Origin of the sequence: Sinosporangium album (genome assembly GCF_900100605.1) — a bacterium.
Classification (GTDB): Bacteria; Actinomycetota; Actinomycetes; order Streptosporangiales; family Streptosporangiaceae; genus Sinosporangium; species Sinosporangium album.
Window position 1 is genome coordinate 1 of sequence record NZ_FNCN01000028.1, and the last position, 57,671, is coordinate 57,671.

32 protein-coding genes and 1 pseudogene (1 of these 33 running past the window's edge) are annotated in these 57,671 nt (G+C 73.0%); 20 read left to right on the forward strand and 13 right to left on the reverse strand.

Going from position 1 to position 57,671, the window contains the following annotated elements; all coding sequences use genetic code 11:
- A partial coding sequence (locus BLQ73_RS35100) for a helix-turn-helix domain-containing protein (RefSeq protein ID WP_143020400.1) occupies positions 1-283 on the reverse strand: 283 nt, incomplete at its 3' end.
- A 387-nt stretch (positions 284-670) separates the two neighbouring features.
- Positions 671-1,033, reverse strand: a complete 363-nt coding sequence (locus BLQ73_RS23570) for a MerR family transcriptional regulator (protein WP_093173454.1) — start codon at positions 1,031-1,033, stop codon at positions 671-673.
- 181 nt (positions 1,034-1,214) lie between these two features.
- Between BLQ73_RS23570 and BLQ73_RS23575 the strand changes: the two genes are divergently transcribed.
- From BLQ73_RS23575 to BLQ73_RS23585, 3 genes are all read left to right on the forward strand, one after another.
- Positions 1,215-1,817, forward strand: coding sequence for a TetR/AcrR family transcriptional regulator (locus BLQ73_RS23575; protein WP_093173456.1), 603 nt, complete (start codon positions 1,215-1,217; stop codon positions 1,815-1,817).
- A 1-nt stretch (position 1,818) separates the two neighbouring features.
- Positions 1,819-2,985, forward strand: a complete 1,167-nt coding sequence (locus tag BLQ73_RS23580) for an FAD-dependent oxidoreductase (RefSeq protein WP_093173458.1) — start codon at positions 1,819-1,821, stop codon at positions 2,983-2,985.
- 172 nt (positions 2,986-3,157) lie between these two features.
- Positions 3,158-4,177: an ABC transporter substrate-binding protein gene (locus BLQ73_RS23585; RefSeq protein WP_093173460.1), complete on the forward strand. Its 1,020-nt coding sequence runs from the start codon at positions 3,158-3,160 to the stop codon at positions 4,175-4,177.
- 5 nt (positions 4,178-4,182) lie between these two features.
- Here BLQ73_RS23585 and BLQ73_RS23590 read toward each other — a convergent pair whose 3' ends face one another.
- Positions 4,183-5,112 carry an ADP-ribosylglycohydrolase family protein gene (locus tag BLQ73_RS23590; RefSeq protein WP_093173462.1) on the reverse strand — a complete coding sequence of 310 codons (930 nt, stop codon included), beginning with the start codon at positions 5,110-5,112 and terminating at the stop codon, positions 4,183-4,185.
- The gene (locus tag BLQ73_RS35255) at positions 5,099-5,416 is read right to left on the reverse strand and encodes an FGGY-family carbohydrate kinase (protein WP_476712868.1); all 318 of its coding nucleotides are present in this window, start codon (positions 5,414-5,416) and stop codon (positions 5,099-5,101) included. The genes BLQ73_RS23590 and BLQ73_RS35255 overlap by 14 nt, the downstream gene beginning before the upstream one ends.
- Positions 5,417-5,495: 79 nt before the next feature.
- Here BLQ73_RS35255 and BLQ73_RS23600 point away from each other — a divergent pair, with 79 nt between their 5' ends.
- Positions 5,496-6,293 (forward strand): alpha/beta fold hydrolase, encoded by a 798-nt coding sequence (locus tag BLQ73_RS23600; RefSeq protein ID WP_093173524.1) that lies wholly within the window; start codon positions 5,496-5,498, stop codon positions 6,291-6,293.
- Between the two features lie 33 nt (positions 6,294-6,326).
- On the opposite strand, the gene BLQ73_RS23605 is transcribed toward BLQ73_RS23600, so the two are convergent.
- The gene (locus tag BLQ73_RS23605; protein WP_093173466.1) at positions 6,327-7,070 is read right to left on the reverse strand and encodes a phytanoyl-CoA dioxygenase family protein; all 744 of its coding nucleotides are present in this window, start codon (positions 7,068-7,070) and stop codon (positions 6,327-6,329) included.
- A 121-nt stretch (positions 7,071-7,191) separates the two neighbouring features.
- Positions 7,192-7,767 (reverse strand): flavin reductase family protein, encoded by a 576-nt coding sequence (locus BLQ73_RS23610; protein WP_176955623.1) that lies wholly within the window; start codon positions 7,765-7,767, stop codon positions 7,192-7,194.
- A 274-nt stretch (positions 7,768-8,041) separates the two neighbouring features.
- On the opposite strand from BLQ73_RS23610, the gene metH reads away from it, so the two are divergent.
- Together metH and BLQ73_RS32695 are read left to right on the forward strand one after the other, a co-directional pair.
- A complete protein-coding gene (metH, locus tag BLQ73_RS23615; RefSeq protein WP_093173526.1) occupies positions 8,042-11,683 on the forward strand; it encodes a methionine synthase in 3,642 nt (1,213 codons plus the stop codon).
- 268 nt (positions 11,684-11,951) lie between these two features.
- Positions 11,952-12,161: a hypothetical protein gene (locus BLQ73_RS32695; protein ID WP_093173470.1), complete on the forward strand. Its 210-nt coding sequence runs from the start codon at positions 11,952-11,954 to the stop codon at positions 12,159-12,161.
- Here the strand turns inward: BLQ73_RS32695 and BLQ73_RS23625 are convergent.
- The 5 genes from BLQ73_RS23625 to BLQ73_RS23645 all read right to left on the reverse strand — a co-directional run bounded on the left by BLQ73_RS23625 (position 12,158) and on the right by BLQ73_RS23645 (position 16,135).
- Complete coding sequence (locus tag BLQ73_RS23625; RefSeq protein WP_093173472.1) at positions 12,158-12,946, reverse strand: AAA family ATPase; 789 nt, start codon at positions 12,944-12,946, stop codon at positions 12,158-12,160. The two genes, BLQ73_RS32695 and BLQ73_RS23625, sit on opposite strands and share 4 nt — an antisense overlap.
- Positions 12,947-12,949: 3 nt before the next feature.
- On the reverse strand, positions 12,950-13,801 hold the full coding sequence (locus tag BLQ73_RS23630) for a hypothetical protein (protein ID WP_093173474.1): 852 nt from the start codon (positions 13,799-13,801) through the stop codon (positions 12,950-12,952).
- Between the two features lie 17 nt (positions 13,802-13,818).
- Complete coding sequence (locus BLQ73_RS23635) at positions 13,819-14,718, reverse strand: radical SAM protein (protein WP_093173476.1); 900 nt, start codon at positions 14,716-14,718, stop codon at positions 13,819-13,821.
- A gap of 289 nt (positions 14,719-15,007) precedes the next feature.
- On the reverse strand, positions 15,008-15,259 hold the full coding sequence (locus BLQ73_RS23640; protein WP_093173478.1) for a DUF397 domain-containing protein: 252 nt from the start codon (positions 15,257-15,259) through the stop codon (positions 15,008-15,010).
- Positions 15,260-15,283: 24 nt separating this feature from the next.
- Positions 15,284-16,135, reverse strand: coding sequence for a Scr1 family TA system antitoxin-like transcriptional regulator (locus BLQ73_RS23645; protein WP_093173480.1), 852 nt, complete (start codon positions 16,133-16,135; stop codon positions 15,284-15,286).
- A gap of 370 nt (positions 16,136-16,505) precedes the next feature.
- Between BLQ73_RS23645 and BLQ73_RS23650 the strand changes: the two genes are divergently transcribed.
- From BLQ73_RS23650 to BLQ73_RS23660, 5 genes are all read left to right on the forward strand, one after another.
- Positions 16,506-17,414 (forward strand): ABC transporter ATP-binding protein, encoded by a 909-nt coding sequence (locus BLQ73_RS23650; protein ID WP_093173482.1) that lies wholly within the window; start codon positions 16,506-16,508, stop codon positions 17,412-17,414.
- Between the two features lie 16 nt (positions 17,415-17,430).
- Positions 17,431-18,165 (forward strand): ABC transporter permease, encoded by a 735-nt coding sequence (locus tag BLQ73_RS23655; RefSeq protein ID WP_176955624.1) that lies wholly within the window; start codon positions 17,431-17,433, stop codon positions 18,163-18,165.
- Between the two features lie 77 nt (positions 18,166-18,242).
- A complete protein-coding gene (locus BLQ73_RS31635; protein WP_218125986.1) occupies positions 18,243-18,383 on the forward strand; it encodes a hypothetical protein in 141 nt (46 codons plus the stop codon).
- Positions 18,384-18,514: 131 nt separating this feature from the next.
- Positions 18,515-18,664, forward strand: coding sequence for a GPGG-motif small membrane protein (locus BLQ73_RS32700; RefSeq protein WP_176955625.1), 150 nt, complete (start codon positions 18,515-18,517; stop codon positions 18,662-18,664).
- Positions 18,665-18,763: 99 nt separating this feature from the next.
- Complete coding sequence (locus BLQ73_RS23660; RefSeq protein ID WP_218125987.1) at positions 18,764-20,428, forward strand: carboxylesterase/lipase family protein; 1,665 nt, start codon at positions 18,764-18,766, stop codon at positions 20,426-20,428.
- 86 nt (positions 20,429-20,514) lie between these two features.
- Here the strand turns inward: BLQ73_RS23660 and BLQ73_RS23665 are convergent, their stop codons facing one another.
- Positions 20,515-21,780, reverse strand: a complete 1,266-nt coding sequence (locus BLQ73_RS23665; protein ID WP_176955626.1) for an MFS transporter — start codon at positions 21,778-21,780, stop codon at positions 20,515-20,517.
- Between the two features lie 308 nt (positions 21,781-22,088).
- Between BLQ73_RS23665 and BLQ73_RS23670 the strand changes: the two genes are divergently transcribed.
- The 9 genes and pseudogenes from BLQ73_RS23670 (at position 22,089) to BLQ73_RS23710 (ending at position 54,826) form a co-directional block, all read left to right on the forward strand.
- Positions 22,089-22,847, forward strand: coding sequence for a thioesterase II family protein (locus BLQ73_RS23670; RefSeq protein WP_093173488.1), 759 nt, complete (start codon positions 22,089-22,091; stop codon positions 22,845-22,847).
- Positions 22,837-26,013 (forward strand): type I polyketide synthase, encoded by a 3,177-nt coding sequence (locus BLQ73_RS23675; RefSeq protein ID WP_093173490.1) that lies wholly within the window; start codon positions 22,837-22,839, stop codon positions 26,011-26,013. Before BLQ73_RS23670 ends, BLQ73_RS23675 begins: the two co-directional genes overlap by 11 nt.
- A 131-nt stretch (positions 26,014-26,144) precedes the next feature.
- A pseudogene (locus BLQ73_RS23680) lies at positions 26,145-33,185 on the forward strand (amino acid adenylation domain-containing protein); the annotation flags it as partial.
- A complete protein-coding gene (locus BLQ73_RS23685) occupies positions 33,182-36,625 on the forward strand; it encodes a non-ribosomal peptide synthetase (RefSeq protein ID WP_093173494.1) in 3,444 nt (1,147 codons plus the stop codon). The pseudogene BLQ73_RS23680 and the gene BLQ73_RS23685, both read left to right, overlap by 4 nt.
- A complete protein-coding gene (locus tag BLQ73_RS23690; protein WP_093173496.1) occupies positions 36,622-42,096 on the forward strand; it encodes a type I polyketide synthase in 5,475 nt (1,824 codons plus the stop codon). Before BLQ73_RS23685 ends, BLQ73_RS23690 begins: the two co-directional genes overlap by 4 nt.
- Positions 42,093-47,834 (forward strand): condensation domain-containing protein, encoded by a 5,742-nt coding sequence (locus BLQ73_RS23695; RefSeq protein ID WP_093173498.1) that lies wholly within the window; start codon positions 42,093-42,095, stop codon positions 47,832-47,834. The genes BLQ73_RS23690 and BLQ73_RS23695 overlap by 4 nt, the downstream gene beginning before the upstream one ends.
- 68 nt (positions 47,835-47,902) lie before the next feature.
- A complete protein-coding gene (locus BLQ73_RS23700) occupies positions 47,903-51,712 on the forward strand; it encodes a non-ribosomal peptide synthetase (RefSeq protein WP_176955627.1) in 3,810 nt (1,269 codons plus the stop codon).
- Complete coding sequence (gene ccrA / locus BLQ73_RS23705) at positions 51,709-52,980, forward strand: crotonyl-CoA carboxylase/reductase (protein ID WP_093173502.1); 1,272 nt, start codon at positions 51,709-51,711, stop codon at positions 52,978-52,980. Before BLQ73_RS23700 ends, ccrA begins: the two co-directional genes overlap by 4 nt.
- Positions 52,973-54,826: a condensation domain-containing protein gene (locus BLQ73_RS23710; protein WP_093173504.1), complete on the forward strand. Its 1,854-nt coding sequence runs from the start codon at positions 52,973-52,975 to the stop codon at positions 54,824-54,826. The genes ccrA and BLQ73_RS23710 overlap by 8 nt, the downstream gene beginning before the upstream one ends.
- Positions 54,827-54,887: 61 nt before the next feature.
- Here BLQ73_RS23710 and BLQ73_RS23715 read toward each other — a convergent pair whose 3' ends face one another.
- Positions 54,888-57,671, reverse strand: partial view of an ABC transporter ATP-binding protein gene (locus BLQ73_RS23715; RefSeq protein WP_218125988.1) — the 3' portion only. 930 nt of this gene lie beyond the right edge of the window; only the last 2,784 of its 3,714 coding nucleotides appear in the window; its start codon lies beyond the right edge, outside the window; its stop codon occupies positions 54,888-54,890.

The following is a 57,671-nucleotide window of genomic DNA, read 5'->3' on the forward strand; positions in this document are numbered from 1 at the left end:
TGTCCTCCAGGATCAGATCGGCCTTCGGCCTGCCGATACGGCCGGTGTCGTCCAGGCCGGCCAGTCGCTGTCCGGCGAACTGGCGCCGCCACTTGGCCACCGTCTTGACCGCGACGCCGACCTCCCGCGCCGCACCCGCGTTCGACATGCCCTCAGTACAGGCCAGGACAATCCGGGCCCGCTCAGCCAGACGCCTATCCGATAAACCGGCCCGGCGAACCAACTCGGCACGCTCGTCCTCCGACAAGGCGATCTCGACTGCGGCAGGGCCTGGATGCGACATGGCAACAGGGTAGAGATTTACTGCCTAGATTTCAGGTGCGGGACACTAGACGAGGAGGGGTTTTCAAGGTGAGGGTTCGGCCCATCGCGTCGGGGGTCGGCCGCCCGGAGCCGGACCCCGATCTCACGTGCGCAAGGCTTGTCGCGCAACCGATGGCTGGGTGCCTGAATCACGTCAGCCACGCCGGAGCGTGATCAGACATCCGGTCCTCGGCGAGCCGCAACGGCCAGTTGTGCGTCCCTAGGATGGGCCGGTGGACACCGAGGTATTTCGATGGCGACGACGCCACGGCGATGGCGGCATCGCGCATGCCCGCAGGTCCCAACCCCGGCGGAAGTGACTCGGCCGGCTCGGCCGGCTGCCGGTGGCGGCCTCCCCTGCGCGGGGTCAGCCGAGGGCCTCCAACGCGGACTGGTGGGCGGCCAGCCGTTCGCGATGCCGCCGGAGCCGTTCCATGCGCTCGTCCAGCTCGGCCAGTCGGCGGCCGGTGGTCTCCAGTTCGGCCGCGCACCTCGGCCCCTGGTTCAACGGCCGGTCGAGGCAGCCGTGTGCCGCGTAGCCTTGCACATCCTCGACGGTGAGCCCGGCGTCGAGCAGGTGTTTGATGTTGCGTGCGCGGACGACGGCGAGCTCGTCGAAATCGCGGTAGCCGTTCCCCTCGCGCGCCGACGACAGCAGGCCGTGCTGCTCGTAGTAGCGCAGCGCCCGGGTGCTGACCCCGACGCGTTCGGCCAGCTCTCCGATGCGCATCGGTCACCTCTTTCCACGCGGTCTGTTTCCGCGGTCGATTTTATGCGTGAGGAGTCGGCGCGAGCGGCGGGCGCCGTACACCGGGGGGTCCACGGACCCATGGCCGCTGCAGACGGGCCTTGGGGCGCACCTGAGGTTCGTTTGTGGCGCACGTCGCGGCCGATGGATATAAATTGGTCGTATGTCCAAGACGAATGACCAAATCTCGAAGGGCGCCACGACCAAGGCCCGGCTGCGGACGGCGGCGGCGGAGCTGATAGCCGAGGTGGGATGGCGCGGGGTGAGCACCCGCATGGTCGCCGACCGCGCGGGGCTGCGCGTGGGGTTGGTGCACTACCACTTCGACTCGCTGACCGCTCTGCTGCTCGCCGCGGTCATGCCCGTGCTCGACTCCCTGAACACCGAGGTCGAGCGGGCGCTGCGCGACGCCGGGGACGCCGAGGCGGGGATGCGGGCGCTGGCCGGGCCGATGGACCGCCTGCATGAGGAGGCGCAGGCCGTACTCGACCTGCGGCTGCTCGTCGAGGTGTCGATGGAGGCCGCGCGCGACCCCGACGTGGCCCAGGCGGTGGCTCCCGCGCTGGCCCGGGCCCGTGCGGTCATCGCCGAATGGCTGAGCCGTGCCGGCTGCGCGCGGGACGCCGAGGACGCCGCCGCCCTCGCGGCGGTCGTCATGGCCGCCGCGGACGGGCTGGTGCTGCACCGGCTGGCCGACCCGGCGCTCGACGCGGCGGCGGCCGTGGCGAAGCTGGGTCGGCTCATCGGGGGAAGGGCGGGGGAGTGACATGCGCACCCTGATCTGCGGCGCGGGGATCGCCGGTCTCACGCTCGCCTGGTGGCTGCGCCGCCGCGGCGGGGAGGTCGTGCTGGTGGAGAAATCACCCGCGCCCCGCCCGGACGGTTACATGATGGACTTTTTCGGCTCGGGATACGACGTGGCCGAACGGATGGGCCTGCTCGGCGCGCTCCGCGAGGTCTCGGCCGACATCGGCGGGCTCGACTTCCTCGACCCGGCCGGGCGCCGCGGCGGCGGCCTCGCCTACACCGCGTTCCGGCGGATGCTGCACGGCCGGGTGCTGAGCCTGATGCGCGGCGACCTGGAGCGGGTGCTGCGGGCGGCCTGCGACGCGGAGATCCGGTACGGCACCAGCGTGGCGGGCTTCACCGACCGCCCGGACGGCGTCGAGGTGGCGACGACCGACGGCGCCGCCCGACGGTTCGACCTGCTGGTGGGGGCCGACGGGATCCACTCCACGATCCGGGCGCAGCTTTTCGGCCCCGAGGAGCGGTTCCTCCGCCCGCTCGGTTTCCACACCGGGTCCTATCTGTTCGAGGACCGCGCGCTCGCCGATCGGCTCGGACGCCGCTTCGCGATGGTCGCCGCGCCGGGCCGGCAGGCCGGGCTCTACCCCGCGGGCGGCGGGCGTCTGGCCGCCTCTCTGATCCACGCCGATACCGGGCCGCTGCCGGCCGATCCGCGCGGCAGGGTCCTGGAGGCGTACGCGGGGATGGGGGAGCTGGTCGACGAGGTGCTGCCGTACTGCCCGGTCGACCCCTACTACGACCACGTCGCGCAGGTCCGCCTGCCGGGCTGGCACCGCGGCCGGGTCGTGCTGCTCGGCGACGCCTGCGGGGCGGTCTCGCTGATGGCGGGCCAGGGGTCCTCGATGGCGATGGGCGGGGCGTATGTCCTGGCGGAGGAGCTCGCCTCCGGCGAAGGGTCCGGTGGCGCGGTCGGCGCGGCGGCGCGCTATGAGCGGCGCATGGCGCCGTTCGTGGCGGACAAGCAGGCCATCGGCAGGAGTACGGCACGCTGGATGGTGCCGGCCAGGAAGTGGGAGATAGCCGTACGCAACAAGGTCATGGGGCTTTCCGACCTCCCCGGCGGCCCTCTGCTGCTCGGGGCCTCGATGCGATCTCTGGCCAGGAGCGTGGTCTCTCCCTCCACGTGAACCCGCCACATGAAATCTGCCACGTGATGGGGCTGTGCCTCGGGCCGTGCCTCGGGCCGTGTCTGAATTGCGCAAGAAGTCGGCCGTCTGGAGAAACAAGTTCCACCGCTCTGCGGGCTTAGGTAAGGCATGCCTAAGTTATGGTCGTGTGTCGAGTGACAAGGAGAAGGCAGTGACACAGCTCTTGGTGGACCCGGCACCCGGCGTGGACCGCATCGACGACCCACGGTGGCGCGACCTGGTGGACGCGCTGACCAGGCGCGAGCTCTTCGGGGCCGCGGCCGGTCTCGCGGCGATGGGCATGCTGAGCGCGTGCGGTGGCACCGAGTCGGCCCCCGGCGCGGAGGCGAGCGCCGCCTCGACCCGCGAAGTGACCACCCCGCTCGGCACCTACGACATCCCCGTACGGCCGAGCCGGGTCATCGCGGTCGACTCCAGGGTCGACCTGGAGCTGGCGCTCGCCCTCGGTCTTCCGGTGATCGGCCACAACCACAGTGAGGCCAGGCCGTGGCTGCCCCTCACTCCGCAGGTGAAGTACCTCAGTGAGAAGCCCAACCTGGAGCAGATCCTGGCGCTCCAGCCCGACCTGATCATCTGCGCCAACGAGGGCGGCGAGTGGTGGCCGGCCGACAAGCTCCTGAAGATCGCCCCCGTGCTGACCACGGACTTCAGGGTGGACTGGCGTGAGAACCTCACCGTCCTGGCCGCCTGGCTGGGCGTCCCCGACAAGGGAAAGCAGCTGATCGCCGGCTACCAGACCCACCTCGACGGCATCAAGGCCCTCCACGCCGACCTCATCCCCACGGCCAAGGTCTGCGCGCTGTCCTACCTGGAGTCGACGGGCAACATCTACATCACCAGCACCCGCGACCCCGCCAGGGGCCCGCTGCCGACCGAGATGACGCTGCACGACCTCGGCGGCGTCACGTCCGCCGCGAAGTTCGACGCCCCGGAGAACGCCCTCAGCCTGGAGCGCCTCGATCTCATCGCCGACTCCGACGGCTTCATGCTCAACGGGTCGCAGCAGGACTACGACGCCCTGATGTCCAACCGCCTCTGGCAGAAGCTGCCCGCCGTGAAGAAGGGCATGGTGACGCTGCTGGAAGGCGACGTCTACTTCGGCTCCGTCTTCACCATGCCGAAGGTCGCCGACGGCTGGAGCGACCTCTACACCAAGATCGCGGCCGGCTGATCCCGCTAGCCCGACAGGCGGGTGCCCAGGGCGAGCAGCTCGGGCAGCCGGAGCACCCGGTCGCCCGCGCCGGGAAGGGGGACCTGCAGGAGTGTGGCCCAGCGGGCCGGAACGGCGCCGATGCCGTAGACCGCGCCCGCGAGGCCGCCGGTGACGGCGGCGACGGTGTCGGTGTCGCCGCCGAGGTCGATCGCGGCGCGGAGCGCCTCCTCGAACCCGCCGGTGGTGCGCAGCGCCCACACGGCCGACCCGAGGCAGGGCCACACGGCGCCGTTGACCTCGGTGGCCTGGTCGGGATGCCACTTCGGCGCGAGCACCGTGGCGTAGCGGTCGCGGTGGGCGGGGTCGAGCCGCGCGAGCACGTCCGGGACGGAGGCCAGCGGGTCGTCGCCGTCCAGCGCGACGCGGATCAGCTCGTGGAAGACCGCCGTCCCCTCCCACGCGGCCGGGTCGCCGTGGGTGAGCGCGGAGATGCGGCGGGCCGCGTCGATGGTGACCTCCGAGCCTTTCGGCGCGAAATACACCGCGGAGGTCGTGGCCCGCATCAGCGCGCCGTTGCCGGCGGCGTGGCCGGTCGTCCGGAAGTGGCTCGCGGCGGCGCGGTCCCACGGCTCGCCGCGGCTCAGCACGTCGGCGGTCTGCAAGCCGATGTCCTTGGGGTCGGCCGCGGCCCACCGCTGGAAGCGGGCGAAGATGTCCGGCAGGTCGAGGCCGCCCCGCTCGATCAGCGACTCGGCCAGGTGCACGGCCATCTGCGTGTCGTCGGTCGCCTCGCCGGCCTCCCACCCGCCGCCGCCGCACATCTCGTTGTGCTCGCCGAGCACGGGGAAGCGGGCGGAGAACGCCCCGCCGGGCCCGAACTCGAAGGGCGCACCCAGCGCGTCCCCGACCACAGAACCGACAACCGCCCCGATGGCCCGCTCAAGCTGGATCATCCGGGCAGCCTACCGGCCGGATGCGCGCGTGGGCGCTCCCTTTCAGGGCGTACGGCTGGCGCCGGCCCGCAGCCGCTGCGGTGAGCCGGCAGAGCAGCGCGTTCTTCGAGCCGCCGCCCACCAGGTGGACGACGTCGATCTCGCGGCCCGACAGGGCGGCGGCGCCGCGCCCTCCACCGCCACCGCGATGCACGGCCTCGTCGACGCCGCCCACAGGGTGACCGGGTCGGCCGCGGAGCCTAGAATGATCCGCGCGTCGGTCGGCATTCCCTTGGACCTCGGGCGGCGAGCGTTCCCCCGTCATCCGCGAAGATCCGCCTGATGTGCTCCACCGCGCCGCCACCGCGGGCGCGGTCAGCGTCCATGGCCAGGAGAGGTCCGAGATGGCAGGCGTCTATGTCAACGGCCGCACCGTCACCTACGCCGACACCGGGGGTGACGGCCCGGCCGTCGTCCTCGGCCACGGGTTCTTCCTCGACCACACCGCCTTCGCCGCCCAGGCGCGGGCCCTGGCGCCGCGATGGCGGGTCGTCGCGTGGGACGCGCGGGGCCACGGGGGGACGGCCGACGACGGCGTCCCCTTCACCTACTGGGACCACGCCCGCGACGTCCTTGGCCTGATGGACGCGCTCGGCATCGAGCGGGCCGCTGTCGGAGGCGTCTCCCAGGGCGGTTTCACCGCCCTGCGCGCCGCGCTGCTGGCTCCCGAACGCGTGTCGGCGCTGCTGCTGTTCGACACCGAGGCCCAGGCGTGCGACCCGCACGACAAGGTGGGCTACGCGCAGATGTTCGCGGCGCTGGCCGAGTCGGGGCCCGTCGACGAGCTCATCGGCCCGCTCGCGGCGCAGATCATCGGCGACGGCCCCCTGGCCGAGACCTGGCGCGTGCACTGGCGGCACTCCGCCCTGCCCCTCGGCGCTCCGGCCACCTGCCTGCTCGAACGCGACGACGTGACGGGCCGCCTCGGAGAGATCGCCTGCCCGGCGCTGCTCGTCTGGGGCGAGAATGATCGCTCCCTGCCGCGGGACCGCATGGACCTCCTGCGGGACGGGCTCCCCGCCGCGACCCCCGTGCACGTCGTCCCGGGGGCCGCCCACACCCCGCCGCTCACCCACCCCGGCGAGGTCAACCGCATCCTGGTGGAGTTCCTGTCGGGCCTCCTGCCGCGCCGTACGGCTTGAGCCGCCGATCCAAGGCGCCCGCCGCCCCGCGGGTCAGGTGTCGCGGAGCGCGCGGGCCAGGGGAGAGGGGCCCCCGGGGGTGAGCGGGGCGCTGAGGAACACCGGGGTCTGAGCCATGAATCGCGGGACGTCGCCCCGGTGCGGTTGGGCGGCGTGCACGGTGAGCGGGTGGCAGAGGTAGACGTCTCCGGGGCGTCCGGTGGCGTAGGCCACCGGACGCGCGGCACTGGCGGCGTCCAGCAGCGGGCCCGCGTCCAGGTGGCTCATCGGGGCGGGCCCGAGGGCGGCCCACGTGTCGCGCTGGGAGCCCACGCGGATCCGGGTGGGCGCGTCGTCGATCCCGACCTCCGACAGGAGGGTCAGGATGAGCATGGTCTGCGGTTCACGGGAAACCGTCCACTGCCCGTCGGGGAGCATCGTGTTCAGGTCGATGTGCCATCCGCAGTCGTCGGCGGCCGGCAGGTGGGGAAACCGCACCGGAATGTTGCCCAACGCGCCTCGCGGACGCCACCCTCCGACCCCGGCGACGGCGTCCAGTGCGGCGTTCAGCCGCTCGCTGCGAGCGAAATGCAGGAACGGGCCCTGCGCGTCCAGGTCGGATGTCCAGACCACCGGCTCCGTCCACCGCGACGGATCGCCGGGCGGCAACCCGATGCGCTTCCACAGCAGCTCCCGCGCCTCGTCGGCGACGGCGCGGGGGACGGACTCCTCCAGCTTCACGAAACCGTCCCTGACGAACGCCTCGACCTGCTCATCGGCCAGCACTCCCACTCTCATGACGCGTGACGGTAGCGATCCCGGATGGCCGAAGTCGATGGATTTTTCGTGAAAGGTGACCTGTGCGCCCGCCGTACGGCATGAGCCGCGGCCTCGCCGCCCGCCTCGGTCGGCCGGGGCCTCACACGGGTGACCGCTCCTCGGCCGGACTCGGCGGGGCGTCGCTCCCGGTGAACTCGGCGAATCCGCCGTACCGGCCGCCGTAGAAGACGAGCGGCCGTCCGGTGGCGCAGGCGTCGACCAGATGCACGTGGGCCACCACGATGTCGTGGTCCCCGGCGGGGTGCTCCGCCGCGATCGAGCACTCCAGGCGGCCGATCACCCCGTCGAGCACGGGCGGTCCCGCCAGTTCCGACGGTCCCGAGGGCGCGGCCGTCCACGGGACCCCGTGGAACCGGTCGCCGTCTGTGGCCGCCAGCCGTACGGCGACCGCCCGCTGATGCTCGCCGAGGATGTTGACGCCGAGGCGGGCCGCCTCGCGCAGCCGCGGCCAGGTGCGGCTGGTGTGGGCGACGCAGAAGGACACCAGGGGCGGATCGAGCGACACCGACGTGAAGGAGTTGACCACCAGCGCGACGGGCGCGCCGCCGACCAGTCCGGTGACGGCGACGACGCCGGTGGCGTAGCGGCCCAGGGCCTTGCGGAAGTCGAGCGGGGCCGGCCGGGTGAGCGGATCTCGCGCGCTGACGGGTCTCACCCGCCCAGGCTCGATCACGAGGCTAAAACCGCCCTAAAGCCCCAGCTCGGTCCGGTGCCGTGCCCCGACACATGCGTGACACGTGCGGGGGGAGGGCCGCCGCGGGGCCGTCTCGCGTGCCGGACGAACCATTTCACTGATCCGTTGTCTCTTGCTACCCTCATTTTCAGGTCGAGAGGCGCTGCAACGGACTCGGGGTCCGCCACGCTCGGCCGGAACCACCCCACCCCCAAGGGCGCCTCCCACCAGTGAGCGGGAGGCGGTCCAGGTGCAGATGTCTGTCAACTCCGGTGGCGCGCAAGGCCAGGCGGCGCGGATCAAGGCGCTGCGGGAGCTGCTGTCCCAGCGCATCGCCGTGCTCGACGGCGCGTGGGGCACCATGCTCCAGGGGGCCGGGCTCACCCCCGCCGACTACCGCGGCGATGTGATCGAAGACCATCCGCGCGATGTGACCGGCGACCCCGACCTGCTGAACCTCACGCGTCCCGACGTGATCCTCGACGTCCACCGGCAATACCTCGCGGCCGGCGCCGACATCACCACCACCAACACGTTCACCGCGACGAGCATCGGCCAGGCCGACTACGGGCTCGAGTCGCTGGTGCGCGACATGAACGTCAGGGGCGCGCAGCTCGCCCGGCAGGCGGCCGACGAGTTCGGCGGGCGTTATGTGGCGGGCTCGATCGGGCCGCTCAACGTCACGCTGTCGCTGTCGCCGAAGGTGGACGACCCCTCCTACCGCGCGGTGACCTTCGACGAGGTCCGCGCGTCCTACGCCGAGCAGATCGCGGCGCTGGCCGAGGGCGGCGTCGACCTGCTGCTCATCGAGACCATCTTCGACACCCTCAACCTGAAGGCCGCGATCTCCGCCGCGCGCGAGGTCGCCCCCCATCTGCCGCTGTGGATCTCGGTGACGATCGTCGACCTGAGCGGGCGCACCCTGTCGGGCCAGACGGTGGAGGCGTTCTGGAACTCGGTCGCGCACGCCGAGCCGCTGATGGTCGGGGTGAACTGCTCGCTGGGCGCCGAGGAGATGCGCCCGCACGTGGCGGAGCTGGCGCGCATCTCCGGCTCCTACACCGCGTGCCACCCCAACGCCGGCCTGCCCAACGCGTTCGGCGGCTACGACCAGACCCCTGAGGAGACCGCGCGCCTGCTCGGCGAGTTCGCGGCGGCGGGCATGGTCAACGTGGTGGGCGGGTGCTGCGGCACGACGCCCGCGCACATCGAGAAGATCGCGGCGGCGGTGTCCGGCGTCGCGCCGCGCGAGGTGGCGAGCCCGGCGGCGCGCACCCGGTTCAGCGGGCTGGAGCCGTTCGAGATCGGGGCCGACACCGGCTTCGTGATGATCGGTGAGCGCACCAACGTGACGGGCTCGGCGCGGTTCCGGCGCCTGATCGAGGGCAACGACTACCAGGCCGCCGCCGACGTCGCCCTGGAGCAGGTGCGCGGCGGGGCCAACATCCTCGACGTCAACATGGACGCCGACCTGCTCGACAGCGAGCGGGCCATGACCACCTTCCTGAACCTCGTGGCCACCGAGCCCGAGGTCGCCCGCATCCCCATCATGATCGACAGCTCGCGGTGGAGCGTGCTGGAGGCCGGGCTCAAATGCGTGCAGGGCAAGGGCGTGGTCAACTCGATCAGCCTCAAGGAGGGCGAGGAGGCCTTCCTTGAGCAGGCCCGGGTCATCCGTGGATACGGTGCCGGCGTGGTCGTCATGGCCTTCGACGAGCAGGGCCAGGCCGACAATACCGAGCGCAAGGTGGAGATCTGCGCCCGCGCCTACGACCTGCTGACGCAGAAGGCCGGGTTCCCCGCCGAGGACATCATCTTCGACCCCAACGTGCTCGCCGTCGCCACCGGCATCGCCGAGCACAACGGCTACGCCAAGGCGTTCATCGACGCGCTTCCGCTGATCAAGCAGCGCTGCCCCGGGGTCCGCATCAGCGGCGGCATCTCCAACCTGTCGTTCTCCTTCCGGGGCAACGACGTCGTCCGCGAGGCCATGCACTCGGCGTTCCTGCTGCACGCGGTACGCGCCGGGCTGGACATGGGCATCGTCAACGCCGGGCAGCTCACGGTCTATCAGGACATCCCCGCCGACCTGCTCGAACTCATCGAGGACGTGCTCTTCGACCGCAGGCCCGACGCGACCGACCGGCTGGTCGCGTTCGCCGAGACGGTCAGCGGCTCGGGCACCCGCCGCGTGGTGGACCTGGCGTGGCGCGAGGCCCCCGTCAAGGAGCGCCTCGCCCACGCGCTGGTGCACGGCATCGTCGACTTCATCGAGGCCGACACCGAGGAGGCCCGCCTTTCGGCCGAGCGCCCGCTCGACGTGATCGAGGGCCCGCTCATGGACGGCATGAAGATCGTGGGCGACCTGTTCGGGTCGGGCAAGATGTTCCTCCCGCAGGTGGTCAAGAGCGCCCGGGTGATGAAGCGGTCGGTGGCCTACCTCGAACCCTTCATGGAGGAGGAGAAGGAGCGGGCCAGGCTCGAAGGGCGCGCCGAGACCGTGCGCGGCCAGGGCAAGGTGGTGCTCGCCACCGTCAAGGGCGACGTGCACGACATCGGCAAGAACATCGTGGGCGTCGTGCTGGGCTGCAACAACTACGAGGTGGTCGACCTCGGGGTCATGGTGCCGGCCTCGGTCATCCTCGACACCGCCGTCACCGAGAACGCCGACGCGATCGGGCTCTCCGGGCTGATCACGCCGTCGCTCGACGAGATGGTCACCGTCGCCTCGGAGATGCAGCGCCGCGGCTTGAAGCTGCCGCTGCTCATCGGCGGCGCGACCACGTCGCGGCAGCACACCGCGGTCCGCATCGCCCCCGCCTACGAGGGCTCCACCGTCCACGTGCTCGACGCCTCCCGCGTCGTCGGTGTGGTGTCCGACCTGCTCGACGAGGAGCGGGCCGAGGAGCTCGCCGTGGCCAACCGGGCCGAGCAGCAGCGGCTGCGCGAGCAGCACGAGGCCAGGGAGCGGCGTCCGCTGCTGACGCTGGAGCGGATCCGGGCCAACCCGGAGGCGGTGCCGTACGGCGACCTGCCCGTGCCGGCGTTCACCGGGGCGCGCAGGGTCGCGCCCGCCATCGCCGAGCTCCGCGAGATGATCGACTGGACGTTCTTCTTCCTCGCCTGGGAGCTGAAGGGCAAGTTCCCCGCCATCCTCGACCAGCCGGTGGCGCGCGAGCTCTACACCGACGCCAACGCGCTGTTCGACCAGATCATCGCCGACGGCGCGTTCCGGGCCGAGGGCCTCTACGGGTTCTGGCCCGCGCACTCCGACGGCGACGACATCGTCCTGCCCGAGCAGTCGCTGCGCCTGCCGATGCTGCGCCAGCAGACCGCCAAGCCGGAGGGCCGGCCCAACCGGTGCCTGGCCGACTACGTGGCGCCCGAGGGCGACCACCTCGGCGGGTTCGCCGTGGCGATCCACGGGGCCGAGGAGCTCGCCGCCCACTACGAGGCGGGCCACGACGACTACCGGTCGATCATGGTGAAGGCGCTCGCCGACCGCCTCGCCGAGGCGTTCGCCGAGCACATCCACCTCCAGGCCCGCCGCGACTGGTTCGAGCCCGATGCCGACCCGCTGCTGGAAGACCTGCACGCCGAGCGGTTCCGCGGCATCCGCCCGGCGCTCGGCTACCCGGCGAGCCCCGACCACAGCATGAAGCGCGACCTGTTCGAGCTGCTCGACGCCGAGCGGATCGGCATGGGGCTGACCGAGTCGTTCGCCATGACCCCCGCGGCGAGCGTCAGCGGGCTCATCTTCGCGAGCCCCTCGTCGCGCTACTTCACCGTGGGGCGCCTCGGGAAGGACCAGGTGCGGGACTACGCGCGGCGGCGCGGAATGGATCTCGCCGAGGTGGAGCGCTGGCTGCGCCCCAACCTCGCCTACGACCCCGACTGAGCGTGGAGACCGGCCCGCACGCGTCGCGTGCGGGCCTTTTCCGGTACGGCTGCCCGCCGGCGACCTCGCCCGTCCCGCGTGCCCGGACGTTCGCCACCCTCGTGAGATTGACCGGATTTGTCCGTCTTGGTGAATACGCGGGCCGCGGATGCGGAAGATCGCTACGATGCGGCGTGACGGCAGGATGGGGGCCGTGTGACGCCCTCGGGGACGCCTGCCGCGCACGGGGACACAAACGCGGACACAAACGCGGACACGGGGGTGGGCGGTGGCGGCTGTCGCCTATGACGTGAAGAACCTGGTGAAGACCTATCCGCGGCAGCGGGCCCCGGCGGTCGACGGCGTCACCTTCCAGATCTACGAAGGGGAGATCTTCGGCCTGCTGGGCGACAACGGCGCGGGAAAGCCCGGAACGGGATTGTTGCACTTCTTTGCGACCTCCGGATACCTGGTCACATACCGCACATGCCTCGCCTAGCAATCTGGATCTGAACTTTCCTGGTTCCGTGTCATGCGTTCGATCACCTCAGTATCGGTCGCCCTGTCCAAGGCGTATCGCAGGTAGAAGTCTGGTTTAGCGAGGAAGCGGCGCCAGTGATCGACTAGTTGGAGCTTTTCCCACTCTGTGTCGCGGGTGCCGTAGTCGCCGAGTTCGATGATCTGTGCGCCTGGGAGGCTGGTGAGAATCGGCGAGTGGGTAGCGCAAATGATCTGCCCGCCCTCGTCTGCGACACGGGCCATGAGGCCGACCAGGCGCACGCACGAGTGAAACGAGAGGGCCGCCTCGGGTTCATCGAGGAGGTAGAGCCCTGGCCCGGTCACCATGCGTTCCAGGACGGTGAAGAACCCTTCCCCGTGGGATTGGTCAGTGAGGTCTTCTTCCCAGAATCCGTACCGTCCGGAGACGTTCTGTCCGAGGTTGAACAGAGTTTCGGCGCGGAGAAAAAACGCTCGGCGCTTGGTGCGGGGGCCGCGAAGAAGGCGGAGGCCGGTAGTTGTGAGTTCGGCGTCCATGACTTCCCCGAGGGGCGTGGCGGGTCCTGTGCTGGCATATCGGGTGCCTGCCTTGCCACCTGCGGAATTGATGCCGCAGACGTCGGCGATCGCTTCCACGATGGTGGACTTCCCGGAGCCGTTCTCTCCGACCAGGAATGTCACTGGGGCGGTGAGATTCAGTCCGTGTTTGGAGAGGTAGTGGATGGGCGGCAAGGTGGCGGTCCACCCTGTAGGAAGGTGGCGAGTGCTCAGTCGGGTGAGTAGCACGCGCTATCGCCTTCCTACGGGTTGGATCAGCCAGGCGACGTGGGCGCGCACTGGGGCGGCGAGGGTCGGATAGTCACCGCTTCGGCTGGCGCGGTCGAGAATATGCGCGGCGGCGGACAGCTGTGCCAGACGACCGGTTGGGGTGTCAAGGAGGTCGGCGAACAGGCCGTGAACGTGGGCCGCGGTGGCGGGAACCAAGAGGCTGTGAAGGTAGAGCATGGCTGCCCCGTAGCCAGCGGGAGCGTTACCCCAGTACTCCCAGTCCAGCACCCACAGGCGGGGGTGCGTTAGATTGGTCCAATGAAGATCGGTGTGTTCGGTCTGCATGGTCGGAGTTGAGGGCAGGGCGAGCGGTTGGCGGTAGAAGGCTTCGACTCGCTGGGCTAGCGCGGACGGGGCGTGATCACCCCGTTCGGTGGGATATACGGCGAGCGCATCCATTGCATCACGAAGATCGGTCCACCAAGCGGCGGAGACGATGGGGGGCGCGGTGAGTTCGGGAGCGGTTGAACATGGCGAGTCTGGTACGTAGGTGAGCAGTTCGGCGTACATGGACACTGGCGGCTCGTCCCAGTCCACGCGGGCGGTCACTGTGGGTTTGGGGACGTTGGTGATTGCTGAGGCGTCCTGATTGCCGGTCCATGCCTCGCCGTGCGCCCAATCACGATGTTCAGCGGTTGCGCGTAGCCAGAGCATGTTCACGTCCGTGAGAACGGGTGATCCGATGGTGCGGTCATGCCAGCCGAACACCACTTCCCCGGCTGGAGACACGCCGAGTCTATGCGCGCCCTCGGCAAGGATCCGGCGCAGGAACGCGCGCTGTCCGGACTCGGGGTCGCGGTGTTGGCTGTTCACGTTCGTTTCCTACTTCCCTACCTTGTGGGGCGGCACTTGTTGGGGTTGCAGCTCATCACGGGGTTGCAGTTCTTATCCTTCGGCACGCATGGTCCGCATGAGTAGTTCGGCGCACAGTTGTTGGACGGGCGGCAGTTGCCTTGCGGTCTACATGACGGGCTACAGTCTGGGCTGCACGGGTCCGGGTTGCATGGCGTGCGCTGGCCGAATTCTCCCCGTAGCTCGCCGGTGATCCGCGTGAACGCCTCGCTGGTGAGGATCTCCGCGAGGGACGTCTCTTGAATGTTGCCCGCCGGAAGCCAGCGTGAGAACACACACGGCCAGACTTCTCCCGTGGGCGAGATCGCGATCTGCCGTTCTCCGCAGTTGCCGCAGAGCTGCGCGACGCTAGGGCCATCTCGCCGGGTGCCGCGTCCGACTTCCCGGAGATCGTCGTAGCCGATTTCGGAAACGCCGAGACGTTCCAGTACGGCGATGCTCTGCTGGGTACGCTGACCGTCGTTGACACCGATTACTCCCGCACGAAGCGGGATGCCGAGGTCCTGTGCGCGGGCGATGTTCCTTGTCGTGATCTTGAGTGTGGGGCGCTTGGTGATTGCCTCGTGCTCCTCGGGTTGATCTGAGTAGTAGGAGGTGGCGAGTCGAACGCCTGGCAGTTGGAAGGTTTCCCACATGGCGGGGGTGACATGAACGAGGTTGGTGTAGATCTCAACCTCCATACCTGCGCTGAGGGCATGACGAACGAGGTCCGACAGGCCGGGGTACAAGGTCGGCTCACCACCGATGAATTGCCCCATCGTGGCGCCAACCTCGCGCGTCTGCGTGATGACACGTCGCCAGTCGGCAAGGGTCATGGTTCCGTGGGTTCCGCTTGGTCCTGATGAGGCGTAGCAGTGAGCACAGGCAAGCTGACACATGCCCGTGACCTCCCACCATGCGAAGCGGAGAAGCTTTGATCTCGTCAAGATGCCTCCTGCACGTCGACACGGAAAGCTGACCACCGCCAAGAGCGTAGGTTCCAACAGGAATTGATCCCTAGTAACTAATCAGACAGAATCATTCTTTCCGAACAGTTCCAGGTGTGGCGCGCAAGACACTAGGCAACGAAAAAAGGCCCTCCCGGATGAGAGGGCCTTGATCGAGATCGGAGCCGTTTGCAAGGTGCTGCCGTGCGGACTGTCAGAACAGATCCCAATGCCGGAACGGTTAACCTCGTAGCCTCTCCGGGGTGAACTCATCTTGCTGCATGCCAATCAGGAACGCTTGCCATTCGTCTGGAGTAAACGCAAGTACTGGGCCATGCGGGTCTTTAGAGTCGCGGACGACAAACAGTTCGTTCTCGCCCGTCTTGTGGTCGGTCAGGGCTGCATCACCGGGAACTACTGCCACTTCAACACAGCTGGCTCCGCCGTCCCCGCTGGCGGTAGATTTCACCCACCGAGCCGACGAGAGGTCCATCTCGGGTGTACCTCCTACTTCGTGCTACGAGATTTCGTCCATCACTCGCGCAAGCAGAACCCGTGAGTCGTCCGGGCTGAGCGCTCGGGCGCGTAGATGATCGAAAAGTTTGACGTAGGCGTCAACGTCTGGCGCTTGCTCTAGATAGAGCGAACCTTGCCGGTACTCAACGTACACGACGTCAGGATCGCCAGCGAAACCTAGCAGGTGAAAGGCTCCGTGCATGGCCGGGTGAGCCCCAGCGCTGAAGGGGAGCACTTGGAGCATGATGTTATTGATCCGCGGCGCTTGGATGAGCTTGTTGATCTGTCCGCGCATGGTCTCGACTCCTCCCACCATCCGGCGCAACGCTCCTTCGCCGACCACGACCCATAGTTCCGGCGCATCGGCTGCCAAGAGCTTCTCTTGGCGCTTGAGGCGGACTGCAACCCGGCGATCAATCTCCTCATCGGACGGAACGATCATCTCGGACTGGAACAGCGCCCGCATGTAATCTTCGGTCTGTAGTCGTCCGTCGATCTGCTCGTTTTCCCAGCTGCAGATCTTGGATGCCTCCTCCTCCAGACCGACGTAGACCTCGAACCACTGCGGGATGGCTCCGCTGTACGCCTGCCACCATCCCCGCTGTCGAGCGTCACGCGCCAACGTCATGAGCACGTCATGGCGTTCGCTATCGACGCCGTAGAGGTTCAACATCATTGAAACGTCCGCAGGGCGCGCGATAGCTGAGGAATTTTCGATCTTCGTAATCGTGCTCGGCGCCACGCCAACATACGACGCCACTTCATCACGGCTCTTGCCGGATTTCCGACGTAGCTCTCTTAGTTCGGCGGCGAGCCGTCTCCGTCGAACGGTCGGACTTGTCCTACTCGTCACCTATGCCTCCAAACGTGCCGACATGACGCCCTCTGGAAGTTTCGGAACAGTTCCGTCGGAACCGTTTGCAACGCCTTATTGTGAAGGGCACGATCAGGTTAGCGAGTCGCCTGGAACGCGGGGGCGGCTGCGACAGTTCCCCTTGGTACGGCTGCCCGCCAGCGACGTCGCCCGTTCCGCGTGCCCGGACGTTCGCCATCCTCGTGATATTGACCGGATTTGTCCGTCTTGGGGAAAGCGCGGGCCGCGGATGCGGAAGATCGCTACGATGCGGCGTGACGGCAGGATGGGGGCCGTGTGACGCCCTCGGGGACGCCTGCCGCGCACGGGGACACAAACGCGGACACAAACGCGGACACGGGGGTGGGCGGTGGCGGCTGTCGCCTATGACGTGAAGAACCTGGTGAAGACCTATCCGCGGCAGCGGGCCCCGGCGATCGATGGCGTCACCTTCCAGATCCACGAAGGGGAGATCTTCGGCCTGCTGGGCGACAACGGCGCGGGGAAGACCACGCTGGTGCGGCAGATGGTCAACCTGCTGCGGCCCGACTCCGGAACGGTCGAACTCTTCGGCCGGGACGTCCGCGACGACCCGCGGCATGTGGCCATGCTGGTGGGATACATGCCGCAGAAGAGCGCGGCGCTGAACCGGCTCACCGTCGGCGAGGCGATCTACTTCACCGCGCATCTGCGGGGGCTGAGCCGGCAGGCGGCCCGCGGGGAACGCGACGCGCTGGTCGAGCTGTGGCGCCTCGGCGACATCGTGGACAAGTCGAGCGAGCAGCTGTCCGGCGGGCAGCGGCGGCTGATGCAGCTCGCCGTGGCCATGGCGGGCGACCCGCCCGTGCTGGTGCTGGACGAGCCCACCAACGACCTCGACCCGGTGAACAGGAAGCACGTCTGGGACGTGCTGCGGGACCGCAACACCCGGCGCGGCACGACCGTCATTCTGATCACGCATGACGCGGTGGAGGCGGAGAAGGCCATCCAGCGGGTCGGCATCGTCCAGCGGGGACGCTTCACGGCGCTCGGCACGCCCGGCGAGCTGAAGAGCCGGGTGGCGCTTCAGGTGCACGTGGACCTGTCGTTCACGCCGGGCAGCCCGCCCCGCCTCCCCGCCGGGATCACGCCGTGGAAGAGCGCCCCCGATTCCTGGTCGCTGCGGGTCGACCCCGACGCCGTCCCGGCCCTCATGGCGGCGCTGGACTTCGCCGACATCACCGACATCCGTCTCTCGTCCGCCACCCTTGAGGACCTTTACCTGCACTATGTCTCCTAACCGCAACGCGCCTTCGGTGTACGCACAGCTCGTCGACCTGCTGCTGATCCAGTTGTCGAACTACCGCTGGGCATGGCGGGGCACAGTGGTCACCGGTGTGGTCGCGCCCGTCATGATGCTGCTCGCGATCGGCCTGCCGGCGAAGCAGTACGGCACGGGCGGCCTCGCCTATGTGCTCGTCGGCAGCGTCGTGATGTCGCTCATGTTCCAGAACCAGAACCAGGTGGCCCACAACTTCGCCTTCATGAAGGCCATGGGGACGCTTGACTACTTCGCGACCCTTCCGATCCACCGCGCCATCGTGGTCGTGGGCACCGTCTCGGCGTTCTTCCTCCTCTCGCTGCCGGCCCTCGGCGTGACGCTGCTCCTCGGCGCGCTGTTCCTCGGCGTTCCGCTGGCGGTCGACCCGGTGGCCCTCCTGGTGGTCCCGCTGTGCGCCCTGCCGCTCGCGGGCGTGGGCGCGCTGATCGGGCTGCTGGCCCCCGGCCCGCAGGACGTCGGGCCGATCGCGCTCGTCACCACCATGGCGATGCTGTTCGTCGGACCGGTGATCCTGCCGCCCGACACCCTGCCCGACTGGCTGATGGCCGTGAGCCACGTCAGCCCGACGAACTACGCGGCGTCGGCGATCCAGCAGGTCCTCGTCGGACCGGTGACGGGTCGGCTCTGGGTCGACGTCGGCGTCCTCGCGGCGCTGACGGCGGTCGTGCTGTGGGTGGTGGGGCGCAAGGTCCCCTGGCACGCGCGCTAGCCGCAGCCCTGCGCTCGCCCGCCGATCCAGGCTGGAAACTCGAACGCGGCCCGGGCGGGGGCAAGGCCGTCCTTCCCGTGACGACCACGATGCACACGGCCCCGGACCAGTCCCCCTTCGACACCCGCCTCCAGCTCTCCCAGCCGGAACGGCCGGCGAGTTCTCCGCATGCCGCCGCCGAACTCGCGGACAACTACACGGGGCTGCCGATCGCTTGAGATCGGTTCAGGGGGAATCGGCGCGGGCTCCGCCGTACCATCTGCACCGGCAAATCCTCCGATTTGCTGATATTCCTGACGATTGACAATCAAAAGGGGTAAAGCGATATTTCGGTGGGCAGGGGCTGTATATGGGTACTTTGCTTTGGCTGATAGCAGTCGCACTGGTCATCGGAGGCATCTATGTGATCATCGCCCGCCGGCAGATCGTCTGGGGGATCATTCTGATCATTCTCGGTTTCCTCGTCGGCCCGGGCGGTGTGAGCATCTTCCACGTCTGACCGCCGCACTGCGCCGCTCACCCCCGCAAGACGCAGGTGACCTGGATGAAGGCGTTCTCGTAACGCTCCACAGGGGACTCATGGCGAGGGGAGACCGCGGTGCGGGGGTTTCGAAGGCCGCGGGCGGTCGCGGCGACCGTGATGGCGGGGGTGGTGTCGGCGTGCGCCGTACCGGGGCCGCCGGTGCCGCAGGCCGGAGGGGCGGGCGACTCCGACGGCACGGTGGTGCGCACGGACGGCGGCGCGCTGCGGGGCACGGTCAGAGGCGCGGCGCGAGGTGCGGCGACAGGAACGGCGGCGGGGGGCCACAGGGTGTTCCGCGGGATTCCGTATGCCGCGCCGCCCGTGGGCGCGCTGCGGTGGCGCCCCCCGCGGCCGTCTGCGCCCTGGACGGGGACCCGGGACGCGGGCAAGCCCGGCCCGATGTGCGCGCAGCCGGCCGAACCGCTGAGCGGCAACGCGGGAAGCGACCACGAGGACTGCCTCTACCTGGATGTCTTCGCGCCCCGCCGCGCCGACGGGCGCAAACCCGTGATGGTGTGGCTGCACGGCGGCGGGTTCGTCAGCGGGTCGGGCGCCGATTACGACGCGTCGTCCCTGGTGGAGCAGGGCGATGTCGTGGTGGTGACCGTCAACTACCGGCTCGGCGTGTTCGGCTTCTTCGGCTATCCGGGGCTGCCGGGCTCGGGGACGTTCGGCATCGAGGACCAGCAGGCGGCCCTGCGCTGGGTCCGGCGCAACATCGCCGCCTTCGGCGGCGACCCGGGCAACGTCACCCTGTTCGGGCAGTCGGCCGGAGGGATGTGCACATGCGCCCAGCTCACCGCGCCCGGTTCGGCGGGACTGTTCCACAAGGCGATCGTGCAGAGTGGCGCCTGCACCGTCGACTGGCCGACGGGGGCGCTGGTGCCCGCGGTGCCCGCGGGTTCACCGTGGGGGCCGCAGGGCGAGGTCGCCGGGCTCGGGCAGGCGCTGGCGGCGCGCCGCGGCTGCTCGACGGTGGACTGCCTGCGGGCGGTTCCCGCCGGGGGGTCGGGCGGCCTCGTGAACGACCCGTTGGCCCCGGGGGTCGCCCGGCCGGCGTACGGCAGCGCCGTACTTCCCGAGAACCCCGCGCATGCCCTCAGAGCCGGACGTTTCCACCGGGTCCCCGTCATGATGGGGACCACCCGGGACGAGCAGCGCCTGTATGTCGCCTGGATGTACGGCGGCGCCGTCGACCGGGCCCGGTACGCCTCGCTGCTGGCCGCCTCCTTCGGCGGCCGGGCCGGCCAGGTGGCCTCGCGTTATCCCGTCGCGGCCTACGCCTCGCCGGCCCTCGCCTGGGCGGCGGCCACCACCGACCGGATCTGGAGCTGCCCGACGCTGGCCGCCCAGCGCGAGGTCGCCCGGCATGTGCCCACATATGCGTATGAGTTCGCCGACCGCGACGCCCCGGTGATCTTCCCCGGGATCTGGGCCCCCGGTTTCACGATGGGCGCCTACCACGGCTCCGAGCTCGCCTACCTGTTCCCCATCCCGCGCGGCGGGCTGAACCCCGCCCAAAGGCAGCTGTCGCGGGTCGTCACCCGCTATGTGACGCGGTTCGCCCGCACCGGCGACCCCAACGGCCCGGGGACGCCGTACTGGCCGAGGTTCGGCACCCGGTTCGTCCAGGACCTGGCCCCGGGGCCGGGCGGCATCCGCCCGGTCGACTACGAGGCCCGCCACCAGTGCGGGTTCTGGGAGAGCGTGCCCTGTTCGTCCGGCGGCACCCGGCGGTGAACCGGCGCGCCGTGCGTCAGGCGAACCGGCGCGCCGCGCCTCAACGGGCCGGTACGCCGCGCCTCAGGTGACCGGTGCCCCGCGCGTCAGGCGATCGGGGCACGCGCCGCGTCGGCGGCCTCCGGGTCGGCCTCCACGGCGGCGTGGCGCTCGGCGGCGCCGAGGACCTTCGGCAGGTTGAACCAGACCACGAGCACGCCGAGGGCCGCCAGGCCGGTGGCGATGACCAGGGTCGTGGTGTAGCCGAGGGCGTCGGCGAGGCCGAGGCCGATCCCGCCGGACAGCACCATCACGATGGTCGCGAACGTGTTCAGGATGGTGAAGTCGGTGGCCGGGCTGGTGGCGCGGCTGAGGTCCATCGAGATGGTGAAGACGGCGGCGAATCCGGCGGCGAAGGCGACGTTGCCCAGGGCGACCGCGGCGAACACGAGCGCGGTGCCGGTGCTGCCGAGCGCCAGCGGGATCATGGCGGCGACGGACAGGGTCTGCAGGACGGCGAAGGCCATCATGGCCCGCCTGCGGCCGATGCGGCCGATGACCGCGCCTCCGGCGATGCCCGCGGCGAATCCGGCGATGCCGCCCCCGATGACGACGACGGTGCCGATGCGGGTGGGGGACCAGCCGGCGTCCAGGAGGAGCGGCCGGGTGACGTTGACCGCCAGGGTGATGCCGGGGATGTAGAGCGGCAGGATGACCAGGGCCCAGCGGGGGACGCCCTCGCGGCGGAAGAACGACGTGATCTGCTTCCAGGTGACGGTCTGGCCGCGAGGCCGCGGCGTGCTCTCCCGTTCTCTCCAGGCCAGCACCGACGGCAGGGCGACGGCGCTGAAGGCGGCGAGGGCGAGGGCCGAGGCGGCCCAGCCGTACGCGTCGTAGACGATGAGGACGACCCCGCCGCCGACGAGCTGGGAGATGGAGCTGCCGGCCGATTGGAAGCCGTTGCCGAGGCCGCGTTCGCCGGGCGGCAGGAGCCGTACGGCGGCGCCGTCGGTGGCGATGTCCTGGGTGGCGGCGACGATGAACATCATCGCGGTCAGGGCGATGAGAGGGCCGAGGGCCTGTGCGGGGTCGAACAGGGCCATGGCGGCGGCCAGCACCACGAGCAGGATCTGAGTGGTGAGCAGCCAGCCCCGGTAATGGCCGAGCCGGGCCGAGCCGAAGCGGTCGACAAGGGGGGCCCAGAGGAACTTGACGGTGAGCAGGAGGGCGATCATCTGGATCGCTCCGATCTGCGTCAACGCCAGTCCCCGGTCTTGGGCGACGGTGGCGAAGCCGTACGAGAAGAACCCGACCCCCAGGTTCTGCGTGGCGTAGAGGGCGGCCAGTAGCCGCATCCGGGCGGTACGGGTCACGGGTTTTCCTCGCTGACACATACGGATGGTCGTGGGAAGCAGGACCTAGTCGTTTAGGTAAGGCTTACCTAATCTCAGAGAAGATCGCGTGTCAAGCGTGCAGGTCACGGGCTTGCGGGCGCGGATAGGGCGGAGATCGTTTGTGATAAATCGCACCAAGGCTTGTCCGTCTCGCGCTGATTTGCTTGGCTTTGTTCTTAGGTAAGGCATACCTAATTCATCGCATCTCCCTGTCGCCGTGACCCGCCATGCCCGCAGCGTGGACGATCTTCCGGCGTGGCCTCGCCATGCCCGCACACAGGAATGACATGACGAAAAGCACACAGCTCACCAATCCCTGGATCCGTCTCCACCTGCGTCGATCGGAGGTACGTGCCCGACTGATCTGCCTGCCCCACGCGGGAGGAGGCGCGAGTTTCTACCGGGGGTGGGCGGCGTCGCTGCCGGACTGGCTCGACGTGGTGGCGGTGCAGTATCCCGGCAGGGAGGACCGCACCGCCGAACCGCTCATCGACGACCTCGACACCCTGGCCGACGGCGTCGCCTGCGCCGTCGCGCCGCTCTTCGACGTTCCCACGGCGCTGTTCGGCCACAGCATGGGGGCGGTGCTCGCCTACCACGTCGCCGCCAGGCTCGTCGAGAGCGGTACGGCGAAGCCGGCGGCCCTCCACGTGTCCGCCTGCCCGTCCCCCGACCGGCCCCGCGACACGGCCTACCACACCCTCGACGACGACGGACTGGCCGCGGTGCTGCGGCGGCACGGCGGCACCGACCCCGTCGTGCTGGCCGACCCCGAACTGCGGGAGATCGTGCTCGGCGTCGTGCGCAACGACTACCGGATGCTGGAGACCTACGAGCCGAAGCCGCCCGTCGCGCTGCCGGTGCCGATCGTCGCCTACTGCCCCGACGCCGACGAGACCGTGAACGCCGAGGCGATGGCGGACTGGGCGCTCGCCACAAGCCGGGACTTCACCCTGCGCCGCCTCCGGGGCGGCCACTTCTACCTGGCCGACGAGCGCACACGGGTCTGGGCCGAGATCGTAGGAGGGCTCGCGGATGCGTGCTGACGGCGGCCCGGCGGCCGGCGGCGGCGGTCACTCCGGCGACCCTGGCGGCTCCGGGGACATCGCCGTCGTCGGCATGGCGGGCCGCTTCCCCGGCGCCCGTGACCTCGGCGAGTTCTGGACGAACCTGCGCGACGGCGTGGAATCCCTGTCGAGCCTCACCGACGAGCAGCTCAGGGTGGCCGGCGTCGCCGACGACGTCATCGCCGACCCCAGACTCGTCCGCCTGCGCGGCGTCGTCGAAGACCCCGAGATGTTCGACGCGGCGTTCTTCGGCTACTCGCCCCTGGAGGCGGCGACGCTCGATCCACAGCAGCGCCTGTTCCTCGAATGCGCGTGGGAGGCGATGGAACGTTCCGGATACGATCCGTTACGTTTCGAAGGGGCGGCCGGGGTCTTCGCCGGCGGCGGCCCCAACACCTACCTGCTGGCACAGGTGCTGCCCAGCCGCTCCCACACGCGGCGCGTCGGCGAGTTCGCCGCGCTGCTCGGCAGCGAGAAGGACCTCATCGCGCCCCGCGTCTCCTACAAGCTGAACCTGCGCGGGCCCAGCGTCAGCGTGCTCACCGGCTGCTCGACGTCGCTGGTCGCCACGCATCTCGCCGTGCAGAGCCTGCTGTCGGGAGAGTGCGACCTGGCCCTCGCCGGAGGCGCGACGATCTCCTACCCGCGCGACGTCGGCCTCCTCCACCAGGAGGGAGGCATCGGCTCGCCCGACGGCAGGTGCCGCGCGTTCGACAGCGCCGCGAACGGCACGGCGGCGGGCGAAGCGGTCGCGGTGGTCGTCCTCAAGCGGCTCGCGGACGCGCTCGCCGACGGAGACGCCGTCCACGGCGTCATCAAGGGCAGCGCGGTCAACAACGACGGCGCCGACAAGATCGGGTTCACCGCGCCGAGCGTGCGCGGACAGGCCGAGGTCGTGGCCGAGGCGCTCGCGGTGGCCGGGGTCGAGGCGGAGTCCATCGACTACATCGAGGCCCACGGCACCGGGACCCCGCTCGGCGACCCGGTCGAGATCCGCGCGCTCACCGAGGCGTTCGCGACGGACCTGCGGGGGTTCTGCAGGATCGGCACGGTCAAGCCCAACATCGGGCACACCGACACGGCTGCCGGGCTCGCCGGTTTGATCAAGGTTCTGCTGTCCTTCGCGCACGAGACCCTACCGCCCAGCATCAACTGCGCACAGCCCAGCGCCGACATCGACTTCCCCGGCACGCCGTTCGTCGTCAACACCCGGGCCACCCCCTGGCCGCGCGGCCCCCGGCCCCGCCGCGCCGGGGTGAGCTCGTTCAGCGTCGGCGGCACCAACGCGCACATCGTGGTGGAGGAGCCGCCCCCGCCGCGCCCGTCCTCACCGCAGGCGGGCGGGCAGGTGCTCCTCCTGTCCGCCGCGACGCCCTCGGCCCTCGCGGAGGCCACCACCGCCCTGGCCGGCCACCTCGCGGAGCCCGCCGCGGCCGGCGCCGGGCTCGCCGACGCCGCCTACACGACCCAGGTGGGCCGGGCGGAGTTCGCCTACCGGCGCGCCGCCGTGGCCGGCACCGCGGCGGAGGCCGCCGACGTGCTATTGGGCAGGTCGCCGGGGCTGCTCTCCGCCGGCCCGGTGGACGCCGAACCGCACGTGGTGTTCCTGTTCCCCGGGCAGGGCAGCCAGCGTCCGGGGATGGGGCGCGAGCCGTACGAGACCGACGCGGCGGTGCGGGCCGCCGTCGACGAGTGCGCCGAGATCCTCCGCCCCCACCTGCGGTTCGACCTGCGCGACGCCCTGTACGGCACCGCTGGCGACACGCCGGCCGGCAAACCGGCCGACTCCCTGTCCGCCGCCCTGACCGACACCGCCGTGGCGCAGCCCGCGCTGTTCGTCACCGGCTACGCGTTCGGCCGGCGGCTGCTCGACCTCGGCGTACGGCCCGCCGCCATGGCCGGCCACAGCGTCGGCGAGCTCGTCGCGGCCTGCCTCGCGGGGGTGTTCACGCTGGAGGACGCCCTCGCGCTGGTCGCGGCGCGCGGACGGCTCCTCGCGGAACGCCCGCCGGGCGCGATGCTGGCCGTCGCGCTGAGCGAGAAGGACGTGGGCGGCCTCCTCGCGCCCGGGGTCGAGATCGCCGCGGTGAACGGGCCCGGCGACGTCGTCGTCGCCGGGCCGTACGCGGCGGTCGAGGAGACCCGCGCGCGGCTGCTCGGCGCCGGCGTGACGCATACGCGGCTCGCCACCTCGCACGCGTTCCACTCCGCCCTGGTGGAGCCGGCGGTGCCGCTGTTCGCCGCGGAGGCGGCGCGGGTGGCGGCCTCCGAACCCCGCGTGCCGCTGCTGTCGGGCGTGACGGGCACCTGGCTGACCGGAGAGGAGGCCGCCGATCCCGGCTACTGGGGGCGGCAGATCAGGGAACCCGTCCGGTTCCACGACGCCTTGACGGCACTTGCCCGCCGCTTCCCCGGCGCCGTGCCGGTCGAGGTGGGGCCGGGGGAGGCGCTGCGCGGCATCGTCTCCCGGTCCGAGGGTCTCGACCTCGCCCCCGTCGTGCCCGCGCTCGCCGCCGCCGGCGGCCCGGCGCTGCCGCGCCTGCTCGGCGAGCTGTGGCTGCGCGGCGTGCCCGTGGACTGGCCGCGGCTGCACGACGGCGCCCGCAGGAACCGCGTGGTGCTGCCGACCTATCCGTTCCAGCGCCGCCGCCACCTGGTGAGGCCCGCGCCGTCGGAACTCGGCCGCGTGTTCAGTCCGGTGCCGCTCGGCGGCACGCCGGGGCCGGGCGGCGACCCGGCGGAGCTTATGGACCTGGCGGAGCTCGCGGACCTCGCGGACCTCGGGGAGGCCGCCGGCGAGGTGGCGGATGCCGCGGGGGAGCGGCCCGAGCTGGGCACGCCGTACGCCCCGCCGCGCGGCCCTGTCGAGGAGGAGCTGTGCGCCATCTGGCAGGAGCTGCTCGGGGTCGAGCGGATCGGAGTCCACGACGATTTCTACCGGCTCGGCGGGCATTCGCTGCTCGCCGTCCAGATCGCGAACCGGGTGTGTGAGCGCTTCCCGGTGGAGTTGTCCGGTGCCCAGGTGCTGACGCAGGCGCCGACCGTGGCGGGCTTCGCCGTACTGATCGAGGAACTGCTGACCGAGAAGCTGGCCGCCATGTCCGACGACGAGGCGGCGGCTCTGCTGGAGAAAGGGGAGAAGTGACGGGGGATACCACGCGGGCGGAGTTGTCCGACCCCAAGCGTGAACTGCTTCGCCGTTGGATCGGGCGGGGTGCGGCGGGCTCCCGGCCCACCGTGCCCCGCAGGCCGGGCCGCGGGCCGGTGCCCGCGTCCCACGCGCAGGAGGCCCTGTGGTTCCTGGACCGGCTGTATCCGGGGAACCCGTTCTACAACATGGCCACCGCCCTGCGGCTGACCGGGCCGCTCGACCGCTCGGCCCTCACCCGCGCGGTGGCGGGGCTGGTGGCGCGGCACGAGAGCCTGCGCACCGGGTTCGTGGACGAGGGGGGACGCCCGTACCAGGTGGTGCGGGAGTCGGTGCCGGCCCCGCTGGTGGAGGAGGAGGTGGGGGAGCTCGCGCAGTGGCTGGACCGGCGGGCGCTCGCGCCGTTCGATCTGACCGCCGCGCCGCTGGTCCGCTTCCACCTGGGGCCGCTGCCCGGCGGCGACCACGTGCTGCTGGTGGTGATGCACCACATTGTCGGGGACGGGCTGTCGTTCGGGGTGCTGCTGCGGGAGCTCGCGGAAAGGTACGCCGCTTTCGAGGCGGGCGAGGCGGACCCTTACCGGCCGCTCGCCGTGCAGTTCGCGGACTACTCCGAGTGGCAGCGGGGCGTGCTCGCCGACGGTGGGGGCCTCGGCGAGCACCTGGCCTACTGGAAGGCGAAGCTCGGCGCCGGGAGAGACCCGGTGCGGCTCCCCACCGACCGCGAACGGACCGGCCCGCCCACCTTCACCGGGGTGAGCCATCCGTTCCGCCTCGGTGAACACGCCTACGCCGGCCTGAAGGACCTGGCCAAGGCCCACGGCGCGACGCCGTACATGGCGGTGCTCTCGGGCCTGTCGGCGTTGCTGTCGAGGTACGGCGGGCCGGGGGAGGTGGCCGTGGGGTCGGCGGTCCACGGCAGGGACCTGCCGGAAACGCAGCACCTCATCGGATATTTCGTGAACACGTTGGTCATGCGCACCGATGTATCGGGCGACCCGGCCTTCGCCGACCTGCTCGACCGGGTGAAGGAGACCTGCGGGGCCGCGCTCCTGCATAGGAACGTTCCCTTCGAGACGCTTGTCGCGGAGCTGAGCCCCGACCGGGACCCCTGGACGAACCCGCTGTTCCAGGTGCTGTTCGTGCTCCAGCAGCAGCCCGAGCAGGCGCGCATGGGCGGGCTCACCGTCACGCCGGTCAACGCCGACCAGGTCGTGACGACCCAGTTCGACCTCGTCGTCCACGCCTGGGAGAGCGGCGGCGCCCTCGAAGGCGTCGTCATCGGCAGCGCCGACCTGTTCAAGGGCGGCACGGTCGCCCGCATCGCCGGCCACCTCGAACGTCTCCTCGCCCACGCGTCGGCCCGGCCGCGGACGCCCCTCAGCGGGCTGGAGCTGTACGGCAGCGCCGAACGTGCCGCGCTCGCCGGCGGCCCGGCGGTGGAGTCGCCCGTCCTGCCGGAGGACGTCGTGGTCGCCGAGGCGCTGCCGTACGACGCGATCGGCGCCGCCGCGGGGGCGGCGCCGGTGGCGTGGACCGGGGAGGCCGCCGGCCTCCCCGCGGCCATCGCCGAGCACGGCGCCACCGTCGTGCTGTGCAGCCCCTCGGGGCTGCGCGCCCTGGTCGACGCCGGAGACGCCGGCGACGCCGCGGGACGGCTCCGGCTGGTCCTCGTGACGGGCGCCCCGCCGGCCGATCTCACCGCGCCCTGGCCCCTCACCCGCGTCCACGCGCCTCCCGAGGCGGGCGGCCTCGCCGCCGTCGCCCCCACCCCGTACGGCACGGGCCCCGCGCCGGAGGCCGTCGCCCCCGGCCTGGCGGGCATCGGCGTGCCGCTCGGCGTGGTGGATCGGCAGGGGCGGCCGACCCCGCTGGGGGTGAGCGGGCTCCTGGCCTTCCTCCCCGACGGCGGGGAGCCGGTGGTCACGCGGGACCGGGCACGCCGGCTCTCCGACGGGCGGATCGTGCTGGAGCCCGCCGCGCGCGGCCGGGTGTGGGTCGACGGGCGTCCTGTGGACCTCGACGCGGCCGAGGCGGCGCTCGGCGAGCGGCCCGAGGTGCGGGAGGCCGCGCTGGTCGCCGCCCCCGGCGGAGGGGAGGTGCTCGCCGCGGCCGTTCCGGCCGACGGCCACGGCGCGGCGGCCGTGCTCGCGGCGATCCGTGAACTCCTACCCGGCGTGCCGGGCGTCTTCGTGCCGGTGACGGCGCTGCCCCGGAGCCGGTCCGGCGCGCTGGACACCGCCGCGGTGCTCGCGCTCCCGGTGATCGACGCGCGGGTGGCGGCGGGGCTCGACGCCGCGCTGCCCGCCGGGGCCTGCGGCACCGTCGAGGACGGCGGCCTCGTCGTCGAACCCGACGTGGAGCTGCTCGCCCCGCCCGAGAACGACCGCACCGCCACCGGGCTGAGCGAGGAGGAGCGCCGCCGCGTCCTGGTCGAGTGGAACGACTGGACCGATCCCCGCACCGACCTGGGCACGATGCCGGAGGCCGTCTACGCGCAGGCCGGCCGTACCCCGGACGCCGTCGCCGTCGCCGACGAGGACGGCGCCACCCTCACCTACGGCGAGCTGCGGGCGGAGGCCGACCGCATCGCGGGGCTGCTGGCCGACGCCGGAGCCGGCCCCGGCCGGATCGTCATGGTCGCCCTGCCGCGTTCGGCACGCCTGGTCCCGGCCCTGCTCGCGGTGTGCCGGACCGGCGCCGCCTACCTCCCCGTCGACCCCGGCCACCCCGCCGAGCGCCTGGCCTACATCGCCGAGGACGCCGCCCCCGTCTGCGTCCTCACCCTCCCCTCGGTCGGCGGGCTGCCGCCCGGCGTGCCCGCGGTCCACCTCGACGGGCCCACTCACCCCGGAAGGGCCTTTGACAGAGCCCCCGAAGGGGCTTTCGATAGAGCCCCCGAAAGGGCTTTCGATAGAGCCCTCGGAGGGGCTTTCGACGGGGCTCCCGAAGGGGCCCTCGACGGGCTGCGGATGCCCGGCGGCGAGGAACCCGCCTATGTGCTGTACACGTCGGGATCGACGGGACGACCCAAGGGCGTGCTAGTGCCCCACCGGGCGCTGGCCAACTTCCTGGCGGCGATGCGCGACCTGTTCCCGCTGGACGCGGACGACACGCTCGTCGCCGTGACCACGGTGTCGTTCGACATCGCGGCGCTCGAACTGTTCCTGCCGCTGGTCACCGGGGCGACGGTGGTCGTCGCCGGGGACGCGACCGTGCGTGATCCGGCGGCGCTGGCGGCGCTGCTCACCCGGCACGGCGCCACGATCATGCAGGCCACACCGACGCTGTGGCGGGCGTTGCTCGACCACGATCCGGCCTCGGCGGGCGGCCTGCGGGCGCTCGTCGGCGGGGAGGCGCTGCCCGCGTCGCTGGCGGGACGGCTCGCCGAGGCGGCGCGGGAGGCGGTCAACCTCTACGGCCCCACGGAGACCACCGTGTGGTCGACCGCGATGCCGCTGGCCAAGGGCCGCGCCGGGGTGCCGCCCATCGGCCGGCCCATCCGTTCCACCCAGGTCTACGTGCTGGACCGCGACCTGCTTCCCGTGCCCGTCGGGGCCTACGGCGACCTGTACATCGCGGGCGCGGGCCTCGCGCTCGGCTACCTCGGCCGCCCGGACCTGACCGACGAGCGGTTCGTGCCCTGCCCGTACGGCGACGGCCTGATGTACCGCACCGGCGACCTGGCCAGGTGGAACCCGGAGGGCGAGCTGGAGTTCGGCGGGCGCGTCGACGACCAGGTGAAGATCCGGGGGTTCCGCATCGAGCTCGGAGAGATCGAGTCCGTGCTCGAAGGCCACCCCCGCGTCGCGCAGGCCGCCGTCGGCGTGGCGGTCGGCCCGAGGGGAGACTCCCGGCTCGTCGGCTACGTCGTGCCGAGAGGAGAGGAGTCCGCCGAGGAACGGTCCGACGCCGAGCGCCAACACGTCGAAGCGTGGCGGGGTGTCTACGACGAGCGTTACGCCGCCGGGATGGCGGGGGCCGACCTGCTGTCGGACTTCGGCGTCTGGTCCAGCGTGTTCGACGGCGCTCCCATCCCCGGCGCCGAGATGGAGGAGTGGCGGGCGGCCACGGTGTCCCGCGTCCTGGAGCGCTCCCCGGCGAGGGTGCTGGAGATCGGCGTCGGCAACGGGCTCATCCTCGCCGGGGTCGCGCCCTCGTGCGACGAATACTGGGGCACCGACCTGTCGGCCGCCGCCGTCGAACGCCTCGCCGACCGGCTCGCCGCGGGCCCCGCCCTCGCCGCCCGCGTACGGCTGCTGCACCGGGCGGCCGACGACGTCGACGGCCTGCCGGAAGGCCACTTCGACGCCGTCGTGCTCAACTCCGTCGTGCAGTACCTCCCCGGCGCGGACCACCTGATCGACGTTCTCGCCGGACTGCTGCCGCTGCTGCGCCCCGGCGGCACGGTCTACCTCGGCGACATCCGCGACATCCGCCTCGCCGAGCTGCTCTACACCACCGTCGAGCTGCGCCAGGCGGCCCGGAACGCCGACCCCGCCGACCTGCTCGCCCAGGGGAGAGCCCGGGCCGAAAGCGACCAGGAGCTGCTGCTCGCGCCCGAGTTCTTCACCGGCCTGCCGGGTCGGCTCCCCGGCGTCACGGCCGTGGAGGTACGGCTGCGCCGGGGCGCGCACCACAACGAGCTCACCGGCTACCGCTACGACGTCCTCCTCCACACGGACGCCGGCACTCCGCCGGGAGGCGAGGCGGCCGGGTCGGCGGACGCCGGCCGGTCCGAGGCGGGCGGTGCCGCGGAGGCGTCCGGCGGCGTCCGGCCGGGTGGTGGAACGGCCGAGCCGTCCGCCGTTCCCCGGCCGCGTGGCGAGGCGGCCAGGCCGGCCACCGTGGCGTGGCCCGGGTCGGTCGCGGCGCTGCGGGACCTGCTGGCCGCCCGGGCGCGGCCCCACGGCACCCACGGCACCCACGGCACTGACGGCACCCACGGTACTGACGGTACTGACGGCACCGCCGGCACTGACAACACCGCCGGTGCCGGCGGCGCGGCGGGGCTGCGTGTGGCCGGCATCCCGAACGGGCGGCTCGCCCGCGACGTGGCCGGGACGCGGCTGCTGGCGCGGGGCGCGGCGGTGCGGGAGGCGTTGGCGGCCGAGGCGGACCCCGAGGCCGCCGACCCCGAGGTCCTGTACGGCGTGGCCGCGGAGTACGGCCTGGCCGCTGAGGCGGTGCCTTCGGGGGCCGTGCCGTACGCCTTCGACCTGGTGCTGGGGGAGGCGGCCCCCTCCTACGTGCCGGGGGCGCCGGGGCGGCTCGCGAGCGAGCCGAGGGCGGCGCGGCTCGGCGACCTCGTCGAGGAGCTGCGCCACCACGCGGTGGAGCGGCTGCCCGGTTACATGGCGCCCTCCACGTATGTGCTGCTCGACGCCCTGCCGCTGACCCCCAACGGCAAGATCGACCGCCGGGCCCTGCCCGCGCCCCGCACCGGGCCCGCCCCCGCGCCGGACGGCGCGGAACCGGGCCCCCGGCTCACGCTCCACGCCTACCTGGAGACCGGCCGCCTGGAGACCGGCCGCCTGGAGACCGGCCGCCTGGAGACCGGCCGCCTGGAGGGCGGCCCCGGCGGGCGGCTTCCCGCGTTCGAGGTGCCCGACCGGTACGGCAGGCCCGTCCGCGTCCTCACCCACCGGGTCCCGGTGCTGCCCACCGGCCAGGACGGGGAGGTGGACCGGTCGGCTCTGCCGTACCTGGTGCGCGACGAAGGGGACGCCGAGCGGGACGCGCCGCGCGGCGGCGTCGAGCGGACGCTGGCCGGCATCTGGCGGGACGTGCTCGGGGTCGCCTCGGTCGGGACGCACGACGATTTCTTCGCCCTCGGCGGCCATTCGCTGCGCATCGCGGAGGTCGTCCACCTCATCAGGGAGCGCCTCGGAGCCGACCCGCCCATGCAGTTGATCTTCGACTGCCCCACCGTGTCGTCACTCGCCGCCGCCCTCGAACGCTCCGGTACGGCACAGCCCGCCCCCGACCTCGCCGCCGAGGCGAGGCTCGACCCCGCGATCGTGGTCACCGGCCCTCCGCCGGACCCCTCGGCGCCTCCCGGCACGGTGCTGCTCACCGGGGCGACGGGGTTCCTCGGCGCGTTCCTGCTGGCGGAGCTGCTGGAGCGGACCGACGCGCGGGTGGTGTGCCTGGCCCGCGCCGACGACGACGGGCACGCCCTCATCCGGGTCCGGGAGGCGGCGCGGCGGCTCGGCACCTGGCGCGACGGGCACGGCCACCGGGTCGAGGCCGTCGCCGGGGACCTGGCGGAGCCGCTGCTCGGCCTGGCGCCGGAACGGTTCGACGCGCTGTCGGCGAGCGCCGATTTGATCGTGCACAACGGGGCCTCGGTGAACCTGGCCGACACCTACCGGCGCATGCGCGACGCCAACGTGGGCGGCACCCGGGAGGTGATCCGCCTGGCCGCCCTCCACCGGCCGACACCCGTGCACTACGTCTCCACGACCGGTGTCCTGGCCGGGTCGGCGGGCGGGCCGATCGGCGAGGACGTACGGCCGGAGGCCGAAAGCGTGTCCTCGGCCGGCGGCTACGTGGCCACCAAGTGGGTCGCCGAGGAGATGCTGCGGGAGGCCGCCGGGCGGGGGCTGCCGGTGGCCGTCTACCGGCCCGGCCGAATCGGGGGCGACAGCCGTACCGGGGCCTGCGGCACGGACGACGCGCTGTGGAACGCCGTCCGCGCGGCGCTCGACGTGGGCGCGCTGCCCGACCTCGACTCCGAGCTCGACCTCGTGCCCGCCGACTACGTCGCGGGCGCGATCGTCCACCTGGCGCTCGGCCCGGCGGCGGAGCCGGGGTTCCGCGCCTACCACCTGGTCAACCCCGCGCCCGCGGCCTTCCCCCGCCTCGCCGACCGGCTCCGCGCCCTCGGCCACGAGCTCACGACGGTGGGCCAGGGGGAGTGGGCGGCCCTGCTCGCCGCCCACGCGGCGGGCAGCGAGGCCGCCGCGGGCGTGACCGTCCTTCTCGCTGCCGCCGCGGACAGCGGCGCCGCCGACGGCGGGCCGGTCGTCGGCTTCGCCGCCACCGCGGAGGCGCTCGCCGGGTCGGGTGTGGCGTGCCCCCCGGTGGACGACGCCCTGCTCGACATCTATCTCCGCTTTTTCACGGACACCGGCTTCCTGCCGCGACCCCAGAGGAGTGCACCATGACCGCCGAGTCGGATGAACTCGCGGCCAAACGCAGGGAACTACTCGCCCTGCTCCTGGAAGAAGAGGGTCTCACCGGTGCCGGCAAGCCGGACGACGGGCCCGTGGCGCGCGGCGGCGGCGGCGAAGCGCCGCTGTCGAGCGCGCAGCAGCGGGTCTGGTTCTTCCAGCAGCTCGACCCGGGCAGCGCCGTCTACAACCTGTCGGTCGGCATGCGGCTGACCGGGCCGCTCGACGTGGACGCCCTGCGCGACGCGATCGCCCACGTGGCGGACCGGCACGAGGTGCTCCGCACCACCTACCACCAGACGGCGGACGGCACCCCCGTGCAGCGCGTCCACGCCGCGCTCCCGATCCCCGTGCCGGCCGTCGACGCCGACGGGGAGGACGCGGCGCTCGCGGCGGCCAGGCGCGCGGGGCGGCGGCCGTTCGACCTGTCCGCCGACGCGCCGCTGCGCGCGCTGCTCGTACGGCTCGCGCCCGGCGTCCACCTCGCCGTCCTCGTGGTGCACCACATCGCGTGCGACGACCTCACGTGGGCGGTGCTACTGCCGGAGATCGCCGGCGCCTACGCGGCCCTCGCGGAGGGCGGCACGCCGCGCCTGCCGGAGCTGCCGGTGCAGTACGCCGACTACGCCGCCTGGGAACAGGGGCGGCTGGCGGCCGGCGCGATGGAGGAGCAGGCGGCCTACTGGGTGGAGCGGCTCACCCCTCCGCCGCCCAGGACGGCGCTCCCGCTCGACCGCCCCCGGCCGGGCAGCGCCGGACCGGAGGCGGGGGAGGCGTCGCTGCCGCTGCCCGCGCCGGTCTCGGCGGCGGTGCGCGACCTCGCGCGGGCCTGCGGCACGACGCCGTTCATGGCGCTGCTGGCGGCCTTCGCCGTACTGCTGCACCGCTCCACGCGGGAGACCGACATCGCGGTCGGCACGCCCGCGGTGCTGCGCGAGGACGCCCAACTCCAGGGGCTCGTCGGCAACTTCGTGAACACGTTGGTCATGCGGATCGACCTGGACGGCGATCCGACCTTCCGCGAGGTGCTGCGACGTGTCCAGCAGGTGTGCGCGGAGGCGTACGCCCACCAGGAGGTGCCGTTCGACCGGGTCGTCGAGCAGGTGCAGCCGCGCCGGCTGCCGGGGCGCGGGCCGGTGTTCGACGTCATGTTCCTGCTGTTCGCGCCAACGCTCGCCGGGGTGTCGCTGCCCGGCCTCGACGTCGCGGAGATGCATCTGCACAACGGGACGACGCAGTTCGACGTGACGATGGCGGTGCTGAACGGGGACGACGGCTTCACCCCGACGGTCATCTACCGGACCGAGCTTTTCGACCCGGGCAGCGCCGAGCAGTTGCTGGCGAACTACGCGGCGCTGCTCGCCGGGGTGACGGCCCACCCCGACCTGCCGATCGGCCGGGTCGCGCTCCGGCCCGCCGGCGGCGAGCCGCCCGCGGCGGCCGGCCTCGACGGGCCGCCGCGCACTCTTCCCGAGCTGTTCGCGGATGTGGTCGCCGCGCACGCCGACCGGACCGCGGTGGTGTGCGGCGACGCCCGCCTCACCTACCGCGAGCTCGACCGCCGCGCGGACGCCCTGGCCGGGGAACTCGTACGGCGGGGCGCCGGGCCGGGCGGCCTGGTCGCGCTCCTCGTGCCGAGGTCGGCGGACTTCGTGGCGGCGCTGCTCGCGGTCTTGAAGTCGGGCGCGGCCTATGTGCCGCTCGACCCGGACCAGCCCGCCGAGCGGCTCGCCCTGATCGTCGAGGATGCCCGGCCGGCCCTGGTCGTCACGACCGCCGGCCTCGCGTCGGCGGTGCCGTACGGGACGGCGGCGCTGCTGCTCTCGGACGTCGGCGAGTCAGACGTCGGCGAGTCGCAGATCGGCGAGCCAGATCCCGGCGAGTCGGATAACGGCGAGTCGGATAACGGTGGGACGGGCATCGGCGGGATGGACGTCGGCGGAACCGGCGTTGGGTCGCCGGACCGCCCGCCGGGGCCCGCCGACACCGACCCCACCGACACCGACCCCGCCTACGTGATCTACACGTCCGGCTCCACCGGCAGGCCCAAGGGCGTGCTGGTGTCGCACCGCAACGTGGTGCGCCTGTTCACCGGCACCGCGCCGTGGTACGGCTTCGGCCCGGACGACGTGTGGACGCTGTTCCACTCGGGCGCGTTCGACTTCTCGGTGTGGGAGATCTGGGGCGCGCTGCTCCACGGCGGCAGGCTGGTCGTCGTCCCGCAGGACCTCACCCGCGGCCCCGAGGAGTTCCTCGACCTGCTCGCGGCCGAACGCGTCACCGTGCTCAACCAGACGCCGTCGGCGTTCGCCCAGCTCATGCGGGCCGAGGCCGAGTCGCCCCGCGGCGACCTCGCACTGCGCTACGTGATCTTCGGCGGTGAGGCGCTCGACCTCCCGGCGCTGCGCGCATGGTACGACCGGCATCCCGACGACACGCCGCGCCTGGTCAACATGTACGGCATCACCGAGACGACCGTCCACGTCACCTGGCTGCCGCTCGACCGCGAGACCGCGGTCTCGGCCACCGGCAGCCTCATCGGCCGCCCCCTGCCCGACCTGCGCGTGCACGTGCTGGACGAGGCGGGGCAGCCGGTGCCCGTGGGCATCGTGGGAGAGATGTACGTCTCGGGGCCCGGCGTCGCGCTCGGCTACCTCAACCGGCCTGACCTCGACCGCGGCCGGTTCCTGCCCGACCCGTTCACGGGCGGGCGCATGTATCGCACGGGCGACCTCGCGCGCCTGCGCGCCGACGGCGGCCTGGAGTTCGCCGGCCGTGCCGACGAGCAGATCAAACTCCGCGGCTACCGTATCGAGCCGGGTGAGATCGAAAGCACGCTGCGCGACCACCCCGGCGTCGCGGACGCGGTCGTGCTGCTCGACGGCGAACGCCTGGCCGCCCACCTCGTGGCGGCACCCGGCGAACGCCCCGCCGCCGGAGCGCTGCGGGAGCACGCGGCGGCGCGGCTGCCCGCGTACATGGTGCCCGCGGCGTTCGCCTGGCACGGCGCGCTGCCGCTGACCCCGCACGGCAAACTCGACCGGCGGGTCCTGGCGGCGGCGGCGACGGCCGCCGAGGTGAGCGGGGCGGCGCACGTGGCGGCGCGCGACGCGCTGGAGGAGGACATCTCCCGCATCTGGCGTGAGGCGCTCGGCCGCGAACGCGTCAGCGTGGACGACAACTTCTTCGACCTCGGCGGGCACTCGCTGCTGCTGGCCAAGATCAGGCCGCTGCTGGAGCGCGCCTGCGGACACGCCGTGCCGATCGTCGACCTCTACACCCACCCGACCGTCGCCTCCCTTGCGCGGCATCTCCGCGACGAACGGTCACCCGACCTCTCCTCCGTGCGTGAACGCGCCGAGCGCCAGCGCCGGGTCGCCGCCCGCATGGCGGGCACCCGCCAGAGCGGCATCCGACAGAAGGGACAGCAGTGAGCGAGCTGGACATCGCCATCATCGGGATGGCAGGGCGTTTCCCCGGAGCCGCCGACCTCTCGGAATTCTGGGACAACCTCGCCGCCGGCCGGCACATGTTCACCGAGTTCGGCGAGGACGAGTACCTCGCCGCGGGCGGCGCACCCGACGGGCTCGCCGACTCCCACCTCGTGCTCGTCGAGGCCGCCATCGACGACCTCGCCGACTTCGACGCCGGCTTCTTCGGCTACACCCCGCGCGACGCGCGGATGCTCGACCCGCAGCAGCGGCTGTTCCTCCAATGCGCCTACCACGCGCTGGAGGACGCCGGCCACGTGCCGGGCGTCCACCCGGGGGCCGTCGGCGTCTACGCGGGCGCCACCGAAGGGCAGTACTACCTGCGCAACGTGATGCCGCACCTCACCTGTCCGCCGGACTCGCTCGAAGCCTACGCGGCGGTCTTCGCCAACCTGGCCAGCTCGCTGCCGACCCGCGTCTCCTACGAGCTCGACCTCACCGGGCCGAGCGTCGCCGTACAGACCGGCTGCTCGGCCTCGCTCGTCGCCGTCCACCAGGCGTGCCAGGACCTGCTCGCCTACCGCTGCGACCTGGCGCTCGCCGGAGGCTCCTCGCTCAACCCGACGCCCCGGCGCGGCTACCGCTACGAGACCGGCGGCCCGCTGTCCCCCGACGGGCGCTGCCGCGCCTTCTCCTCCGACGCCGCCGGCATGGTGAACGGCGACGGCGTCGCCGTCGTGCTGCTGAAACGCCTCGCCGACGCCGTCGCCGACGGCGACCCCGTGCGCGCCGTCATCAAAGCCACCGCGATCAACAACGACGGCTCCCGGAAGGTCGGCTTCACCGCGCCGAGCGTCCACGGCCAGACCGAGGTCATCGTCAACGCGCACGTGCTGGCGGGCATCACCGCCGACACCATCGACTACGTCGAGGCGCACGGCACCGCCACCCCCGTCGGCGACCCCATCGAGGTGACCGCCCTCACCAAGGCGTTCCGCGAGACCACCGACCGCGTCGGCTACTGCGCCATCGGGTCGGTCAAGACCAACATCGGGCACACCGACGCGGCGGCGGGCGTCGCCGGACTCATCAAGACGGTCCTCGCCCTCGAAAACGGCCTCATCCCGCGGACGCTCGGCTTCGGCGACCCCAACCCCGAGATCGACTTCGCCGCCAGCCCCTTCTACGTCGCCGCCGACCCCGTGCCGTGGACCTCGACCGGCAGGCCGCGCCGCGCCGGGGTGAGCGCCTTCGGCGTCGGCGGCACCAACGCCCACGCCGTCGTGGAGGAGGCGCCGCGGCGCGCCCCGCTCCCGCAGGACGGCGGCGACGGACGCCCCACGGTGCTCATGCTGTCGGCGAAGACCCCGCAGGCGCTCGACCGCGTCGCGCTCGCCCTCGCTGACCACCTCGATACCCGCGACGCCCGCGACGCCGACCTCGCCGACGTCGCGCACACCCTGCGGTACGGCAGAGCCGCACTGCCGTACCGCAGAACCGTCGTCGCCGCCGACACCGCCCAGGCGACCGCGGCGCTGCGCACCGCCGCGCCCCCGCCCCGGCCCGCGGGGACCGGGCAGACGGCGTTCCTGCTGCCCGGCGTCGGCGGCCACTACCAGGGCATGGGCCGCGGTCTCTACGACGCCGTGCCCGCCTTCCGCGCCGAGGTCGACGCGTGCGCCGAGGCCGCCGCGCCCCTGCTCGGCTTCGACCCCCGCGAGGCCATGTACGGCACCGCCGACCGGTCGGCCATCCTCGTCTCCCTCCTGATCACCGAGTACGCGCTCGCCAGGACCTTCATGTCCTTCGGCGTACGGCCGAGCGCGCTGCTCGGGCACAGCATGGGCGAGTACACCGCGGCCTGCCTCGCCGGAGTGATGCCGGTCGCCGACGCCTGCCTGCTGGTGAGCGAGCGGGAGCGGCTGGCCGTGGCCGTCGGCGGCACGATGACCGGGGTACGGCTCGGCGAGGACGGCGTCGCGCCCTACCTGGGCGGCGGAGTCGGCCTGGCCACCGTCAACGCGCCCGGCCACTGCACCCTCGCCGGCCCCGTCGAGCGGATCGCCGAGGTGGAGGCGCGGCTCGCCGCCGCCGGGGTGGAGTTCCAGCGCCTCGACGTGCCCGCGGCCGGGCACTCCCCGGTGCTTGAGGCCATCCTCGACGACTACGCGGACGTGGTCGGGCGGGTGAGGCTGAGCCGGCCGGCGCTGCCGTTCGTCTCCAACGTCACCGGCACCTGGATCACCCCCGACCAGGCCGTCGACCCCGGCTACTGGGTGCGGCACACCCGGGCGACCGTACGCTACGCCGACGGGGTGCGCACCCTGTGCGCCGAGGGCACCCCGGTGCTGTTGGAGGTGGGGCCGGGACGCACCCTCACCCGGTTCGCCGGCATGGTGCTCGGCCCCGACCTGCCCGCCGTCACCGGCATGCGCCACCGCAAGGCCACCGCCGACGACCACACGCACCTGCTGTCGGCCCTCGGGCAGCTATGGGCCGCCGGAGTCGACGTCGACTGGGACGCCGCCTGGGACGCCGCCTGGGACGCCGCCTGGGACGCCGCCGGCCGCCGGGGCCGACGCGTCCACCTGCCCGGCTACCCCTTCGAACGCGAACGCCACTGGCTCGCCCCCGCCCCCGCGGGCCGCGAGGGCACCGCCTACAGTGCCGCCCCCGCCGCCGTGGTCTCCACCCGCGCCTGGCGCCCCAGGATCGCCCCGCGCGGCGGCCCCCTCACCGGGACGGCATGGCTCATCGTGCCGGGTTCCGCCGACGCGGGCACGGGGGCCGGCGCTGCGGGCGCGGGCACTGGCGTGGGCGCAGCTCTGCGCGACCACCTCGCCGGCTGCGGCGCGACCGCCCGGCTCGGCGACGTGCCCGCCGCCGAGAATGCCGCCGAGGACGCGGGCGAGGCCACCGGGATCGTCTACCTGGCGACCGCGGCCGACCCCCGGTCGGCGGTGGCGGAGGCGGCCTCCCTGGCCGCCGCCGGGGTGCCCGTGTGGGTGTGCGCCACCCACGTGCACAACATCACCGGCAGGGAGGACGCCGCCCTCGGCGGGCGCCTGCTCGCCGGAGCGGTGGAGGCGCTGCGCGCGGCCCACCCGGCGGTGCCGTACACGCTGCTGGACCTGGAGGAGGGCCCGGTCGCCGCGCAGGCGGCGCGGATCGCGGCCGAACTGGCCGCGGGGCCGCCCGAGGGCGGCGTCGTCGCCCACCGCGGACGCGGGACGTTCACGCCGGTCGACGCCGCCGAACCCCCCGGCCCCGGGCCGGTCCCCGCGCGGGACCGGGCGGCCGACGGGCCCGCGCGGGTCCTCGCTGCGGCCACGTCGGCGCTGCCCCCGCTGGCGGACCAGCACGCGTGGATCGTCCAGACCGAACGAACGCTGCGCGACCGCATCCCCGTCGCCGGGGTGCCGCTCGCGGTGACCGCGAAACTGGAACGGCTCAGCGTCCTGCTCGCCTGCACGGCGCTGCGCGAGGCCGGCGTGGACACCGCCGTCGGCGCCGTCCACCGGGAGAAGGACCTCACCCGCGCACTCCGCCTCGACCCGCGCTATGTGCGGCTGTGGGGGGCCGTCGCCGACTTCCTCGTCACCGACGGAGTCGTCACCGCGGCGCCCGCCCCGGCGGAGGGCGACCGGGTCTTCACCTTCGTCGGCGACGCCGGCGCGGACGGCGACGCCGCCCGGCTCGCGGCCGAGATCGCCGCCGACCACCCCGACCACGCCGCCAACGCCGAGGTCATGGAGTACTGCGGACGCCACCTCGGCGACGTGCTGAGCGGTAGGACCGAGGCCACCAAGGTGATCTTCCCCGATGGAGAGACCGCGGTCTACCGGAACCTGGAGGACCGGCGCATCGAAGGCAGCGACGTCGAGGTCTACCGGGAGCTGATCGCGCGGACCGTCACGCGGCTCGTCGACGAGGCGGACGGCAGGAAGGTGCGCGTCCTCGAGGTCGGCGCGGGCCGGGGACTGCTCACCTGGCCCGTGGCCGAGGCGCTGCGCGACCGCAACGTCGAATACCACTACACCGACCTGGGCCGCTCGCTCGTCCTCACCGGGCAGCGCATCGCCGCCGAACGCGGACTCGACATGCTGACCTTCGGCCTGCTCGACATCTCGGCCGACCCGGTGGAGCAGGGCTACGACGAAGGCGGCTACGACCTCGTCCTCGCCTTCAACGTGCTGCACGCCACCCGCGACCTGCGCCGCAGCCTCGGCCACACGGTGAAACTGCTCGCCGAGGGCGGCGTCGCGATCGTCCTCGACGTGGCGAAACTGCCCAGGGACGGCCTGCTGAGCGCCGGGCTCCTCGAAGGCGTGTGGCACTTCACCGACGACGTGCGCGAAGGGACGCCGTTCGTCGCCGTCGACCGGTGGGACGGCCTCCTGCGCGACGCCGGGCTCACCGACGTCCTCGTGTGCGCCCGCGACCCGCATCTGCGCGAGTCGCCCGACGACCACCTCCTCGTGGCGGGCCGCCGCCCGGCGTCCTCGGCCGCGCCCACCGGACTGGCCCTGGAACTGGTCGCGGCCGGGGCCGCGATCGGGGGCGGGCCCGACGTGGTCGCCGCCAAGGACGGCGAGCACCTCATCCTGGTGCTGCCCGGCGACACCGGCGCCGACCCCTTCCCGTGGTACGGCGCGCAGGCCGCCACGCTCGACCGGCTCGACCGCGAACACTACGGCCCCGTGACCGTCGTGTCGCCCGCCGCCGACCACGGGCTCGCAGCGGCTCTCGCCGAGGCCCACGCCGAGGCGGTGGCCGAGCGCCGCGCGCTCGACGGCGACCCGCCGTGGCGCGTCGTGCGGTGGCGGCTCGGCGAAGCCGGCACCGGCACCGAACGCGCCACGATCCTGAGGAGCCTGCTCGACCCGCCCGTCACCACCAACCAGCGTGTCGCCCCGGCCGGCGGTCCGGCGGGCGGCGCGGCGGCCGGCCCTGTGGCCGGCCCCGCAGGCGGCGGAGCCCGCGGTGCCGCCGGAGGCGCTGCGGGAGGCGCTGCGGGGGGCGCTGCGGCCGGTACGGCTGGAGGCGCCTCGGTGTTCAACAACCGGCCGGCGCTGGCGGTGCCGTACGTCGCGCCGCGCACCGACCTGGAACGTGCCGTCGCCGCGGTCTGGGAGGAGGTGCTGGGCATCAACGGCATCGGCGTCGACGACAACTTCTTCGACCTCGGAGGGGAGTCGCTGCTCGCCCTGCAGATCGTGTCCCGGCTGCGCGAGTCGCGCCGCGCCGCGCTCGGTGTGCGGACACTGCTGGAGGAGCCGACGGTCGCCGCGCTCGCCACACGCGTCGCCGCCCTCGGCGGCGCTGACGGCGGTGCTGACGGCGGTGCTGACGGCGGTGCTGACGGCCCCGCCGAGCCCGGCGGCCCGGGCGCGGACGCCCTCGGGCCGCGCCGGGGCGGCCGGCGGATGCTGCGTTCCCCCGACGGCACCCTGACCTCGGGGGAGGCCCGATGACGCCGCTCGACGACGCCCAGGCCGGCACCGGCGAAGCCCTGGCCGACACCGGCGAAGCCCGGACCGGCGCCGCGACCGCGGCGCACGAGGTGAGCGTCTACCGCGCCTCGCACGCCCAGATGCGCATGTGGTTCTCGCACCGCGCGGAACCCGGCAGCCCCTACTACAACAGCTCGATCACGCTGCGCCTCACCGGAGACCTCGACGTCGAAGCGCTCCGCCACGCGCTCGACGCGGTCGTGGCCAGGCACGACGCCCTGCGGACCGTCTTCGCCGAACTGGAGGGCGAACTCGTCCAGGTCGTCGATCCGCTCCTGCGCACCCACCTCGACGTCCACGACGCCGACGCGGCCTCCCCGCGGTCCGGCGAGCTGATCGGCGGCGTGCTGCGCGACCGGATCCGGGAGTTCACCGACGAGCCGTTCGACCTGTCCCGGGGACCGCTGCTGCGGGCCCGCCTGTTCCGCACGCGCGGCGAGGCCGCGCTGCTGGTGCTGACGATGCACCACATCGTGGTCGACGGCTGGTCGATGGGCCCGCTCACCGCCGAGCTGAGCGCGCTCTACCGGGCACGCGTCACCGGCGCCGAGGCCGTCCTGCCCGACCTGCCGATCCAGTACGGCGACTACGCCGAATGGCAGCGCGACACCCTGCGCGGCCCCCGCCTCGACCAGGCGGTGGAGCGCTGGCGGGACAGACTCACCCCGCCGCCGCCGGTCCTCGACCTGCCCACCGACCTGCCCCGCGCCGACGTGCCCGCCCACGACGGGCACGGCCTCGTCTTCCACCTGGATGAGGAGCTGACCGCGCGGCTGCGCGCCTTCAGCCGTACTCGGGGCGTCACGCTGTACACCACCTTGATGGCGGGGTTCGCCGCCCTGCTGCACCGCTACAGCGGACAGGACGACATCGTGATCGGCACCCCCGCGTCGGGGCGCGGCGACACCGCCGTCCAGCCGCTCATCGGGTTCTTCGTCAACACCCTGCCGATCAGAGCGGACCTGTCGGGCCGCCCGACCTACGGCGACCTGCTCGACCGCGTGCGCGGCAGCGTGCTGGCCGCGTTCGCCGACGACGACATCCCGCTCGACCTGATTGTCGAAGAGGTGCGTCCCGCGCGGATGCCCGGCCACACGCCGTTGTTCGACGCGCTGTTCACCGTGCAGAGCACCACGCTGAAGGCGTTGGACCTGCCCGGCGTGCAGGCCGAATGGGCGGACGTGGACCACTGGTGGACCAGGTTCGATGTGGAATGCAACGTCTGGGATGAAGGGGAGCGTCTGCGCGGCCTGCTCGTCTACCGGACATCGCTGTTCCGCGCCGCGACCATGGAACGCGTCGTCGGGCAGTTCGCCAGGCTCCTGTCCGCCGCCGTCACCGACCCCGGCGTGCCCGTGGCCGACCTGCCGCTGCTCGACGCTGGCGACCTCGCCCGGTCCTCACCCGGCGCGCTCGCCCAGGCCATCACCCGGGCGCTGCCCGTCGGCGAGTGCGCCGTCCTCACCCGCCGCGGCCCCGGCGGCGACGAACCCGTCGCCGCGGCGGTGCCGCTCGCCCCCCTCACCGAGGCCCAGGTGGTCGCCGCCATGCGCGAGGCGCTGCCGTACGGCGTGCGGCCCGGCGGCGCGATCCTCGTCAGCCGGCTGCCCAGGCGGCCCGACGGCACCCTCGACCAGGAGGCCCTGGCCGCGCTGCCGGTGCTGTCGGCCGATGTGGCGGGCCGCCTTGAAGGGCTCCTCACCTCGGTCGGCGGCGTCGCCGCCGCCTCCGCCGCCGTGACCGAGGTTCCGGCCCGCGACCGCCACGTCTACGTGGGCGGCCCCCTCGGCCCCAGCACTCTTTCACCGCGGCCCGACACGGTCGGCCGCCCGGAGGAGGCCGACGTATCGGACGCCGACCTGTCACGGCGGCGAGAGCCGTCCGCACGGGGCGGCGGGACGGCGGACGGGCCGCCATCGGTCAGCGACGGCGGGCCGCCCGCCGACGCCGGGGCGTCCGACCTGGGGGCGGCCCTGCTGGCGGCGGCCGTACGGCAGGACCGGGGCGTCGTGTTCGTCGACGCCGACGGGGGCGAGCACCGGCTGGCCTACGGCGAGCTGGTGACGGCGGCGGCCCGCGTCCTCGGCGGGCTGCGCGCCCTCGGCCTCAAACCGGGCGACCCGGTGCTGTTCCAGCTCGACGACGTGCGGGAGTTCACCGTCGCCCTGTGGGCGTGCGTCCTCGGCGGCATCGTGCCGGTGCCGCTGGCACCCGCCCGGACGCCGCCGCAACTCGCCCGCCTCGAAGGCGCTCGTCACCTGCTGAGCGGGCCGTTCACGCTCACCTCCGACACCCTGAGCGGCCTCGCCGCGGGCGAACCCGACCGGCGGTGGCACCGGCCCGCCCCCGGCGACCTGGCACTGCTGCTCCTCACCTCCGGCAGCACCGGCACCCCCAAGGCCGTACGGCTCACGCACCGCAATATCCTCACCCGCTCCGCCGGGGCCATCGCCGTTGGCGGCTTCACCGAGGACGACGTGTCGCTGAACTGGATGCCGCTCGACCACGTGGGCGGCGTCGTGATGTTCCACATGAGAGATGTGCTGCGCGGATGCGAGCAGATCCAGGTGGACACCTCCTACGTGCTGGCCGACCCGCTGCGCTGGCCCGAGCTGGCCTCGCGGTTCCGCGCCACCGCCACCTGGGCGCCCAACTTCGCGTTCGGCCTCGTCGCCGAGCGGGCCGCCGAGCTGGCCGGCCGCGGGATCGACCTGTCCCCGCTGCGCTACGTGCTCAACGGCGGGGAGGCCGTCGTGCCGTCGGTGGCGCGCGGCTTCCTGCGGGCGCTGGCGCCGTACGGGCTGCCGGAGACGGCGATGCGGCCCGCGTGGGGCATGTCGGAGACCTCGTCCGGCCAGACCGACTCCGAGCGGTTCACGCTGGCGAGCACCTCGGACGGCGACGTGTTCACCGAGGTCGGACGGCCCTATCCGGGATTCCGGATGCGTGTCGTGGACGCCGGTGCGGGCGGCGGTACGGATGGCGGTGCGGACGGCGGCGGCGTCGTGCCGGAGGGGACGGTCGGCAGGCTCCAGGTGTGCGGGCCCGCCGTCACCGAGGGCTACTACGGCGGCGCCGAGCCGGAGGCGTTCACCGCCGACGGCTGGTTCGAGACCGGCGACCTGGCCGTGCTGCGCGGCGGGCGGCTCACCATCACCGGACGTGCCAAAGATGTGATCATCGTCAACGGCGTCAACTACTACTGCCACGACATCGAGGCGGCGGTGGAGGAACTGCCCGATGTGGCGCGCTCCTATACGGCGGCGTGCGCCGTACGCCTGCCCGGCGGCACCACCGACCGCCTCGCGGTGTTCTTCCACGCCGAGCCCGGCGCCGACCCGGCGGACGTGCTGCGCCGCGTGCGCGGCGCTGTCCTGGCCAGGGTCGGCGTCAACGTGGACCACCTCGTGCCTGTGGAGAAGGCCGATATTCCCAAGACGGATCTGGGCAAGATCCAGCGGGCGCGGCTGCGCGGGCGTTTCGAGGACGGCGGCTTCGACGCCGCGGCCCACCGCGCCGAGGCGCTGCTCGGCGGCGCGGGCACGCTGCCCGACTGGTTCCACCGGCCCGCGTGGCGTCCCGCCGCCGCCCTCGGCCTGGAGCAGTCCGGCCCGCTGGAGGAGTCCGGCCTCGCGGAGCGCGGTGCGGCGGAAGGCGGCCCCTTGACGTCCGGTGGTCCGCCGACCGGTTCGGCGGCGGTCGGCCTCGGTGAGGCCGCCGCCGGTGGGCCGGACTCCGGCGGCCTGGTGCTGATCGACGACGGCGGGGCTCTGGTGGCGGCGCTACGCGAAGCGCTCGTCGCGCGCGGCGTGCCGCACACGGTCACCGCCGCCGCGACCCTCGCCCCCGCCCGGCCCGGTGGAGGCGACACCGATCCGCCGCACGGCGTTTCCCTCCGGGCCGTTCCGCCGTACGGCGACGCCCCGCACGGCCTCCCTCCGGACGGCCGCCCGCTCCGGGTCGTCGCCACCTCCGGCGATCTCCTCACCGTCCGGGACCTCGCCCGCGGCCTCCCCCCGTTCACCATCGTGTACGGCGTAGGCCGGCAGACCTGGCACGTCACCGAGGGCGACTCCGTCGACCCCCATCAGGCCATGGTCCCGGCGCTGCTGCGCAGCGCCGAGCAGGAGATCCCCGGCCTGCGCTGCCGCTACATCGACCTCCCGGCCGAACCCGGCCCGGCCGATCTCGCGATCGCGGTCGACGAACTCGCAGTCGCGCAGGCGGACCTGGAGATCGCGATCCGCGGCGGCGTACGGCTGGCGCGTCGCCTGGAGCCGGTGTTCTGCGCCGACGGGCCGACCGGCACGACCGTCCAAGAGCCGGCACCTGCCGGCGCGCCGCCTGCCGACGCGCCGCCCGCCCCGAGCCGGTCCCCTGAGGGTCGGTCCTCTGAGGGGCTGCCACGCACCCGTACCGGCTCGCGTGCCGAGGGGCCGCTGAAGCGCGGCGGGTGGTATGTCGTCACCGGCGGCCTCGGCGGCGTCGGCGTCGAGACCGCCCGCTACCTGCTGACCGTCTGGGACGCCAAGGTGCTGCTCCTCGGCCGCTCCACCGCCGCGTCCGCCACCGGGGCCACCGCCGGCGCCGGGTCCGCCGCCGGGTCCAACGCCGGGGCCGTGCCCGCGGAGCTCGCGGCGCTGGGCGACGTGCGCTACGCCGCCGCGGACGTGTGCGACGCCGACCAGGTACGGCGGGCGCTGGACGAGGCGGCGGCGCTGTGGGGCGAGGCGCCTTCGGGCGTGTTCCACCTCGCGGGCGTGTTCGTTCAGCGCCCGATCGGCGAGGAGAGCGACGAGGAGCTGCGGGTGGCGCTCGCCGCCAAGGTGGAGGGCACGCGGGTCCTGCACGAGGCCGTCGCCTACGTGCCGGACGCCGCGTTCGTGCTGTTCTCCTCGGTGAACGGCTTCTTCGGTGGTGCCCTGGCCGCTTCGTACGCCGCGGCCTGCGCCTACCAGGACGCCTTCGCCGACGCCAGGCGGGCGCTCGGGCTGCGGGCGCAGAGCCTGGCGTGGACCATGTGGGACGAGACCGGCATGAGCGCCGGCTTCCCGGCCAAGGAGCTCACCCGGGAACGCGGTTTCCACGTGCTCGGCCGCGACCAGGGCATCCGGTCGCTGGACGCGGCGCTCCGGGCCGGCGACCCCCACATGCTCATCGGCGTGGACGAGTCCCGCCCCTGGACGCGGGCTCACCTCGACGCGCCCGCCGCGCCGGTGCGCCGACTCGTGGCGCACGTCGTCCCCCGGGAGGGCGGCGACCCGGCTTCCGCCGTACGTCCGCAGGTCACCGACCGTTTCGGGGTGGCCGTCCCGTGGACGTGGGAGGTCGTGGACCGCCTTCCCGAATCCGCGGGCGGCGGTGGAGACGGGCGTGACGCCGACCCGGCCGGGGACACGCAGCGGCTGATCGCCGAGATCTGGTGCGAGGTGCTCGGCCTGCCGCGGGTCGGGGTGCGGGCGGCCTTCTTCGACCTCGGCGGGGCGTCCCTCCAGCTCGCCCGGGTCCACGGCGTCCTACAGGAGCGCCTCGGCAGGCGGGTCGCCATGGTCGACCTGTTCCGCCATCCGACGGTGGAGTCCCTGGCGGAGTTCCTCGACGCGCCGGAAGCGGCGCCGGAGCCTGCGGCGGCACGGGCCAGGGACCGGGGGGAACGCCGCCTGGCCGCCCGGGGGCGGCGCGATCGGAGATCACGATGACGGCGAGAACCACGAGGACGAACAGGACCACGAGGACCACGAGAAGCACGAGAAGCACGAGGACGACGATGACCACGCCCACGGAGGCAGAACTGTCCAGCGAGAAGATGCGGAATGTCCTGGCCACCCATCCGGCGGTCGCCTCGGTCGACGTGGACGCCGCAGGACGGGTCCGGGTCGAGGCGCGGGGCGGGCGCCGGCCCACCCCCGGCGAGCTGCGCGCCTTCCTGCGGCGCGGCCTCCCGGAGGACCTCGTGCCCGACGAGATCGTGATCGACGACGGTTCCGGCACGGCGGGCGTCCGTCCCGGGGTCCTCGCGCCCGGCCGGGCCGAAACGCTGACCCGGCTGTGGCGGGAGGTGCTCGCCGTCCCGTCGGTACGGCACGGCGACAACTTCTTCGCCCTCGGCGGCGACTCCCTGGCCGCCGCCCGGCTGGTGCACCGCATCGGCGAGGAGCTCGGCGTCGGCCTGGACCTGGGGGAGATGCTGCCGCTGCTGCGGGCCCACACCCTGGCCGGGTTCGGCGGCGAGCTCGCCGGCCGCACCGCCAAGCCCGACGAGCTGCCCGCGGTCGTCCGCGACGACGCCGCCCGCTACGAGCCGTTCCCCCTCACCGACCAGCAGCAGGCGTACTGCCTGGGCCGGGGCGACTCGTTCGCCTCCGGCAACGTCGGCTGCCGCACGTACTTCGAGTTCGACGGCGCGGGGCTCGACGTCGACAGGTTCCGGCGCGCCTGGGGGCGCGTCGTCGAACGGCACGACATGGTGCGGGCCGTCTTCGACGCCGACGAGCTGACCCAGCGGGTGCTGCGTGAGCTGCCGCACGACCCCGTGGACGTCGTCGACCTGCGCGGAGTCGCCGGCGCGGCCGGCGAGGAGGCGGGGCTGCGAGCCGTACGGGACGAGCTGTCGCACTACGTCGCCCCGCTCGACAGCGGGCGCATGTGCCCCGTCACGGTGGTGATGCTCCCCGGCGACCGCTACCGCGTCTGCGTCGGCGTGGAGGCGCTCATCGCCGACCTCGCGGGCAACGCGGTGCTCTTCGACGACCTGTCGTTCTTCTACGCCCACCCCGACGGGGAGCCGCCCGAGCCCGAGGTGCGGTTCCGCGACTATGTGCTGGCCGAGGCGAAGGTGGAGGACACCGACGTCTACCGCAGGTCGCTGGCCTACTGGCAGGCCCGCTACGACACCCTCCCGCCGGCGCCCGACCTGCCGCTCGCGGTCGACCCGCGCACCGTCGCCGACCCCACGTTCGTCCCGCACCCCGCCGCGCTCGACGCCGGCACGTGGGGGGCGTTGAAGCGCCGTGCCGGCGCGCGCGGGCTCACCCCGGCGGGCCTGCTCATCGCGGTCTACGCGGAGGTCGTCGCCGCGTGGAGCCGCAGCCCCCACTTCACCCTCAACCTGCCGAGCTTCAACCGGCTGCCGCTGCACCCCGGGGTGGACCGCGCGGTCGGCGAGTTCGCGTCGTTCACCCTGCTGGAGGTCGACGCCTCCGGCGGCGACACGTTCGAGACCCGCGCCGCGGCGATCCAGGAGCGGCTCTGGCGGGACCTCGGCCACCAGCACGTCACCGGCATGACCGTGCTGCGGGAGGTGATGCGCCGCCGCGGCGGCGTCGCCCAGGCGCTCATGCCGATCGTCCTCACCAGCGCGACCGCCGTCGCCAGGGAGCCCGCGTCGCTGCTGTCGGGGCTGCTGACCCGCACCTACCGCCTGTCGCAGACGCCGCAGGTGTGGCTCGACCTCATCGTGGAGGAGCAGGACGGCGTGCTCCACCTCAACTGGGACGCCATCGATGAACTGTTCCCCGCGGGGCTCATGGACGACATGTTCGCCGCCTACGTCCGACTGCTGGAGCGGCTCGCCGCCGACGAGGCCACGTGGGGCGCCGCCGACCTGGACCTGCTGCCGGGCGAGCAGCGGGCCGCGCGGGAGGCGGCTGCGGGGCCGGCCCGCGCCGTACCGGAGGTCGCGGCGCACGCGTTCTTCCACGAGCGCGCTGCGGAACAGCCCGGCCATCCGGCCGTCGTCGCCGCCGACCGCACCCTCACCTACGGGGAGTTGCGCGAAGAGGCCGAGCTGCTCGGGCGCAGGCTGCGCACCCTCGGGGCGGCGGCCGACGCGCCCGTGGCGGTGCTGTTGGAGAAGGGGTGGGCGCAGGTCGTGGCCGCGCTCGCCGCGCAGTACGGCGGCGCGCCCTACATGCCGCTCGACCCCGCCCTGCCGCCGGGCCGCGTCCGCGACCTCGTCGAGTCCGCCGGCGCCCGGATCGTCCTCACCGGCGAGGGCCTGGGGAAGGCCGTCGCGTGGCCGTCCGGCGTCCGCGTCGTCACCGTCGACGGCGACGCCTGGGCGCCGCCTCCCGGCGATCGGTGGCCCGCCGACCCGCCGCCGCCCGCCGAACCCGGCCCCGGCGACCTCTGCTACGTGCTCTACACCTCCGGCTCCACCGGCAGGCCCAAAGGCGTCATGGTCGAACACCGCAGCCTCGTCAACTGCGTGCGGGAGACCGTGGAGCTGTTCGGCCTCGGCCCCGGCGACCGAGCCCTCGGCGTGACGGCCCTCCACCACGACATGTCGGCGTTCGACGTCTTTGGGGTGCTCGGCGCCGGCGCGACACTCGTGCTGCCGGACCCCGCCCGCGGGCGCGACGCCGCCCACTGGGGCGACCTCGTCACCGGACGCGGCACCGGACGCGGCACCGGACGCGGCACTGAAGGCGGCACTGAAGGCGGCATCACGTTCTGGAACTCGGTGCCGGCCATGATGGAGATGCTGCTCACCCACGACCCCGACGTGTCCGGACTGCGCGGCGTCATCCTCGGCGGCGACTGGATCCCCGTGCCTCTGGCCGCACGCCTCGCGCGGGAGGCGCCGGAGGCGCTGCTGCTCAGCATCGGCGGCCCCACCGAGACCACCGTGTGGAACATCTGGCACCGCGTCGTGGACCCCGACCCGTCCTGGAGCGCCGTGCCGTACGGCAGAGCCATCGCCAACACCCGCTACCACATCCTGGACGGGCGGCTCCGCGACCGGCCCGACTGGGTCGCGGGGGAGATGTACTGCTCCGGCGTGAGCCTGGCCCGGGGCTACTGGCGCGACCCGGAACGCACCGGCGCCGCATTCATCACCCATCCGGAGACCGGCGAGCGGCTCTACCGCACCGGCGACGTCGGCAGGTTCCGGCCCGACGGCGTCATCGAGTTCGTGGGCCGCGCCGACTTCCAGCTCAAAGTGCGCGGGCAGCGCATCGAGCCCGGCGAGGTCGAGTCGTCGATCCTGCGGCACCCCGATGTCGCCGCCGCGGTCGTCACCGGCATCCCCCACGAGGGGCGGCCCGGCCACCGCGGCCTCGCGGCGTACGTCGCCCCGGCCTGCCCGCCGGACCTCGCCGAGTTCCTGGCCGCCCGGCTCGCCCCCCACCTGGTGCCCCAGGTGTTCGTCGCGCTCGACGCGCTGCCGCTGACCGCGAACGGAAAGGTCGACCGCCGCGCCCTCCCCGACCCCGAACCCGCCCGCGTTAAACACAACACCCCGCCGCGCACCTGCCTCGAAAAGGTCGTGGCACGCGCGTGGGCCGACCTGCTCGGCGCTCCCGAGGTCGGCGTCGACGACGACTTCTTCGCCCTCGGCGGCGACTCCCTCGTCGCCACCAGGCTGGTCGCTCGGCTCCGCCACGACCTGCCCGGCGCCGGTATCGCCCTGCGCACCCTGTTCGCCGCCCCCACCGTCGCCGGCGTCGCCGCGCGGCTGCGCGACGGCGACGCCGTACCGGGCCGGATGGAGCGCGTCGCCCGCCTCCGCCTGTCCGTCGACACCATGACGGCCGCCGACGTCGAGCGGTCGCTGCACGAGAGGAACCCGCGATGACCCTGTTCGAGGTCGGCGAGCCCATCCCGCTCGGCGTCGTCCCCGACCGGATGTACGCCGCCGTCATCAGGCCCGACAGGTACGGCGAGCCGTCGGCCGCCTTCCAAACCGAGATCATCGACGTGCCGCCCCTCGGCAGGCGGCAGGTCCTCGTGCGCGTCATGGCGGCGGGCGTCAACTACAACAACGTGTGGGCCTCCCTCGGCACCCCCGTCGACGTCGTCGCCGCCAGGCGGCGCAGAGGGGCGCAGGAGGACTTCCACATCGGCGGGTCCGACGCCTCCGGCGTCGTGTGGGCCGTCGGCGAGGATGTCCGGTCCGTCGCCGTCGGCGACCACGTCATCCTCTCCGGCATCCGCTTTGACGAACACGGCGAAGACGTACGGCTCGGCGCCGACCCCGCCTCCTCCCTCAGCGCGTCCGCCTGGGGCTACGAGGACAACTTCGGGTCCTTCGCCCAGTTCACCGCCATCGACGACTACCAGTGCCACCCCAAACCCGCGAACCTCACCTGGGAGGAGGCGTCCTCCTTCCTCCTCACCGCCGCCACCGCCTACCGGCAGCTCTGCGGCTGGCACCCCCACGTCGTACGGCCCGGCGACCCCGTGCTCATCTGGGGCGGCGCCGGCGGCCTCGGCTCCATGGCCATCCAGATCACCAACGTGTTCGGCGGCATCCCCATCGCCGTCGTGTCCGGCGAGGAACGCGCCGACTTCTGCCTCAAACTGGGCGCGCGCGGCGTCATCGACCGGCGCGACTTCGACCACTGGGGACGGCTCCCCGACATCGGCGACGGCAGTGGCCTCGGCACGTGGATGTCGGGCGTCCGCGCCTTCGGACGGCGCTTCTGGGACGTGCTCGGCGAACGCCGGGCCCCGAAGATCGTCCTGGAGCACCCCGGCCAGGACACGATTCCCACCTCGCTCTACCTGTGCGACAGCGGGGGCATGGTGGTGATCTGCGGCGGCACCAGCGGCTACAACGCCGACGTGGACCTGCGCTTCCTGTGGATGCGCCAGAAACGCCTGCAGGGCTCCCACTACGCCACCCTCAGCCACATCCGCGCGGTCATCGACCTCGTCGCGACCGGCCGCATCGACCACTGCCTGTCGTGGACCGGCCGCTTCGACCAGATCGGACACGCCCACCAGATGCTGCACGACAACGTCCACCCGCTCGGCAACATGTCGGTGCTCATCGGCGCTCCCACGGCCGGCCTCACCACCCTGCCCGAGAACGCGCTGCCCGAGGACGGCCGGCATGGGTGACGACCTTCCCGACGTCGTCGCGGCGCCCGGCGCCCGCTTCGACCCGTTCCCCCTCACCGACACCCAGCGCGCCTACGCCGTGGGCCGCACCGGCCTGTTCCCCCTGGGCGGGGTCGCCTCCAACAGCTACTTCGAGTTCGACGGCCCCCTGGACCGCGACCGCTTCACCTCGGCGTGGCGGCGGCTGATCGACCGGCACGACGCCCTGCGCCTCGTCGTGTCGGGCGACGCGCAGCGCGTGCTCGCCGAGGTCCCGCCGTACGGGATCGAGGTCGCGGCGGACGGTGACGCCGTACGCCGCGACCTCGCGTCGAAGGTGCGCGACCCCGCGACCTGGCCGCTGTTCGACGTCGTCATCAGCGACCTGCCCGGCGGGGACAGCAGGGTGCACATCGGATTCGACGGGCTCATCCTCGACTACATGAGCTGGCAGATCCTCATGACCGAGCTGACCGTGCTCTACCACGACCCCGACGCGGAACTCCTCCCGCCGTCCCTGTCGTTCCGCGACTACGTCCTCGCCGCCTCCGGCCTGCCCGCCACCGGCAGGTACGGCAGAGCCGAGAAATACTGGGCCGAACACCTGCCCGCCCTGCCCGCCGCGCCCGCTCTGCCCTACACGGCCGACCCCGCCGACCCCGCCGACCCCACCGTCCTCGCCGCGCCGAGTTTCACCCGGCGCGGCCACACCCTCCCCGCCGGCGTGTGGGCCCGCGTCAAACGCGGCGCGCGCGGCATGACCTCGGCGGGCATCCTGCTCGCCGCCGTCGCCGAAGTGCTCGCCGCGCACAGCCGCAGCGCCCACTTCACCCTCAACATCCCGCGCGGCGACAGGTTCCCCCTGCATCCCGGCGTCACCGGCGCCGTCGGCGTGTTCGCCTCCTTCTGGCCGCTTCACGTGGACTTCCGGAAGCCGCTGCCGTTCGCCGAGCGCGCCGCGAACCTCCAGCGCCGCATGTGGGCCGACCTCACCCACCCGTGGGTGAGCGGGGTGCGCCTGGTGCGGGACCTCGCTCGGCTCCGCGGAGAGTACGGCGCGCCGATGTTCCCCGTCGTCGTCACCGTCCTCCCGCCGGGGACCGGCGTGCCGCTGCTCGGCGGCACGCTCCCGAGGACCTGGGGCCTCACCCAGACGCCGCAGGTCGCCCTGGACGTACGCGTCGAGGAACGCGACGGCGGTGTGGCCGTCGACTGGGACAGCGTGGACGACCTGTTCCCCGAGGGCTTCCCCGCCCTCCTTGGCGAACGGCTCCAGCGCCTCCTCCACGCCCTCGCCGACGACGAGTCCCTGTGGGCCGCCCGCGCGCCGCTCGACACGCTCGGCGGTCCGCCCGGCCTGGGGGATGTTCCCCTCGGGGTCTACGCTCCGCCATCGACGCCCCTCGAAAGGCTGCTCGCGCGCACCGTCGCCGAGGAGTGCGGCGTCGAACGGGTGGGCCGCCACGACGACCTGGCCGCGCTCGGCGGCGACCTCGCCGCCGCGGCCAGGATCGCCGGCCGGCTGTCCGACCTCGGGCTCGGGGCGGTCCGCCCCAGAGCGCTCACCGCGGCCGGCACCGTCGCGGGCCTCGCTGCCGCCCTCGTCGGCCAGACGGGAGATGGGACCGGCGGCGAGGCGCGCGCCGGGACCGGTGGCGCGGTCGGTGGCGTGGCCGGTGGCGCGGTCGGTGGCGTGGCCGGTGGCGTGGCCGGTGGCGTGGTCAGTGGCGTGGCCGGTGGCGCGGTCAGTGGCGTGGCCGGTGGCTCGGCCGACCGCGGCGGACGCGCGGACCGCCTCAACCGGTTGGCCGCCCTCCACTTGGAGATCGCCTCCCTGGAGACCTCCGCTCCGGACGCCCGCCGCTGACCCGGGCCGCCCCGGCAGGGCCGGGGTCCCGCGGCACACCGCCCGCGGGACCCCGGCGCCGTCACACTCCGCTGCCCGCGCGCTCATGCGCCTGCCACAGCCGCCGGTAGGCGGGGCTGCCCGCCAGCAGCTCGTCGTGGGTGCCCGCGCCGTCGACCCGGCCGCCGTCGATGACCACGATGCGGTCGGCGTCCTTGACCGTGTTGAGCCGGTGCGCGATGACGATCACCGTACGGCCCCGCGCGAGACGGCTCATCGCCCGCTGGATGCGGGCCTCGGTCGCCGGGTCCACCGACGCCACCGCCTCGTCCAGCACGATGACCGGCGTATCCTTCAGCAGCGCCCGCGCGATCGACAGCCGCTGCCGCTGCCCGCCCGACAGGTCGGCCCCGCCGTCGCCCAGCATCGTGTCCAGCCCGTCGGGCAGCTCGTCCACGAAGTCGCACTGCGCCGCCGCGAGCGCGGCCCGCAGCTCCTCGTCCGTCGCCTCGGGACGGCCCAGCGCCACGTTGTTCCGCACGGTGTCGGGGAACAGGTAGACGTCCTGGTAGACCGTGGTGACCGCGGCCGTCACCCCGGCCGAGCCGAGCTCGCGCACGTCGGCGCCGCCGACCAGCACCGCGCCCTCCGCCACGTCCCAGAAGCGCGCCACCAGGTTCGCCACCGTGCTCTTGCCCGCGCCGGAAGGCCCGACCAGCGCCGTCACCTTCCCCGCCTCGGCGGTGAAGTCGACCCCGTCGAGCGTGCGCCTTCCGGGCTCGTAGTCGAACGACACGTTCCTGAACTCCACCGACCCGTCCGCGGCCGTCCGGGGCTGCGCGGGCTCCGAGAGCACCGGCGCGTCCCACACCTCGGCGATCCTGCGGGTGATCTGCTGCTGCATCCGGCGGTAGCCGCTCAGGTCGTTGATCTCCTGGATGGGCGCGTAGAACACCAGGGAGATGACCAGGAACAGCAGCAGCGTCACCGGCGACACCAGCCCGGCCGTGTACAGCCACGATCCGACCAGCACCAGCGCCACGAACCCGAGCTCCAGCGCCGCGGCCCCGATCGCGCTCGCCGGCGTCGCACGCACCGACATCGCCACACTGGCCTTCCGCAGCCGCTCCACCCACGACAGGTAGTGCCGCGCCTGCGGCGCGTCCGGGTAGGCCCGCAGTACGGCGGTGCCGCGCACATGTTCGAGCAGCGCCGACGCGGTGCTGGAGCGCACCTCGGACACGTCGGCCATCACGCGCTTGTAGACGCGGTCGCTCCACGCCGCCATCAGCAGGAACACCGGCAGCCCCGCGAACACCGCGAGTGCCAGCCGCCAGTCTACCGAGAACAGCGCCGTCGCCGCGATGACCGGCTGGACCATCGCGCCGATCAGCATGCTCGGCGTGTTCTGGAAGTCCAGCATCGGCACGTCGCTCGTCATCAGCGTGGACAGCCTGCCCGTGTCGTACCGCCCGAAGAAGCCCAGCGGCACGCGGCGCATCCGGTCGACGACCGACAGCTGGATGTCGGCGACCGACCGGTGGGCCGTACCCCACACCACCTTGTTGACCGCCGCCAGCGCCACGGCGCGCAGCACCAGCAGGGCCAGCAGGACCCCGGCCCCGATCCAGGCCGCCGTCTCGGTGATGACACCGGTCATGAGGCCGCTCAGCGTGAGGAAGACCACCCAGACCGGGGCGCCGCGCAGCGAGCCCTCCAGCACCATGCGGGGCAGTCCCCGGCGCAGCAGCACCTCGCGGCCGTCGCCGAGCAGGGTGAACCACTGGCGCAGGAAACCGAGCGTGTCGAGGTTCGGGGTGACGCCGCCCGCGGCAGGGGCCGTCCGGGACGACACCTGCGGGGGAGCGGCCACGCCGTTCGCGGCGGCCGTGCCTCCGCCCGTGCCCACGGTCGTGCTCACGGTCGCCGAGGCGGACACCGTGGCGGTGCCGTACGGGGCTGCGCCGTCCTCGCCGTCGCCGTCGCCCTCGCCGCCACTGTCGCCGCCGATCAGGGTCCAGCCGTGCGTGCTCTGGTAGGCGGCCCACATCTCCGCGTAAAGGGGGTTCGTCGCGCGCAGGTGGTCATGCGTGCCCACACCCGAGACGCGGCCGTGGTCCATCACCACGATCGAGTCCGCGTGGGTCACCGACGACAGCCGGTGCGCGACCACGATCACCGTACGGCCCCGCGCAAGCTCCGTCACAGCGGCGTTGACCGCCTCCTCGTTGTCCGGGTCGAGGTAGGCCGTGGCCTCGTCCAGGATGACGACCGGGGCGTTCTTCAGGATCGCCCTGGCCACAGAGATACGCTGCCGCTGCCCGCCCGACAGCCTGCCGCCGCCGGCGCCGAGCCGGGTCCGGAAGCCTTCGGGGAGCTCTTCGGCGAAGTCGTGGACCCTGGCCCGCCGGGCCGCGTCGATCACCTCCTCCTCGGTCGCGTCCGGCCGTCCCAGCCGGATGTTCGCGAGCACCGTGTCGTCGAACAGGTAGTCGTCCTGCTGCACGAGCGCCACGCGGCGCATCAGCTCGGCCGGGTCCATGTTGCGGACATCGACCCCGCCGATGCGCACCGCGCCCTGCGACACGTCGGCGAACCGGGCGACCAGCTTCGCCAGCGTCGACTTGCCCGCGCCCGTCGGACCCACGATCGCGGTGAACGAGCCCTCGGCCACCCGCAGCGACACGTCGGTCAGGACCGGCGTCTCGCCGTACCCGAAGGTGACGCCGTCCACGGAGATCTCGTAGCTGTCCGGCGTCACCGGCTCGTCAGGGACCGTGAGCTCCGGCTCGTCCAGCACCTCGGCGATGCTCCGGCCGGCCAGCGTGACCGACCAGTAGAGCGCGGCGGCCGTGCCGATGAGCCG

What these genes read in the sequence shown, in the direction of transcription:
- BLQ73_RS23580 (WP_093173458.1), top strand. Translation starts at nt 1,819, where the DNA reads ATGCGCACCCTGATCTGCGGCGCGGGGATCGCCGGTCTCACGCTCGCC.
- BLQ73_RS23575 (WP_093173456.1), top strand. Translation starts at nt 1,215, where the DNA reads ATGTCCAAGACGAATGACCAAATCTCGAAGGGCGCCACGACCAAGGCC.
- BLQ73_RS32700 (WP_176955625.1), top strand. Translation starts at nt 18,515, where the DNA reads ATGGGTACTTTGCTTTGGCTGATAGCAGTCGCACTGGTCATCGGAGGC.
- BLQ73_RS23570 (WP_093173454.1), bottom strand. Translation starts at nt 1,033, where the DNA reads ATGCGCATCGGAGAGCTGGCCGAACGCGTCGGGGTCAGCACCCGGGCG.
- BLQ73_RS23670 (WP_093173488.1), top strand. Translation starts at nt 22,089, where the DNA reads ATGACGAAAAGCACACAGCTCACCAATCCCTGGATCCGTCTCCACCTG.
- BLQ73_RS23600 (WP_093173524.1), top strand. Translation starts at nt 5,496, where the DNA reads ATGGCAGGCGTCTATGTCAACGGCCGCACCGTCACCTACGCCGACACC.
- BLQ73_RS23700 (WP_176955627.1), top strand. Translation starts at nt 47,903, where the DNA reads ATGACCACGCCCACGGAGGCAGAACTGTCCAGCGAGAAGATGCGGAAT.
- BLQ73_RS23635 (WP_093173476.1), bottom strand. Translation starts at nt 14,718, where the DNA reads ATGTGTCAGCTTGCCTGTGCTCACTGCTACGCCTCATCAGGACCAAGC.
- BLQ73_RS23590 (WP_093173462.1), bottom strand. Translation starts at nt 5,112, where the DNA reads ATGATCCAGCTTGAGCGGGCCATCGGGGCGGTTGTCGGTTCTGTGGTC.
- ccrA (WP_093173502.1), top strand. Translation starts at nt 51,709, where the DNA reads ATGACCCTGTTCGAGGTCGGCGAGCCCATCCCGCTCGGCGTCGTCCCC.
- BLQ73_RS23640 (WP_093173478.1), bottom strand. Translation starts at nt 15,259, where the DNA reads ATGGACCTCTCGTCGGCTCGGTGGGTGAAATCTACCGCCAGCGGGGAC.
- BLQ73_RS35255 (WP_476712868.1), bottom strand. Translation starts at nt 5,416, where the DNA reads ATGACGGGGGAACGCTCGCCGCCCGAGGTCCAAGGGAATGCCGACCGA.
- BLQ73_RS23605 (WP_093173466.1), bottom strand. Translation starts at nt 7,070, where the DNA reads ATGAGAGTGGGAGTGCTGGCCGATGAGCAGGTCGAGGCGTTCGTCAGG.
- BLQ73_RS23675 (WP_093173490.1), top strand. Translation starts at nt 22,837, where the DNA reads ATGCGTGCTGACGGCGGCCCGGCGGCCGGCGGCGGCGGTCACTCCGGC.
- metH (WP_093173526.1), top strand. Translation starts at nt 8,042, where the DNA reads ATGTCTGTCAACTCCGGTGGCGCGCAAGGCCAGGCGGCGCGGATCAAG.
- BLQ73_RS23710 (WP_093173504.1), top strand. Translation starts at nt 52,973, where the DNA reads ATGGGTGACGACCTTCCCGACGTCGTCGCGGCGCCCGGCGCCCGCTTC.
- BLQ73_RS23695 (WP_093173498.1), top strand. Translation starts at nt 42,093, where the DNA reads ATGACGCCGCTCGACGACGCCCAGGCCGGCACCGGCGAAGCCCTGGCC.
- BLQ73_RS23685 (WP_093173494.1), top strand. Translation starts at nt 33,182, where the DNA reads ATGACCGCCGAGTCGGATGAACTCGCGGCCAAACGCAGGGAACTACTC.